This window comes from Nocardia flavorosea NBRC 108225, from assembly GCF_001613385.1.
Lineage (GTDB): Bacteria > Actinomycetota > Actinomycetes > Mycobacteriales > Mycobacteriaceae > Nocardia > Nocardia flavorosea.
In genome coordinates this window covers 1-57,671 of the sequence record NZ_BDCG01000011.1, presented here as the reverse complement: position 1 = coordinate 57,671, position 57,671 = coordinate 1, and the positions used below count along the sequence as shown (strand labels likewise).

Annotated in this window: 47 protein-coding genes, 2 pseudogenes and 1 riboswitch (1 of these 50 running past the window's edge); of the genes and pseudogenes, 43 read left to right on the top strand and 6 right to left on the bottom strand. The window is 68.0% G+C overall.

Going from position 1 to position 57,671, the window contains the following annotated elements; all coding sequences use genetic code 11:
* Both NFL01S_RS12700 and recG read left to right on the top strand, forming a co-directional pair.
* A protein-coding gene (locus tag NFL01S_RS12700) for a DAK2 domain-containing protein (RefSeq protein WP_084492633.1) crosses the window boundary here: on the top strand, positions 1 to 888 show its final stretch. Its footprint begins 987 nt before the window's first position; only the last 888 of its 1,875 coding nucleotides appear in the window; the start codon falls outside the window, past its left edge; it ends in the stop codon at positions 886 to 888.
* A gap of 157 nt (positions 889 to 1,045) precedes the next feature.
* Entirely contained in the window at positions 1,046 to 3,322 is a 2,277-nt protein-coding gene (gene recG / locus NFL01S_RS12695) for an ATP-dependent DNA helicase RecG (protein WP_062974741.1), read from the top strand.
* A gap of 812 nt (positions 3,323 to 4,134) precedes the next feature.
* Here recG and metE read toward each other — a convergent pair.
* Positions 4,135 to 6,393, bottom strand: a complete 2,259-nt coding sequence (metE, locus tag NFL01S_RS12690) for a 5-methyltetrahydropteroyltriglutamate--homocysteine S-methyltransferase (protein ID WP_371851821.1) — start codon at positions 6,391 to 6,393, stop codon at positions 4,135 to 4,137.
* A 159-nt stretch (positions 6,394 to 6,552) separates the two neighbouring features.
* A riboswitch (cobalamin riboswitch) is annotated at positions 6,553 to 6,759 on the bottom strand.
* A 781-nt stretch (positions 6,760 to 7,540) separates the two neighbouring features.
* Here metE and NFL01S_RS12685 point away from each other — a divergent pair.
* Genes NFL01S_RS12685 through coaD form a run of 3 tightly spaced genes read left to right on the top strand, consistent with a single transcriptional unit; the run spans position 7,541 to position 12,018 of the window.
* Positions 7,541 to 10,939 (top strand): pyruvate carboxylase, encoded by a 3,399-nt coding sequence (locus tag NFL01S_RS12685; protein WP_062974737.1) that lies wholly within the window; start codon positions 7,541 to 7,543, stop codon positions 10,937 to 10,939.
* Positions 10,936 to 11,529, top strand: a complete 594-nt coding sequence (gene rsmD, locus NFL01S_RS12680; protein WP_062974735.1) for a 16S rRNA (guanine(966)-N(2))-methyltransferase RsmD — start codon at positions 10,936 to 10,938, stop codon at positions 11,527 to 11,529. The genes NFL01S_RS12685 and rsmD overlap by 4 nt, the downstream gene beginning before the upstream one ends.
* Before the next feature lie 3 nt (positions 11,530 to 11,532).
* Positions 11,533 to 12,018: a pantetheine-phosphate adenylyltransferase gene (coaD, locus tag NFL01S_RS12675; RefSeq protein WP_062974734.1), complete on the top strand. Its 486-nt coding sequence runs from the start codon at positions 11,533 to 11,535 to the stop codon at positions 12,016 to 12,018.
* Here coaD and NFL01S_RS12670 read toward each other — a convergent pair.
* Positions 11,986 to 12,561, bottom strand: coding sequence for a GtrA family protein (locus tag NFL01S_RS12670; protein WP_084492632.1), 576 nt, complete (start codon positions 12,559 to 12,561; stop codon positions 11,986 to 11,988). The genes coaD and NFL01S_RS12670 overlap by 33 nt on opposite strands.
* Before the next feature lie 224 nt (positions 12,562 to 12,785).
* On the opposite strand from NFL01S_RS12670, the gene NFL01S_RS12665 reads away from it, so the two are divergent.
* The 7 genes and pseudogenes from NFL01S_RS12665 to NFL01S_RS12640 all read left to right on the top strand — a co-directional run bounded on the left by NFL01S_RS12665 (position 12,786) and on the right by NFL01S_RS12640 (position 18,561).
* Positions 12,786 to 13,532: a DivIVA domain-containing protein gene (locus tag NFL01S_RS12665; protein ID WP_062974732.1), complete on the top strand. Its 747-nt coding sequence runs from the start codon at positions 12,786 to 12,788 to the stop codon at positions 13,530 to 13,532.
* A 109-nt stretch (positions 13,533 to 13,641) separates the two neighbouring features.
* Positions 13,642 to 14,301 (top strand): YceD family protein, encoded by a 660-nt coding sequence (locus NFL01S_RS12660; protein WP_062974730.1) that lies wholly within the window; start codon positions 13,642 to 13,644, stop codon positions 14,299 to 14,301.
* A gap of 2 nt (positions 14,302 to 14,303) precedes the next feature.
* Positions 14,304 to 14,486: a 50S ribosomal protein L32 gene (gene rpmF, locus NFL01S_RS34375; protein ID WP_081595648.1), complete on the top strand. Its 183-nt coding sequence runs from the start codon at positions 14,304 to 14,306 to the stop codon at positions 14,484 to 14,486.
* A gap of 14 nt (positions 14,487 to 14,500) precedes the next feature.
* A complete protein-coding gene (gene rnc / locus NFL01S_RS12655) occupies positions 14,501 to 15,223 on the top strand; it encodes a ribonuclease III (protein WP_062974728.1) in 723 nt (240 codons plus the stop codon).
* 1 nt (position 15,224) lies between these two features.
* On the top strand, positions 15,225 to 16,091 hold the full coding sequence (gene mutM / locus NFL01S_RS12650; protein WP_062974726.1) for a bifunctional DNA-formamidopyrimidine glycosylase/DNA-(apurinic or apyrimidinic site) lyase: 867 nt from the start codon (positions 15,225 to 15,227) through the stop codon (positions 16,089 to 16,091).
* A 424-nt stretch (positions 16,092 to 16,515) separates the two neighbouring features.
* Positions 16,516 to 16,860, top strand: a pseudogene (locus tag NFL01S_RS36880) (MFS transporter); the annotation flags it as partial.
* A gap of 291 nt (positions 16,861 to 17,151) precedes the next feature.
* Positions 17,152 to 18,561: a flavin monoamine oxidase family protein gene (locus tag NFL01S_RS12640; RefSeq protein WP_062974722.1), complete on the top strand. Its 1,410-nt coding sequence runs from the start codon at positions 17,152 to 17,154 to the stop codon at positions 18,559 to 18,561.
* Between the two features lies 1 nt (position 18,562).
* On the opposite strand, the gene NFL01S_RS12635 is transcribed toward NFL01S_RS12640, so the two are convergent.
* Entirely contained in the window at positions 18,563 to 19,144 is a 582-nt protein-coding gene (locus NFL01S_RS12635) for a TetR/AcrR family transcriptional regulator (protein WP_062974720.1), read from the bottom strand.
* A gap of 493 nt (positions 19,145 to 19,637) precedes the next feature.
* On the opposite strand from NFL01S_RS12635, the pseudogene NFL01S_RS34370 reads away from it, so the two are divergent.
* The 10 genes and pseudogenes from NFL01S_RS34370 to smc form a co-directional block, all read left to right on the top strand.
* Positions 19,638 to 19,799: pseudogene (locus tag NFL01S_RS34370) on the top strand (zinc finger domain-containing protein); the annotation flags it as partial.
* 79 nt (positions 19,800 to 19,878) lie between these two features.
* A complete protein-coding gene (locus tag NFL01S_RS12630) occupies positions 19,879 to 20,460 on the top strand; it encodes a dihydrofolate reductase family protein (RefSeq protein ID WP_062974716.1) in 582 nt (193 codons plus the stop codon).
* A gap of 3 nt (positions 20,461 to 20,463) precedes the next feature.
* Positions 20,464 to 21,522, top strand: a complete 1,059-nt coding sequence (locus NFL01S_RS12625; protein WP_062974714.1) for a PHP domain-containing protein — start codon at positions 20,464 to 20,466, stop codon at positions 21,520 to 21,522.
* Positions 21,523 to 21,676: 154 nt separating this feature from the next.
* A complete protein-coding gene (locus tag NFL01S_RS12620; protein ID WP_062974864.1) occupies positions 21,677 to 22,762 on the top strand; it encodes a winged helix DNA-binding domain-containing protein in 1,086 nt (361 codons plus the stop codon).
* Positions 22,763 to 22,928: 166 nt separating this feature from the next.
* Positions 22,929 to 24,452, top strand: a complete 1,524-nt coding sequence (locus NFL01S_RS12615; protein ID WP_062974712.1) for a PstS family phosphate ABC transporter substrate-binding protein — start codon at positions 22,929 to 22,931, stop codon at positions 24,450 to 24,452.
* Between the two features lie 190 nt (positions 24,453 to 24,642).
* On the top strand, positions 24,643 to 24,777 hold the full coding sequence (locus NFL01S_RS37315) for a hypothetical protein (RefSeq protein ID WP_280507443.1): 135 nt from the start codon (positions 24,643 to 24,645) through the stop codon (positions 24,775 to 24,777).
* A gap of 59 nt (positions 24,778 to 24,836) precedes the next feature.
* Positions 24,837 to 25,313, top strand: a complete 477-nt coding sequence (locus tag NFL01S_RS12610) for an OsmC family protein (protein ID WP_062974710.1) — start codon at positions 24,837 to 24,839, stop codon at positions 25,311 to 25,313.
* 2 nt (positions 25,314 to 25,315) lie between these two features.
* Positions 25,316 to 25,624, top strand: coding sequence for an acylphosphatase (locus NFL01S_RS12605; RefSeq protein ID WP_062974708.1), 309 nt, complete (start codon positions 25,316 to 25,318; stop codon positions 25,622 to 25,624).
* A gap of 491 nt (positions 25,625 to 26,115) precedes the next feature.
* Complete coding sequence (locus NFL01S_RS12600; protein ID WP_062974707.1) at positions 26,116 to 26,550, top strand: DUF1707 SHOCT-like domain-containing protein; 435 nt, start codon at positions 26,116 to 26,118, stop codon at positions 26,548 to 26,550.
* Positions 26,551 to 26,752: 202 nt separating this feature from the next.
* Positions 26,753 to 30,376, top strand: a complete 3,624-nt coding sequence (smc, locus tag NFL01S_RS12595; protein ID WP_062974705.1) for a chromosome segregation protein SMC — start codon at positions 26,753 to 26,755, stop codon at positions 30,374 to 30,376.
* 34 nt (positions 30,377 to 30,410) lie between these two features.
* Here smc and NFL01S_RS12590 read toward each other — a convergent pair whose 3' ends face one another.
* Positions 30,411 to 30,800, bottom strand: coding sequence for a DUF2237 family protein (locus NFL01S_RS12590; RefSeq protein WP_033241367.1), 390 nt, complete (start codon positions 30,798 to 30,800; stop codon positions 30,411 to 30,413).
* A 178-nt stretch (positions 30,801 to 30,978) separates the two neighbouring features.
* On the opposite strand from NFL01S_RS12590, the gene ftsY reads away from it, so the two are divergent.
* From ftsY to ffh, 6 genes are all read left to right on the top strand, one after another.
* Positions 30,979 to 32,790, top strand: coding sequence for a signal recognition particle-docking protein FtsY (ftsY, locus tag NFL01S_RS12585; protein ID WP_062974862.1), 1,812 nt, complete (start codon positions 30,979 to 30,981; stop codon positions 32,788 to 32,790).
* A 255-nt stretch (positions 32,791 to 33,045) separates the two neighbouring features.
* The gene (locus tag NFL01S_RS12580) at positions 33,046 to 34,335 is read left to right on the top strand and encodes an ammonium transporter (RefSeq protein WP_084492643.1); all 1,290 of its coding nucleotides are present in this window, start codon (positions 33,046 to 33,048) and stop codon (positions 34,333 to 34,335) included.
* A gap of 5 nt (positions 34,336 to 34,340) precedes the next feature.
* On the top strand, positions 34,341 to 34,679 hold the full coding sequence (locus NFL01S_RS12575) for a P-II family nitrogen regulator (RefSeq protein ID WP_062974701.1): 339 nt from the start codon (positions 34,341 to 34,343) through the stop codon (positions 34,677 to 34,679).
* A 125-nt stretch (positions 34,680 to 34,804) separates the two neighbouring features.
* Positions 34,805 to 37,267 carry a [protein-PII] uridylyltransferase gene (locus tag NFL01S_RS12570; RefSeq protein ID WP_174555681.1) on the top strand — a complete coding sequence of 821 codons (2,463 nt, stop codon included), beginning with the start codon at positions 34,805 to 34,807 and terminating at the stop codon, positions 37,265 to 37,267.
* 155 nt (positions 37,268 to 37,422) lie between these two features.
* On the top strand, positions 37,423 to 37,728 hold the full coding sequence (locus tag NFL01S_RS12565; RefSeq protein ID WP_063915929.1) for a hypothetical protein: 306 nt from the start codon (positions 37,423 to 37,425) through the stop codon (positions 37,726 to 37,728).
* A 155-nt stretch (positions 37,729 to 37,883) separates the two neighbouring features.
* Positions 37,884 to 39,449: a signal recognition particle protein gene (gene ffh, locus NFL01S_RS12560; protein ID WP_062974698.1), complete on the top strand. Its 1,566-nt coding sequence runs from the start codon at positions 37,884 to 37,886 to the stop codon at positions 39,447 to 39,449.
* A 101-nt stretch (positions 39,450 to 39,550) separates the two neighbouring features.
* Here ffh and NFL01S_RS12555 read toward each other — a convergent pair whose 3' ends face one another.
* Positions 39,551 to 41,437, bottom strand: a complete 1,887-nt coding sequence (locus NFL01S_RS12555) for a vWA domain-containing protein (protein WP_245670653.1) — start codon at positions 41,435 to 41,437, stop codon at positions 39,551 to 39,553.
* Positions 41,438 to 41,779: 342 nt separating this feature from the next.
* Here NFL01S_RS12555 and rpsP point away from each other — a divergent pair, with 342 nt between their 5' ends.
* The 4 genes from rpsP to trmD are packed head-to-tail and all read left to right on the top strand — an operon-like array spanning position 41,780 to position 43,687.
* Positions 41,780 to 42,223 (top strand): 30S ribosomal protein S16, encoded by a 444-nt coding sequence (gene rpsP / locus NFL01S_RS12545; RefSeq protein ID WP_062974694.1) that lies wholly within the window; start codon positions 41,780 to 41,782, stop codon positions 42,221 to 42,223.
* The gene (locus NFL01S_RS12540; protein WP_033241373.1) at positions 42,223 to 42,465 is read left to right on the top strand and encodes an RNA-binding protein; all 243 of its coding nucleotides are present in this window, start codon (positions 42,223 to 42,225) and stop codon (positions 42,463 to 42,465) included. The genes rpsP and NFL01S_RS12540 overlap by 1 nt, the downstream gene beginning before the upstream one ends.
* Complete coding sequence (gene rimM / locus NFL01S_RS12535) at positions 42,466 to 42,990, top strand: ribosome maturation factor RimM (RefSeq protein ID WP_062974692.1); 525 nt, start codon at positions 42,466 to 42,468, stop codon at positions 42,988 to 42,990. It abuts the gene before it with no gap.
* 10 nt (positions 42,991 to 43,000) lie between these two features.
* Positions 43,001 to 43,687 carry a tRNA (guanosine(37)-N1)-methyltransferase TrmD gene (gene trmD, locus NFL01S_RS12530; protein ID WP_062974690.1) on the top strand — a complete coding sequence of 229 codons (687 nt, stop codon included), beginning with the start codon at positions 43,001 to 43,003 and terminating at the stop codon, positions 43,685 to 43,687.
* Positions 43,688 to 44,022: 335 nt separating this feature from the next.
* Here trmD and NFL01S_RS12525 read toward each other — a convergent pair whose 3' ends face one another.
* The gene (locus NFL01S_RS12525) at positions 44,023 to 44,877 is read right to left on the bottom strand and encodes a helix-turn-helix transcriptional regulator (protein WP_062974688.1); all 855 of its coding nucleotides are present in this window, start codon (positions 44,875 to 44,877) and stop codon (positions 44,023 to 44,025) included.
* Positions 44,878 to 44,966: 89 nt separating this feature from the next.
* Here NFL01S_RS12525 and NFL01S_RS12520 point away from each other — a divergent pair, with 89 nt between their 5' ends.
* The 11 genes from NFL01S_RS12520 (at position 44,967) to NFL01S_RS12470 (ending at position 57,574) form a co-directional block, all read left to right on the top strand.
* Positions 44,967 to 46,598: an AMP-binding protein gene (locus NFL01S_RS12520; RefSeq protein WP_062974686.1), complete on the top strand. Its 1,632-nt coding sequence runs from the start codon at positions 44,967 to 44,969 to the stop codon at positions 46,596 to 46,598.
* 105 nt (positions 46,599 to 46,703) lie between these two features.
* Complete coding sequence (locus tag NFL01S_RS12515; RefSeq protein WP_062974851.1) at positions 46,704 to 49,187, top strand: Tex family protein; 2,484 nt, start codon at positions 46,704 to 46,706, stop codon at positions 49,185 to 49,187.
* Between the two features lie 27 nt (positions 49,188 to 49,214).
* A complete protein-coding gene (locus NFL01S_RS12510) occupies positions 49,215 to 50,168 on the top strand; it encodes a hypothetical protein (protein ID WP_245670652.1) in 954 nt (317 codons plus the stop codon).
* 125 nt (positions 50,169 to 50,293) lie between these two features.
* Entirely contained in the window at positions 50,294 to 50,635 is a 342-nt protein-coding gene (rplS, locus tag NFL01S_RS12505; protein WP_030521783.1) for a 50S ribosomal protein L19, read from the top strand.
* Between the two features lie 113 nt (positions 50,636 to 50,748).
* Entirely contained in the window at positions 50,749 to 51,537 is a 789-nt protein-coding gene (gene lepB / locus NFL01S_RS12500) for a signal peptidase I (RefSeq protein WP_062974850.1), read from the top strand.
* A 34-nt stretch (positions 51,538 to 51,571) separates the two neighbouring features.
* Positions 51,572 to 52,297, top strand: a complete 726-nt coding sequence (locus NFL01S_RS12495; protein WP_062974684.1) for a ribonuclease HII — start codon at positions 51,572 to 51,574, stop codon at positions 52,295 to 52,297.
* Between the two features lie 151 nt (positions 52,298 to 52,448).
* Positions 52,449 to 52,754, top strand: coding sequence for a DUF2469 domain-containing protein (locus tag NFL01S_RS12490; protein WP_011210678.1), 306 nt, complete (start codon positions 52,449 to 52,451; stop codon positions 52,752 to 52,754).
* A 670-nt stretch (positions 52,755 to 53,424) separates the two neighbouring features.
* Positions 53,425 to 53,781 (top strand): YraN family protein, encoded by a 357-nt coding sequence (locus NFL01S_RS12485; RefSeq protein WP_062974682.1) that lies wholly within the window; start codon positions 53,425 to 53,427, stop codon positions 53,779 to 53,781.
* A complete protein-coding gene (locus tag NFL01S_RS12480; protein ID WP_062974680.1) occupies positions 53,781 to 55,289 on the top strand; it encodes a YifB family Mg chelatase-like AAA ATPase in 1,509 nt (502 codons plus the stop codon). The genes NFL01S_RS12485 and NFL01S_RS12480 overlap by 1 nt, the downstream gene beginning before the upstream one ends.
* Complete coding sequence (dprA, locus tag NFL01S_RS12475; RefSeq protein WP_084492629.1) at positions 55,286 to 56,476, top strand: DNA-processing protein DprA; 1,191 nt, start codon at positions 55,286 to 55,288, stop codon at positions 56,474 to 56,476. The genes NFL01S_RS12480 and dprA overlap by 4 nt, the downstream gene beginning before the upstream one ends.
* Positions 56,477 to 56,650: 174 nt before the next feature.
* Positions 56,651 to 57,574: a tyrosine recombinase XerC gene (locus NFL01S_RS12470; RefSeq protein ID WP_062974844.1), complete on the top strand. Its 924-nt coding sequence runs from the start codon at positions 56,651 to 56,653 to the stop codon at positions 57,572 to 57,574.
* The last annotated feature ends 97 nt before the right edge of the window (positions 57,575 to 57,671 follow it).

The following is a 57,671-nucleotide window of genomic DNA, read 5'->3' as shown; positions in this document are numbered from 1 at the left end:
CTGGCGCAACTGGGTGATTCCGTGGTCGTTGCGGCCGACGGTGCCGGGGGCTCGGCGATTCATGTCCACTGCGCGGAGGCCGGGGGCGCGGTCGAAGCCGGAATGGCTGCGGGGGCGGTCCGGAACATCCGGATCGAATACCTCGCCGACTCGGCAGGCTGCCGTACGTCCGATCCCGCAACGGTCCCGGACGATCGCGATGTGCCGACGAATACGGCCACATCGGGCGCGGTCGATCGCGGTGTCCTGGCGGTCGCGGCCGGGGCGGGAGCGACCTGCCTGTTCGAGGCGGCCGGTGCGGTGGTGCTCGATGCGGAGCCGGCGCTGGAGTCCGCGGCGCTGCTCGCGGCGATCCGGGATATGCCGCACAGGGAGGTACTGGTGTTGCCGAACGGTGCGCTACCGGCCCACGAACTGGTGGCAGTCGGCGTCGCGGCCCGCGACGCGCACCGCGATGTCCTGCTGCTGCCCAGCGCCAGCATGGTGCAGGGGCTGGCGGCGATGGCGGTGCACGATCGGGCCCGGATAGCGGTCGACGATGCCTTCGCCATGTCCGAAGCCGCCGCGGGTACCCGATGGGGTGCGCTGCGCCGGGCCGGGGAACGCGCGCTGACCATGGTCGGAACCTGCGCGCCCGGCGACGGGCTCGGTCTGGTCGGCCACGATGTGGTGGTGATCGACCGGGATACCCACGCCGCGGGGCAGACTCTGCTGGACCGGATGCTGGGACTGGGTGGCGAATTGGTGACCCTGCTGGTCGGCGCGGGGGCACCGGAGGGGCTGGCCGCGGATCTCGCGCGGCATATCGGCACCGAATTCCCCGGTGTGGAGGTCTCGGTGTATTCCGGGGGGCAGCGCGGGGATCTGATACAGATCGGTGTGGAATGAGTAGGCGTCCCACCACGGGCCGGTGGCAACCGGCCGACCACCACCGCGCCGTGCAGAGTGATGTGGCCGGATCCGTGCCGGAGCCCGACTGTGGGCTGCGAGCCGAGCGTGCGAACGAACTCGGGCGGAGGGAGAAGGCGGCAGTGAGCGGAGTGATATGGCTACCTTGAGCGATCGGCTCGATCACGTGCTGGGGGCGAAGGCCGCCGGGTCGCTGTCGGATGCGTTCGATATGCGCACCGTGGAGGATCTGCTTCGCCACTACCCGCTGCGGTATGCCACTCAGGGCCAGCCGCTCACCGAGGAAGCACCCGAGGACGGTGCGCACATCACGGTGATCGGGCGGATCACCAAGGCCGAACTGCGGCCGATGCGGCAGCGGCGCGGTTCGCTGCTCAAGGTGGTCCTCGATACCGGTTCCGGTCGCGGCGTGGACGTCACCTTCTTCAACGGTGACAAGGTGAAATACGCGGTGCGCGAGGGCGCCCGGGCGATGATGTCGGGGACCGTGAATTACTGGCGGCCCGGCCAATGGAATCTCAGCCACCCCGGGTATCTGATCCTGCCGGAAGCCGACGGTGACGAGCCGACGCTGACCACCGTGCGCGGCGGCGGGGATCTGCGCGGGATCGCGCAGAGCGCGAAAGGCGCGGGCGGGGTGGATATGTCGTTCTTCGAGCGCGAGTTCATCCCGGTGTACCCGGCCACCGCGAAGGTGCAGAGCTGGGAGATCCTGGCCTGTGTCCGGCAGGTGCTGGACCAGCTCGACCCGGTCGAGGATCCGCTACCGGCCGATGTGCGCGACGAGCGGGCGCTGATGCCGGTGAGCGATGCGTTGCGGCTGATCCATCTGCCGGAACATCAGGCCGATATCGAGCGGGCCCGGGAACGACTGCGATTCGACGAGGCGCTGGCATTGCAACTGGTACTCGCCGAACGCCGGCACGAGGTGTCCGGCCGGACGGCTCGCGCCTGTCCACCGCGGCCGGACGGTATCGCCGCCGCCTTCGACGAGCGGTTGCCGTTCGAACTGACCGAGGGACAGCGTCAGGTGATCACGGAAATCTCCGCCGACCTTTCCCGCGAGCAGCCGATGCACCGGCTGCTGCAGGGCGAGGTGGGGTCGGGTAAGACCATTGTCGCCCTGCACGCGATGCTGCAGGTCGTCGACGCAGGTCAGCAATGCGCCCTGCTCGCCCCCACCGAGGTTCTCGCCGCCCAGCACTATCGGTCGCTGTGCGCGATGCTGGGCGATCTCGGCCAGGCCGGTGAACTCGGTGCGGCCGAGACGGCGACCCGGGTCGCACTCGTCACCGGATCGATGTCGACCGCCACCAAGCGGGCGGCGTTGCTGGAAGCGGTGACCGGAGAGGCCGGGATCGTGATCGGTACCCATGCGCTGATCCAGGATTCGGTGGAGTTCTTCGACCTGGGCATGGTAGTGGTCGACGAGCAGCATCGTTTCGGAGTGGAACAACGGGACGCTTTGCGCGCCAAGGCGAAAGACGGGATATCCCCGCACCTGCTGGTGATGACCGCGACCCCGATTCCGCGCACCATCGCCATGACCACGCTCGGGGATCTGGAAACCTCCACCCTCACCCAGTTGCCGCGCGGCCGCTCCCCGATCGCTTCGAAAGTGGTGCCTCGCCGGGTCCACCCCAACTGGGTGGATCGGGCATGGGAGCGGATCACCGAGGAGGTGGCGGCCGGCCGGCAGGCGTATGTCGTGTGCTCACGCATCGGCGACGACGAAGACGGCGGCGGTACCCGCGGGAAGGGCGGGAAAAAGCGCGGTGCGGACTCCGGCCAGGAACCGCCCACCACCCAGTCCGTGCTGGACGTCTTCGATCGGCTGCGCACCGGGCCGCTGGCGCATCTGCGGATCGGATTGCTGCACGGGCGGTTGCCGGCCGATGAAAAAGATCAGGTGATGCGCGATTTCAATGCCGGCGATATCGATGTGCTGGTCTGTACGACCGTCGTCGAGGTCGGGGTGGACGTGCCGAACGCGACGGTGATGGTGATCGTGGACGCCGACCGGTTCGGGGTGAGCCAGCTGCACCAGTTGCGCGGCCGGATCGGCCGCGGCAAACACCCCGGCCTGTGCCTGTTGATCACCGATGCGGCGCCCGGTGGGCCCGCGATGACCCGGCTGGAAGCGGTGGCCGCGACCACCGATGGTTTCGAGTTGTCCGTGCTCGATCTGCGGCAGCGGCGCGAGGGCGATGTGCTGGGTTCCGCGCAGTCCGGAACGGCACGCTCGCTGCGGCTGCTGTCGCTGCTCGACGATCTGGAGGTCATCACCACCGCTCAGGAACTCGCGCGCACCCTGGTCGCCGACGATCCGGGTCTGACCGGGCACCCGGGTCTGGCGGCGATGATGCATGCCGCCGTCGATTCCGAACGGCTGGAATATCTGGCGAAATCCTGAGCCGCGCGGCTGCGCTCGTAGGCCACCACGTGACGGGCAGGTCGAATGGTTCCCGCCCGTGCCGCTCCCGACACATCAGCTCCGCACGAGCCCGGTCGACGACCACCCGGAGCTCGGCGAGTCCGGACCGCAGTTGCCTGAAGCCCCTGCGGTGCCGATCGGGACCGAAAGCCTTGATTTGCACCGGGTGCAGGGCGAAGCGGGCGCGATCGGGATGTTCCGGATGGTGTCCCGCCGAGGGCGGGGCCGAGCGTATGCGGTGCAGCCTCATTTCGCCGAATGCATCGACTTATGTGGTGTTCCGAAGCCCGTTGCTCCCGATCACGGACGTGCGAGTGCTGAGGCGTTGCTGAAATTTGTTGCGGCAAGAGGGAACCGGTACACACCCGGTCGCGTCAAATCTGGCACAGAGCAACGGCGAGGGAAAGGGTTGGGCGGTATGAGACCAGAGCAAGGGTGCCGTGCGGTCCGGCGGCGATCGCCGGTTCCGCAGCGCGGGGTTCGTCCGGTGTTGCGGATTACGCGGCACTGCCCGGAATGTGCTGCGACCGAACGGATGAAGCGTCGCGAGTCCGGGGCAGGAGAGCTGGAGGGCTGACCCGGCGGGGCCTTGCGCAGTGCGGCCGGCTCGGCGACCGTACTGTGCGGTGCCGCCCGCACCTGGACGGCGGCATTCTTGTGGGCGGCGGTTCATGCTGGAGGAGGTTCGGTTGTAATCAGCGCACGATGGGGCCGGCGACCGTACTGCGGCGTTACGCCTCCGCCTCAGCCGGGTCGGCACCATGGAGAGCGACCCGGCCGGGCGGTATCCGTCAGCGCACGCGCTGTGCGGCGGCGACCATATTGCGCAGTGATGCTTCGACCTCGGCGGTACCGCGGGTCTTGAGCCCGCAATCCGGATTCACCCAGAGGCGTTCGGCAGGAACGGATTTCAGAGCCGCTCGGAGGGCGGTGGTGATCTCCTCGGTGCTCGGCACGCGGGGCGAATGGATATCGTAGACACCGGGGCCGACGCCCGCAGCGAAGCCGGCTGCGTTCAGATCGTCGAGAACTTCCATATGCGACCGTGCTGCCTCGATCGAGGTCACATCCGCATTCAGGCCGGCGATCGCGTCGATCACCTCACCGAATTCCGAATAGCACAGATGGGTATGGATCTGCAGGGAATCGGCGACCCCGGAGGTCGCGAGCCGGAACGCGCCGACCGACCATTCGAGGTAGTCCGGTTGGTCGGCTGTGCGCAAGGGCAGCAGTTCGCGCAGTGCCGGTTCGTCCACCTGGATGATCCGGATGCCCGCGTTCTGCAGGTCGATGGTTTCGTCCCGGATGGCCAGCGCGACTTGGCGCGCCGATTCCGCGAGCGGCTGGTCGTCGCGGACGAACGACCAGGCCAGGATGGTGACCGGTCCGGTGAGCATGCCCTTCACCGGTTTGCCGGTGAGTGATTGGGCATAGCCGATCCAGTCGACGGTCATCGGTGCGGGCCGGGAGACGTCGCCGAACAAGATCGGCGGGCGTACACAGCGGGTGCCGTAGGACTGTACCCAGCCCAGTTCGGTGGCCGCGAAACCGTCGAGCTGTTCCGCGAAGTACTGCACCATATCGTTGCGTTCGGGTTCGCCGTGTACCAGCACGTCGAGGCCGAGCCGCTCCTGCAGGGCGATGACCTCGGCGATCTCCGCCCGCATCCGGCGCTCGTATTCGGGCCGGTCGATCTCGCCCTTGCGGAACTCGGCCCGGGTCAACCGGATCGTGGTGGTCTGTGGGTAGGAGCCGATCGTGGTGGTGGGCAAGGACGGTAACCGCAGCCGGTCCTGCTGCATTTGCCGGCGCTGTGCGGCAGGGCCACGTTCGGTGGCATCCGGACCCAGCGTGGCCAGGCGGGCCCGAACCCGGGAGTCGGCGATCCGCGGATCGGACCGCCGGCTCGCGATCGCGGCGCGGGCCTGCGCGAGTTCGGCCGCCACGGCCTCGGTTCCGGTATTCAGGCAGGCGGCCAGCACCCGGACCTCGGCGACTTTTTCGGCGCCGAAGGCAAGCCAGGAGGACAGCTTTTCCTCGAGGTGGGTTTCCGCGGCGAGGGTGTAGGGCACATGCAGCAGGGAGCACGAGGTCGAGACCGCCACCGTTTTCCCGCTGCCGAGCAGCGTGGCGAGGGTGGACAGGGCGCGGTCCAGATCGGTGCGCCAGACGTTACGGCCGTCGACGACACCGGCGACCAGCGTTTTACCCGCCAAGGCAGGAACCGCGGCCACATCGCCGACCGTACCGCCGGCGACGAGGTCGATCGCGAGTCCTTCCACATCGGTTCCGGCGAGGGCTCCCAGCGCAGGGCCCGGGCTGCCGAAGTACGTGGCGACGAGGACGGCCGGGCGGTCGGCCGGCTCCGTCAGCTCCGTGTAGACCTGCCGGACCATCGCGAGTTCCTCCGCGGTGAGGTCGGTGACCAGGGCGGGTTCGTCGAGCTGTACCCAGGTGGCGCCCGCCGTGGCGAGCAGTCCGAGCAGCTCCCGGTAGAGCGGGACCAGCTCGCCTACGCGTTCCAGCGCGGCGGTGCCTGCCGATTTCGCGAGTTTCAGGAAGGTGATCGGGCCGATGACGACCGGACGTGCCGGAACACCGAGTTCGAGCGCCTCGCGCAGTTGCGCCAGCAATTCGCCGGGATGCAGCGTGAAGGAGGTATGCGGACCGATCTCGGGGACCAGGTAGTGATAGTTGGTATCGAACCATTTGGTCATCTCGAGCGGCTCCACCGAATCCGTACCGCGGGCCGCCGCGAAATAGCGGTCCAGCGGGTCGGCGATATCGGCGACCCGCGGCGGCAGGGCGCCCAGCAGTACGGCCGTATCGAGCATCTGATCGTAGTAGGAGAAGGTGCCGACGGGGATCGAATCCAGGCCCGCGGCCTGGAGTTCGGCGTACTGATCGCGGCGCAGGGTCCGTCCGGTCTCGTGGAGACGGCCGGCGTCGATTCGGCCGGCCCAATAGGATTCGGTCGCGCGTTTGAGCTCCCGGCGGGGCCCTACCCGGGGCAGGCCGAGAACCGTTGCGGTGAACGGATTGTGCGAAATAGCAGTCACGGTGTTCTCCAGTGCTGACGTTCGACCGGCCATCGCCTTACGCGGGTGCACGGACACCACCGAAAACCCGGACCGTCTCGCGTGACGGGAGCGTTTTCAGCACTGGTGGACCGCGGCGCCCAATCCTCGAGGCGGTGGCCACCGGATACGGCGTACCCGGTACAACCGGCAGGTCTTCGGACTCGCGGGCTCCGGCCCATCGGCCGACCTACTGACCGTCGCTTCCCAGGCTGTGTGCGCCCAGTGCTGATGACGGCGTTCGTTCTCGCTCACCGCTGCGGGACAGTTCCGGATTTCCACCGGATTCCCTCTCACCCGCCCGTTGCGGGTTTCGACGCCGGGACGATCGCCCGGGGCCCCGGGTCGACCGGCCGGCGAACCAGCTGCGCCCTCCACCATAGCCCGCCCACCGTGCCGGGCCGGCGCCCGCCGATACGGCGCGCGGCTACCGGCCGGCCAACGCGTCGTGAACGCGCCGCCGAGCGCAGTGCCACCGCGTGATCGAGCGCAGTGCCACCGCGTGGCCGTTCGAGAACTATCGCCTCGCGCTGGACGAACACCGGCGTCGGTGAACAAGGGCGACTCGTCGGGCTCCCCGAATCGATCGAGACGATCCGAGACTGCTGTCACGCTGCCGGTCGGCCGTGGTCGTGGATGCCGATTCCGGGAATCCGGCTGTGAGGGCGGGCGGGTCATGTTCCCCCCTGTTCGCCGGCTCGGCTGACGACCCGCCGATCACGTCGTCGACCAGTGCGCCGGTGGCAGTACCTCGTCGAGCGCGATCGTCAGCACGCGGGGACGATTCTTTCCGCGGTGGCACTTTCCGCTACTGGACGTCCTGGCGGTATCGGCGATAGCGGAGGCGTCGGTGAGCTGGTTGAAGGAGCCGAGCGTGTGGCCGGGTGCGGCATGCGGCCGAGCCCGGGCCCCGACCGCGCGGCCGGGCGGGGAGTGGCCTCGCTGCGAAGATTGCCCGGAGTTGGCCCACTGCGGGTGACCGCACAATCACCCGTGGTCGCCGGTGAGATGTGACGGCAGGGTGACCGAGGTTTCGCAACCGTGCAATGCCCCGTTGTGAAGATTCTGCGAAGTGGACTTCGGTGTCGATCCTGGATGTGGCGCCGGGTACGTTGGGTCAATGTTCTCGAAAGTCTTGGTTGCCAACCGCGGCGAGATCGCCATCCGAGCCTTCCGCGCGGCGTACGAGCTCGGTATCGGAACGGTTGCCGTCTTCCCGCACGAGGACCGCAATTCGGTCCACCGCCTGAAGGCGGACGAGGCATACGAGATCGGCGAAGAAGGCCATCCCGTCCGGGCGTATCTCTCGGTCGAGGCGATCATCGAGGCGGCCAAGACCGCCGGTGCCGATGCGATCTATCCCGGATACGGGTTCCTCTCCGAGAATCCGGATCTGGCCGCCGCCTGTGCACGTGAGGGAATCACCTTCATCGGTCCGTCGTCCGAGGTCTTGGAACTCGCGGGTAACAAGGCGCGTGCGATTGCGGCGGCGAAGGCGGCCGGGTTGCCGGTACTGAATTCCAGTGCGCCTTCCGCCGATGTCGGCGAACTGCTCGCGGCGGCCGAGTCCATGGAGTTCCCGGTGTTCGTGAAGGCGGTCGCCGGTGGCGGTGGCCGCGGTATGCGGCGGGTGCAAGCGCGTGAGCAGTTGCGGGAGGCGATCGAGGCGGCCTCGCGGGAGGCCGAATCCGCGTTCGGCGATCCCACGGTGTTCCTGGAACAGGCGGTGGTCAATCCCCGCCATATCGAGGTGCAGATCCTGGCCGATACCCACGGCAATGTGATGCACCTGTTCGAGCGGGACTGTTCGCTGCAGCGGCGGCACCAGAAGGTGATCGAGCTGGCGCCCGCCCCGAATCTGGATCCCGAACTGCGGATGCGGATCTGCGCCGACGCGGTGGCGTTCGCGCGGCAGATCGGTTACAGCTGCGCGGGAACCGTCGAATTCCTGCTCGACGAGCGCGGGAACCATGTCTTCATCGAGATGAACCCCCGTATCCAGGTCGAACATACCGTGACCGAGGAGATCACCGATGTCGATCTGGTGCAGTCGCAGCTGCGGATCGCGGCGGGGGAGAGCCTGGACGATCTGGGCCTGAGCCAGGACAGGGTGACCATTCGCGGCGCGGCGCTGCAGTGCCGGATCACCACCGAGGACCCGGCGAACGGTTTCCGCCCGGATACCGGCCGGATCACCGCCTACCGTACGCCCGGCGGCGCCGGTATCCGGCTCGACGGCGGCGCGAATCTCGGCGCCGAGATCGGCGCCTATTTCGATTCGATGCTGGTGAAGCTGAGCTGCCGGGGCCGGGATTTCCCGGCGGCCGTGGCCCGGGCGCGCCGCGCGCTGATGGAGTTCCGGATCCGCGGTGTCACCACCAATATCCAGTTCCTGCTGGCCGTGCTCGACGACCCCGATTTCAAGGCCGGGCGGGTCACCACGTCGTTCATCGACGAACGTCCCCAGTTGCTGTCCTTGCGCGAACCCGCCGACCGCGGCACCAAGATCTTGAACTATCTGGCCGATGTGACCGTGAACAAACCGCACGGGGCGCGGCCGACAGCGGTGTATCCGCACGACAAGCTGCCGGCGATCGATCTGTCGGTACCACCGCCGGACGGTTCCCGGCAGAAGCTGCTGACCCTGGGCCCGGAAGGGTTCGCGCGGGCGCTGCGCGAGCAGAAGGCCGTGGGCGTCACCGACACCACGTTCCGGGACGCCCATCAGTCGCTGCTGGCGACCCGGGTGCGGACCAACGGCCTGCTCGATGTGGCGGGGCACGTTGCCCGGCTCACTCCCGAACTGCTCTCGGTCGAATGCTGGGGTGGCGCGACCTACGATGTGGCGCTGCGATTCCTGTACGAGGACCCGTGGGAGCGGCTGGCCGCCCTGCGAGAAGCGATGCCGAATATCTGCCTGCAGATGTTGCTGCGCGGCCGCAACACCGTCGGCTACACGCCGTATCCGGAGCGCGTGACCCGGGCGTTCGTCGCCGAGGCCACCGAGACCGGAATCGATATCTTCCGGATCTTCGACGCGCTCAACAATGTCGACCAGATGCGTCCGGCGATCGACGCGGTCCGGGAAACGGGTACCGCGGTGGCCGAGGTCGCGCTGAGCTACACCGGGGATCTCAGCGATCCCGACGAGAAGCTCTACACCTTGGACTACTACCTGAAGTTGGCCGAGCAGATCGTCGACGCGGGCGCGCATGTGCTCGCGATCAAGGATATGGCCGGCCTGCTGCGGGCCCCGGCGGCAGCGAAACTGGTGACGGCGCTGCGCAGCAACTTCGATCTGCCCGTCCATGTGCACACCCACGACACCCCGGGCGGTCAGCTCGCGACCTATCTGGCGGCGTGGCAGGCCGGCGCCGACGCGGTGGACGGTGCGTCCGCGGCGATGGCCGGTACCACCAGCCAGCCCGCGCTCTCCGCGATCGTCGCCGCCGCCGCGCACAGCGAGCACGACACGGGCCTGAACCTCGGCAATGTCTGCGATCTGGAGCCCTACTGGGAGGCGTTGCGCAAGGTGTACGCGCCGTTCGAGTCGGGGCTGCCCGCCCCGACCGGACGCGTCTACACCCATGAGATCCCCGGTGGCCAGCTGTCCAATCTGCGCCAGCAGGCCATCGCACTCGGCCTGGGTGACCGCTTCGAGGAAGTGGAGGCGAAATACGCCGCGGCCGACCGGTTGCTGGGCCGGTTGATCAAGGTGACCCCGTCGTCGAAGGTGGTCGGTGATCTCGCGCTGTCGCTGGTCGGTTCCGGTGTCGAGGTCGACGATTTCGCGGCCGATCCGGGACGCTACGACATCCCCGATTCGGTGATCGGTTTCCTGCGCGGCGAACTCGGCACGCCCGCCGGAGGCTGGCCCGAACCGTTCCGGGAGAAGGCCCTCGCGGGACGCAGCGCCGCCAAACCGGAGACCCCGCTGACGGCCGCGGACGAGGCCGGGCTGGCGGGCACCTCCCAGGAGCGTCGCGCGACTCTCAACCGGCTGCTGTTCCCCGGGCCCACCGCCGAATTCCTCGCCCACCGCGAGAAGTACGGCGATACCACCGGACTGTCGGCGAATCAGTTCTTCTACGGCCTGCGGCACGGCGAGGAACACCGGGTCCAGCTGGAGAAGGGCGTCATCCTGCTCATCGGGCTGGAGGCCATCGCCGAACCCGACGAACGCGGGATGCGCACGGTGATGTGCATCCTCAACGGGCAGCTGCGCCCGGTTTCGGTGCGGGATCGCTCCATCGCCAGTGAGATTCCGGCCGCGGAGAAGGCCGATAAGAACAACCCGCACCATATCGCCGCGCCCTTCGCCGGTGTTGTCACCCTGACCGTCGCCGAGGGCGATCGGGTCGGCGCCGGCGATACGATCGCGACCATCGAGGCCATGAAGATGGAGGCCGCCATCACCGCGCCGCGCGGGGGAGTGGTGGGCCGCGTGGCCATCACCCAGGTGCAGCAGGTCGAGGGCGGTGACCTGCTGATCGAACTGGGCGGACGCGAATCCGAATGACCCGGATCGTCGCCGGAACGGCCGGCGGGCGGCGCCTGCGGGTGCCGCCCGCCGGGACCCGGCCCACCTCGGACCGGGTACGCGAGGCGCTGTTCTCCTCGATCGAGGCCCGGATGGATCTGGACGGGGTCCGCGTACTCGATCTCTACGCGGGGTCGGGTGCGCTGGGGCTCGAGGCGTTGTCCCGTGGCGCGGAGGCCGCGTTGCTGGTCGAATCGGACCGGCGGGCGGCGGCGGTGCTGCGCGGCAATATCTCTGATCTCGGGTTGGCCGCGGCTCAGGTCCGGGTCGGTGCGGTAGCGCAGGTGCTGGCGCAGGCCGGCGCGGGCGTTTTCGATCTGGTTTTCGCCGATCCGCCCTACGATCTGCCCACCGCGGCCGTGGAGGCGGATATCGGTGCGCTGGCGGCCCACGGCTGGCTGGCCGGGGACGCCCTGCTGCTCGTCGAACGATCCATTCGTTCCGCGGAGATCGCGTGGCCCGCGGGTTTCGCCGGGCGCGCGCCGAAACGGTACGGGGAAACCCGGATCGAGTCCGCCGTGTACCTCGGCACCGGCGCGGTGGATTCCGCCGTACCTGCTAGCGTTTGAGCCATGGCAGGAGCATTGTGCCCGGGCTCGTTCGATCCGGTGACCAACGGCCACCTCGATGTGTTCCGCCGGGCGGCGGCCCAGTTCGACGAGGTCGTCATCACGGTCAATGTGAACAAGAAGAAGCAAGGCATGTTCAGTGTCTCCGAGCGCATCGAAATGTTGCGCGACGCCACCGCCGACCTGCCGAATATCAGGGTCGCGTCCTGGGCCGGGCTGACCGTCGATTTCGCCCGGGAGCAGGGCATCACCGCGATCGTCAAGGGTCTGCGCGATGCCGGGGATTTCGGGTACGAACTGCAGATGGCGCAGATGAACAAGAAGCTCGCCGGCGTGGACACCTTCTTCATCGCGACCAACCCGGCGTTCAGCTATCTGTCCAGTTCATTGGTCAAGGAAGTGGCGGCCTTCGGCGGCGATGTCAGCGATATGCTGCCGCCGCTGGTGCACAAGCGCCTACTGGACCGGCTCGCCGAGCGCGCCGGCTGATCCCGCACGGGCGGCACTCACTTCCCTTGCCCGCCGCAGCGGCCCGAACACCAGGCCGCGCAGGGCCAGGAAACGCAGCCCGCCCACGGCGGCGCTGATCGCCAGCACGGCCGCGGCCTGCGCCGGTTCGGGCAATGTGGGAGCGGAGAATTCCAGCGCGGCGAGGGCCGCGGTGCTGATTCCCAGACCCAGCAGCGCCAGGCCGCCACCCTCCCATTGGGCGGTGAACCAGCCGACACGCTCGGCCGCGTGGAAGGTGAAGCGGCGGTGCAGTTCATTGGCCAGGATCGTGCTCACCACCGAACCGGCGACATTGGCCAACAGCGGGCCGGCGCCGGTCAGGCTGAGGAAGAGTAGTACATACGAGATGTTGCTCAGACCGCCGACCAGGGCGAACCGGATCAGCTGCGGAAATGCCCGGTCGCCGCGCAGATACCGGAGCAGACGCCGCTGCCAGGCCACCGGGTCGATCTGCTCCGGCCACTCGATATCCAGGTCCCCGGCGGACAGTGCCCCGGGCGAGGGCAGCTGCAGGATGGTCATGGGCGGTTCCGATCGGGCAAGGGTCTGGCGGTCCATCGCGGCGCGATTCGACTCCTACGAATCTAACATCAAGCGGAGAACCCGTCTCCAGTTGAGGCTCGGAAGTGTGTGGATATGCCCCGGAAGTAGCGACACACCGAAAGTTGGCTCGGCTCAGCCGACGGGCCGGGGCACACTGGGAACGGCGTGATATTTCGCCGATCGTCAGCAGGAGGGCACTGAGCATGTACCGGGTATTCGAGGCGCTCGACGAACTGGTCGCCATAGTCGAGGAGGCACGCGGGATACCCGCGACGCGCAACTGCATCGTCCCGCGTCCGGAAACGCTCGATCTGCTCGACGATGTACGTGATGCGCTGCCGGCCGAGATCGACGATGCCCAGGATGTACTCGACCACCGCGACAAGATCGTCGACGACGCCCGCGGTCTGGCCGAGGAAACCGTCCGTAGCGCCGACGAACAGGCCACCACCACCGTGGCCGACGCCCGCGCCGAAGCCGACCGGATCCTCGCCGAGGCGAAGGCGCATGCCGACCGCATGGTCGCCGAGGCCACCGCGCATGCCGACCGGATGGTGGATACCGCTACGAACGAAGCTCAGCGCCTGGTTGCCGATGCGAAGGCCGAATACGAATCGGTCACCGGCCGGGCTCGTGCCGAAGCCGACAGGATGACCGAGGCCGGCCGGGCCTCCTACGACCGGGCGGTGGCCGATGGCCAGGCCGAACAGCGGCGCCTGGTGGAGGAGACCGAGGTCGTGCGGGCTGCGCACGCGGAATCGGCCCGGCTGATCGATACCGCGCAGGCCGACTCCGACCGTATGCGGGCTGATTGCGACCATTACGTCGACAGCAAACTCGCCGAATTCGAAGAAACTCTCGGCGGTGCCCTGCGTACTGTGGGCCGCGGCCGCCAGCAGTTGCGCAACGGTTCGGGGGTACCGGACTACGCGGCGGAATTCCGCCGCTAGCCACCGGACGATTTTGCAGGTAACCACCCGTTTCGCGTACTGTGGTGTGGTTGCCCGCCGAATCCGGCCTGTACCCGATACCCCGAACGACCCAGTGGAGTGTTCTTCGATGCCTGCCGATACAACCGCGCGCTCGCGTTCCGGTGCACACCGTGCACACGACGCGGGTTTCGTGCTGGATGTCCGCAGCCTCGGTCGCGCCCCGGGTTCCCTGCGCGAACTGCGGCGAACCGTCACCACCCCCGAACGGCTCGGCCTGGACCTGATCGCCGTACCGGCCGGTTCCGAGGTCGAGCTGGATCTGCGTTTGCAGTCGGTCTCGGAGGGAGTGCTCGTCACCGGAACCGTCACCGCGCCGGTGACCGGTGAATGCTCGCGCTGCCTGGAACAGTTCACCGATTCGGTCGAGGTCGCGCTGACCGAACTGTTCGCCTACCCGGACAGCACCACGGATCAGACCGCGTCCGACGACGAGGTCTACCGGATGGTCGACGACCTCATCGACCTCGAACCCCTGATCGTCGACCAACTCGGCCTCGAATTGCCGCTGCAGCCGCTGTGCACTCCCGACTGCGCGGGACTGTGCCCGGAATGCGGGGTTCGGATGGCGATTGCAGGATCCGATCACGGGCATGAGATACTGGATCCCCGCTGGGCCGGGCTGGCGAAATTCGCCTCCGGATCGCCCGGCAGCGGCAGCCCCGACAAGGGTGCGGCCACCGGAGACCATTCCGCAGACATTGCACGTAACAGCACAGAGGAGAAGTAGTCGTGGCCGTTCCCAAGCGCCGGATGTCCCGTTCCAATACCCGGTCTCGGCGCAGCCAGTGGAAGGCCGTTGCGCCTACGCTGATCACCTGCCCGAACCGGGCCTGCGGTCAGAAGACCCCGCCGCATATCGCGTGCCCCTCCTGCGGTACCTACAAGGGCCGCCAGGTCGCCCCGGCCGTCTGATCCGCGGTCGACCATTGACCGCGGGCAAGGACGAACCCGGCGAGCGGCCGGATCAAGCGAGTTTGCTCGCCGCCCTGGGTGTCGAGATACAGCCCGAGCTGCTCCGTCTCGCCTTGACCCATCGCTCGTACGCGTACGAAAACGGTGGGCTGCCGACCAATGAGCGGCTCGAATTCCTCGGTGACTCGGTCCTCGGACTGAGTATCACCGAACGGCTCTATCACGAGCACCCGGAGAAATCCGAGGGCGAACTGGCAAAGCTGCGCGCGAGTGTAGTGAATATGCACGCACTCGCCGAAGTGGCGCGAAAGCTGGGCGAAGGCGGTCTGGGCGCGCATCTGCTGCTCGGCAAAGGTGAGGAACTCACCGGCGGCCGGGACAAACCCAGCATCCTGGCCGACGGGATGGAGTCGCTGCTCGGTGCCGTGCACCTCGAGCACGGTATCGATGTGGCACGTGAGGTCGTGTTGCGGCTGTTCGCCGAACTGCTCGAACGCGGTCCACGGATGGGTGCCGGACTGGACTTCAAGACCAGCCTGCAGGAACTGACCGCCGAACGCGGTCTGGGCGTGCCCAGCTACGAGATCACCTCCACCGGGCCCGACCACGACAAAGAGTTCACCGCGACCACCGTGATCGCCGGCGATGCCTACGGGCAGGGAATCGGACGGTCGAAGAAGGAAGCGGAGCAGAAGGCGGCGGGCGCCGCCTACCGCGCATTGACCGGCGAATCCTGAGGTGCCCGAGCTTCCCGAGGTCGAGGTCGTTCGCCGCGGTCTGGCCGAACATCTGTGCGGCCGGACCGTGGAATCGGTCACCGTCACGCATCCGCGTTCGGTGCGGCGGCATGCGGCAGGTGCCGCCGATATGGCGGCTCAGCTGACCGGCCTGACGGTAGCCGCGGCCCGGCGCCGCGGTAAATACCTGTGGCTGACCTTCGACGAACCCGCGGGCGATCCCGCCGATACCGCGCTCGTCGTCCACCTGGGGATGAGCGGGCAGATGCTGGTGCAGCCGACCGGCACGCCGGTCGAGAAGCACGCGCATATCCGGGCGACCCTCGACGACGGCCGGGAGTTGCGGTTCGTCGATCAGCGCACGTTCGGCGGCTGGGTGCTGGCACCGCTGGTGGACGTGGACGGTGATCTGCTGCCCGATCTGCTGGCCCATATCGCCCGCGATCCGCTCGATCCGCGTTTCGATGCCGAGCGGGTGGTCGCGGTGTTGCGGACCAAGCAGACCGAGATCAAACGGGTACTCCTGGACCAGACCGTTGTTTCCGGTATCGGCAATATCTACGCCGACGAGGCCCTGTGGCGGGCGCAGGTCCACGGTGGCCGGACAGCAGCCGGACTCACCAGGCCGGTGTTACGGCGGCTACTGACCGAGGCCGCGGCGGTGATGAACGATGCGCTGGCCGCGGGCGGCACCTCGTTCGACGCGTTGTATGTGAATGTCAACGGCGAATCCGGCTACTTCGAACGCGCTTTGGCAAGCTATGGCCGCGAAGGGCAGCCGTGCCACCGTTGCGGCACCCTGATTGCGCGGGAGCGTTTCATGAATCGCTCGAGCTACTTCTGCCCATCCTGCCAGCGAAAACGTTAGTTTGCTGCTCGGCCCGTCCACGCACCTGATCGCAGCATAGTGCTGCCGGGCAGGCCCAGCTTCGACACGCTGTACGTGAAGTCCAGATGGACCGGGCGTGTGCAAGGACGGTGACCTGTGCGGAGCCGAGACGTCCGGGGCATCCATCCGCAGGACGCGGGCATTGCCTCGATCTTAATAGCTGACCGTGCGCTGGACACCTTTACAGGACATGGCCGGCACCCACTGCAGACTCGGGACATCGACGATGGAGGACGCACCGGCAATCGAGCGGACCAGAACCAGCCTCGTTCGACGACCATGTTCGAGGGCAAGCACGGAAGTGCCCTTCAATGGCCGGACGGACGGTCTCTACGGCGACCTCGGGCCCCACGCCCATCCATAAGGTTTGCTGAGCCGACCATTTGGTCCGTAGAGTGGCGGTATGGTCACCGCGTACACCACTCGAGCCAGTCCGGCCCGTACCTGGGCGGGGCTCGGGATCCTCACGCCGGCGGTGCTGCTGCTCGCGATCGACGGCACGGTGCTCGCTCTGGCGATTCCCGCGCTGACCGCTGACCTCGACCCGTCGTCGACGCAGGTCCTGTGGATCGGCGACATCTATTCCTTCGCTCTGGCCGGGTTGCTGGTGGTGACGGGGAACCTGGCCGATCGAATCGGCCGCAAGCGGTTGCTGATGATCGGTTCGGTCGGCTTCGGCCTGTCCTCCCTTGCTGCGGCGTTCGTACCGACGCCGGAGCTGCTCATCGCGGCACGTGCGGTGCTGGGGTACCCCCGACAGCGTTGCGATTGCCGCCACGCGCTACGCGCGACGGGTGCGACCGTTTGCGCGATCGGCGCAGCTGCTCACCGCAGGACTGGTCGAACGCGCGACCTCTCACAGCGTCGCCCAACGCGTCACCGCGGACCTGTCCTTGGCGGCAGCGGCTCTCGTCGTCAGGCGGAGGGACGTCCCTGAGCGCGTCTACACCGACACACGGATCACTGCACCACCCGCACCTGAGCGCGCCGCTCGGGCACCCAGACGGCACGCGAACGGCAGAAGACGAACGGAGAACTCATGAACACCGCCACCGATCGCACGGCTGACGTCGTCATCGTGGGGGCCGGCCTGTCCGGTCTGACCTCTGCCGACCAGCTCATCCGGGCTGGCTACGAGGTCGTCGTCCTAGAAGGACGTGACCGTGTCGGCGGTCGTATCCGCACGACCGAGATTGCAGATGTGCCCGTCGATGCCGGAGCCACCTGGGTCGCTCCCGACCACGATGAAGTGCACGCGCTGGCCGCTCGCCTCGGCATTGAGCTCGTTCCCCAGTTCCACCAGGGCAAAGGCGTGATCTCGCTCGGCGGGAAGCGCCGGGTCGAGAGCCTCATCGCCCTCGCCCCATGGGTCATGGCCGATATCGCCCGCGTCATGAGCGTCCTGCAGAAGTGCGTCGACGAGATGCCGGTCGAACGCTCCTGGGAGCACGTGAGGGCGGAACGGTGGGATGCGATGTCGTTCGGAGAATGGCTGCGACGGCAGCGGGCCCTGAAACAGACCCGTTCGTTCATGCGCATGGTCTGCCTAGTGCATTGGGGAGCACCCCCATCCGACGTATCGCTGTTCAACGTGATGCGCTACATCAAGACGCTCGGCGGGCTCGCGCATATGCTCGCCGTCGAGGGCGGTGACCAGCAGGACCGCTTCCTCGGCACCGCGCACCGCCTCGCGAGGGGGCTGGCCGATGCCGTGGACTCGTACACACATCCCGATGCCTCCGTCGAGAAGGCGGCCGCCGGTATCGACGTCCCTCGTGTGCTGGTCGACTCCGCCGTTGAACACATCACCACCGACGACGATCGCGTCGTCGTCGAGTCCAGGACGCATCGCATCTGTGCCCGCTACGTCATCGTCACGGCCTCCCCGATGCACCGTGCCGCCATCGAATTTTCACCGACCCTGCCGGATCACCACTACGGGCTCGCCCGCAGCTGGCGACTGGGCGCGCTCAGCAAGGCATTCGTCGCCTACGACCACCCGTTCTGGCGCGACCACGGACTGTCCGGCGAAGGCATGTCCGACGACGACACCGTCTTCCTCACCTTCGACGTCAGCCCCGACCCAGCCGGCCCCGGCATCCTCATGGCCTTCTGTGACGGCCGCGGATTCGATGCACACCCTCCGTTCGAGCGCAGGCGACGCGTCATCGACCACCTCGCCCATCTCTACGGAGACCGGGCGCGAAACATCATCGACTACACCGACTTCTCCTGGGGCAACGACAGCTTCGCCCCCGGTGGGCCGAACCCCGCCGTCGGGCCGAAAGCGTGGACCGGCTTCGGCCCCTACCTGCATGAACCGGTCGGACGCATCCACTGGGCAGGATCCGAGACAGCAGACCAGTTCTCCGGCACCATGAACGGCGCGATCCTGTCCGGGCAACGCGCCGCCACCGAGGTGGTCACCCGCCTCGAGGGCCGCCTCTGAATCAGGCCGACAGGTGGCCGCCCAGCGTGAGCGACAGCAGGAGCTCACGCTGGGCGGCCACCTCGTCCGCGGGCCGGCCGCCGTATGCCATCGCTGCTGCGAGCCCTTCCGCCGCCCGTCGCACCAGGAAGATGCGATCTTGCGCCAAGCCGTCGATCGCGAACTGCTCGGTCCACCACAGTTCGTCGGCCCGGGAGAGCTCCGCGACCTCGGGAATGTCGTACACACCCACCCAGGACGGGGCCGACGTGAAGTACTCCACCGTCTCCTCTGCCCCCGAACACAGAGCACGGACGTAGGCGCGCAGCATCTTTCCCGGCTGATTCTCCGACAGGTCCAGATGCGACTGGACCGTGGCACGGAACCGACGATTCGCATCATCGACCAGCGCCACGATGAGCGCCTCACGAGTCGGGAAGTGATGTAGCAGCCCGCCCTTGGAGACCCCGGCATCCTTCGCGATTGACGCAAGGGACACCCCCGTCCCCTTCTCCGTGAACGCATGCGCCGCAGCAGACAGCACAGCGGCTCGAGTGCGCTCGGCATTGCGCGTCTGACGCTCGGGATCTGAGACTGCGTCCATATGCACAGGCTACCGTAACAAGCCGTCCAGCTGGTTGTGCCGACCAATCGGTATGCGATTGTTCGCCCTCGGCGCGAACGTAGTCTTCAGCGACTTCGGCGAGCTACGGTCCACGGCACGCCTGGGTGACGTAGCGCTCGACGGACGCGCGGTGAGGCGGATCCGTCACTGTGTCCTCCGCCTGCCTGTCGCCGATGGCGATGCTGCGCCGTTTTTTTCTCGTCTGGCATTGTTGTTTACGAACACCCCGGATGGCCCCTCGCTCCTCGCAGCGATGTCTCCAGGGTTTACTTTGCCCCGACCACGATGTCGAGCGTTGCCAGGGCGCATCGGGGTCGGCGAGCGTCTCGAGCATGAGCTGGCACCAGACCTGGGCAGCGCCGACGACCGGGCGGGCGTGCCGGGGTCGCACCCATAGAGGGAGTCGAATCGCGATCGAATGGCGAGTTGAGTGCTCATTCGACTGGCCATTCATGAGCGTCACAAACGTGTCGAGTCCGGCTATTTCGAGCGGGTCCTGGCGGTGTACGGGCGCGGTGACCGGCCCTGCCCGCGCTGCGGTGCGGCGATCGTCCGGGAGAAGTTCATGAATCGCTCCTCCTTTTCGTGTCCTCGGTGTCAACCTCCGGCGCGACGCCGCAAAACCACGGTGTAGATCTCTCGCGGCGGCGCCCGGCGACGGGTTACGGTTTTCCGGGCAAGATCGGTCGACCGGTCGGCCCGGGAAGGATGCCATGCGCAAGCTCACCTACTTCGTCGCCGCTACGATCGACGGGTTCATCGCCACCGAAGACGGTGCTGTCGATTTCTTCCCGGTCGGCGGCGACCACAGCCGCACGATCACCGCGCAGTATCCGGAGACCGTGCCGTCCGAAGTACGCCGGACCCTCGGCATCGGTGCGCGCAATGCCAACTTCGATACCGTGATCATGGGCCGCAAAACCTACGATTTCGGGGTGCGTACCGGGACAACCAACCCGTACGCGCATCTGCGCCAGTTCGTGGTGTCCACCACGCTCACCGCACGCCCGGATCCGGCCGTGGAACTCATCGGCGCCGATCCGCTGGCCCGAGTGCGTGCACTCAAACGCGAGCAAGGGCCCGGGATCTGGTTGTGCGGCGGCGGTCGGCTGGCCCAGGAGCTGCTGCCCGAGATCGATCAGGTCTTCCTCAAACTGCATCCGATCGTGCTGGGGCGAGGACGGCCGCTGTTCGGTAGTGGTCCGCGACTGCCCGAGCCTTTGGAATTCCGTGTCATCACCAGCCAGGTCTTCGACGACGGGGTTGCCTTCGTCAAGTACGGCAAGGCGCGCTGACCGGTGTCCGGCGACGCGCCCGAATCCAGCGGACGGCCCGCGCCGGGGCCGGTGGCGGCGCTACGCGAGATCGGGTTCTGGCTCGAACGAGGGCGCGAGAAAACGCACCGCGTCAAGGCGTACCGGCGGGCCGCCGATATCGTCGCCGGTCTCGGCGACGAGGAGGTGCGGCGGCGCCGGTCTGCCCGGAATTGGCAGGAGCTCGCCGGGATCGGCCCGAAAACCGCGGCCGTGATCGAGGAGGCCTGCGAAGGAATCGTCCCGCGTTACCTCGCCGAGTTGCGGGCCGCGGCGCGGCCGATCGGGGCCGCGGGCGCCGAGCTGCGCACGCGATTGCGCGGTGACCTGCACACCCATTCGGACTGGTCCGACGGGGGTAGCCCGATCGCCGAAATGATGGGTTGCGCGGCCGCTCTCGGGCACGAGTATTGTGCGCTGACCGATCATTCGCCGCGACTCACCGTCGCGAACGGCCTTTCCGCGCAACGGTTGCGCCGCCAGCTCGACGTGGTCGCCGAAGTGAATGCCGAACTGGCCCCGTTCCGGATACTCACCGGAATCGAGGTCGATATCCTCGACGACGGCAGCCTGGACCAGGACGCCGATCTGCTCGCCGAACTCGATATCGTCGTCGCCAGCGTGCATTCCCGGCTGCGCGACGACCGGGACACGATGACGCGGCGCATGGTGTACGCGGTGGCGAACCCGCATGTGGATGTCCTCGGGCACTGCACGGGACGGCTGGTCGAGGGCGGCCGGGGGACGCGGCCGGAATCGGATTTCGACGCCGAGATCGTCTTCGAGGCCTGCCGTCGCTACGGTACGGCGGTCGAGATCAACAGCCGGCCGGAGCGTCAGGATCCGCCGGAGCGGTTGATCAGGCTCGCGCTCGAGATGGGGTGCGAATTCGCGGTCGATACCGATGCCCACGCGCCGGGACAGCTGGACTGGCAGGGGTACGGGTGTGCTCGCGCGGTGGCCTGCGAGGTTGCTCCCGGCCGGATCATCAATACCCGGTCGGTGGATGAGCTTCTGGAATGGACGCGGTCGGGTGGTGCCTGAGCCGCTGGTGATACGTGCGCCCCCTGTCGCCGGCCAGTCGCTGCGGTGTCTTGGTGACCTTGTGGCCGAGTCGCCAAGGGGATCGCGGCCGAGCCGGTAACGTGCGCGTCCCGGCCGGCGGTGCCTGTCGGTGCCGACCGCGATAATGCCCGGTATGCGGGAACTGTCACTGCGCACCTTGAACCGGACCCTGCTGGTACGCCAGCATCTGGCGGCCCGGACGGACCTCACGCCCTACGAGCTGATCCGGCACCTGGTAGCAGTGCAGGGACAAGAGCCGAATTGGCCTTATATCGGAGCGTGGTCCCGGTTGGAGCGGTTCGATCATAAGGAACTCGCCACGCTGATGCACGACCGGAAACTCGTCCGGTCCACCACGATCCGGCGCACCGTACATCTCAGTACTGCCGAGGATTTCCGCTGGTTGCGCCCTACGGTCCAGGCGTATATCGCGGGGGCGCTCAACACCGCCTACTACCGCGACGAGATCGACGGTATCGAGTTGCCCGAATTGGCCGCGTCCGGCCGGGAAGTGCTGGCGGGCCGGCGGATGTCGCGCGGCGACCTCGGAAGGCTGCTGGCCGAGCATTTTCCGCAGCGCCATACACGCAGGCTGGCGGAGGCGGTCGAGGTGCTGGTCCCGATGGCACACGGGGCCGAAACGGGGGAGTGGGGGCGTTGGCGAAACCGCTATGTCACGGTCGGTCCCGCCGAGGAGTGGATCGGCGCACCGCTCGGTCCGGCCGATCCGCCGACGATGATCCTGCGTTATCTCGCGGCATTCGGCCCGGCGAGCGTTGCCGATATCCAGGCCTGGTCGGGTCTCACCCGGCTCGGTGAGGTCGTCGACCCGCTGCGTCCACGGCTGCGGGTGCTGCGCCGTGCTGAGGGAGCGGAACTGCTCGATCTGCCCGACGCGCCGCTCGCCGATCCGGAACTTCCTGTACCGGTGCGTTTCCTGCCCGCATTCGACAACGCGCTGCTCGGTTACCGGGACCGGCGGCGGATCATCGCCGACGAAGACCGGCGGCGGACCTCCCGCGAGGCCTCGGCCGGGGTCCCGGTGTATCTGGTGGACGGTTTCGTGCACGGCAGGTGGTCGTTGCGGGACTCGGCATTGCACATCGAGCCCTGGTACGGGTTTGCCGCAGACCAGCGCGCTCTCGTAGAGGAAGAGGCCCGGCGGCTGCTGGCCTTCATGACCGGCCACGGTGCCGGTGACATCGTCGTCACCGGCTGAACGAGGTCATGGGCGTCGGGTATTCGGGGGGATTCCGCGGTTGCCCCGGCGGAGGTCGATGACGCCGGGGTGAATGGTGTGCGAACACCCCTCGGGCCGAGGGGGTTCGGCCGTTCGGTTGGCCGAAGATGGTGACCGATGGAGGAATCAGGGGTGGTATCGGCCGGTGGGTGAACTTCTGTTCGGTTTCGTACTTCCGCTCGCCGGTATCGCGATCCCGGTGGGCGCCTTCGTCTGGGAGTTCGTTTTCGTCGGCCGTAAACGGCTCGGCTGGCGGGTGCAGATGGATACGCCGGTCACCGGTGAAGCGGAATCCGGGCACGCCGGGGCTTTGCGGCAGTTACGGCAAACCGCCGAGGGGGCCGAACGTAACCTGCAAGATCTGTCGGTCGTGCTGGTGCGGATCGAAAACCACGGCGCCACCACCATCGATGCCACCGACTACGTGACCGGGCAGAATGGTCAGGCCGGATTACATCTGCACTTTCCGCAGCGGCGGGTGATCGGAATGGCGGTCACCGAGCTGAGCAATCCGGGGCTGGCAGTCTGTTTCGAACCGGATTCGGGGTTCGGTCACCGTGAACTGGCGGGCCAGGATATCGGTGTCATCGATCTGCCGAAGGTTCCGTTGAACCGGTCGGATCACTACAAGATTCTGGCGACCCTGGAACGGACTGCCGGTGCCGGCGACTATCCCGAGCCCACGATGCAGGGCGTGGTCACCGGCGGCGGGATCACCAAAACCCAGGGCCGTTCCGGGGCGTCACTGCTCATGCTCGTGCTGATCGGGTTCCTCGTCACCGTGATCGCGGCGATGGCGGTGCTCGATATCGTCGAATCCGAGGCCGCGCCGAGCGGTTGCGCCACGGGGCGGCTCACAGTGGTGGGGTCGACCGCCTTCGCGCGGGTGGTCGAGGAAGCGGGCGAGCTCTACGAACGTACGTGCCCGGGTTCGGCTATCGGTTACGAGTTCGAGGGCAGTGAACGCGGGATGACGCGGGTCGACGACGCGCGCGGTGCCGACGGCGCACTGCTGGCGATCGGTGACGGTCCCAAGGGCGCCGACTTCCCTGCGCTGGTGCAGCGGCCGCTGGCGCTCTCGCTGTTCACCGTGGTTGTCCACCCGAAAACGGGGGTCAGCGACCTCACGGTCGAGCAGATCCGGGATCTGTTCCTCGGCAGGGTCACCAACTGGCGGGCAGTCGGCGGCGCCGATCTGCCGGTGCGGGTCGTCAATCGCTACGCCGGATCCGGGACCCGCTGGAATTTCGAGACCCGGTTGCTGGACACCGGGCAGCCACCCGAACCCGGTATCACCTGCAACGAGCTCGCGCGCGGCGGCGAACCCGGACGCTGCCAGACCTTGACCACCGGAGATGTCCTCGACGAGGTCGCCGGGATACCGGGTGCCGTCGGATACAGCGAAGCCGCGGACGCGGCGGATGCCGCGGGCGTGGTGCGCGTGACGATCGGCGGCCGGCCTGCGACGCGAGAGGCGGCCGCGGAACGGACCTACCCGTTCTGGGGCGTGGAGTACGCGTACTCGTACGGCGATTTCGCGCCCGGATCGATCGGCGCGAGCTTCGTGCGATTCCTGATGCGAGAGGGCGGTCAGGACGTGATCCGCCGGTACGGGAATCTTCCATGTGCGGAGCTTGCCGACGCCTCGGGATGTCACCCGTATCGGTGAACAGGAGCGCGGTCCACGTGTGATCAGGGGGCTGGAATACCGGCGTAAAGATCGCGCAAGCAACGGGTTTCCGGGCTGTCCGGAGGGGTAGTTTTTCCAGCGCACCGCCCGTGCGTACGGCCGGAGATACCGGCCGTACCGGCCGGTACGCGGCCGGTACGGCCGCGTGATGCGGAACGGAAGGACTGCCATGTCCCTGGTGACACCGACGTTGATCGCCGGATTCCTCGTCGGCCTGCTGTTGCTGCGGCTTCTCGCCCTGATACTGGAGGACCGGCCGAAGCGGCCGGTCCGGGTGACCGCGCGGCGGTCGCGCCGCGGCTGATCCCCGCCGGTCGCGGACGGGTGCACGCGGCCCGGACGGTGGGTGGCAGGATCGCAACCATGGCTGATGACACCACCACTGCGGCCGCCGCCGCGGCGCCGGCCGGCGCACCCTCGGGCCCGACCACACTGTGGGTCGAGCGTACGGGGACCAGGCGCTATACCGGGCGCAGTTCACGCGGCGCGGAGGTTCTGATCGGGTCCGAAAGCGTTCCCGGCGTGTTCACACCCGGTGAACTCCTGAAGATCGCGCTGGCCGCCTGCTCGGGGATGAGCTCGGATTTCCCGCTGTCGCGCCGGCTCGGCGACGACTACGACGCCACCATCCGGGTGTCCGGTGCCGCGGATCGCGAGAACGAGGTGTACCCGCAGCTGGACGAGGTATTCGAACTCGATCTCAGCGAACTCGACGAGGCCGCCCGCGAGCGGCTGCTGGTGACGGTGCAGCGAGCGATCGACAAGGTGTGCACCGTGGGCCGGACATTGAAGGCGGGTAGCAAGGTGACGCTGTCCTTCGAGATCGATACGGTCGACTGATCATGGCGGCGGACGATGCGGCGGCGCAGTCGGCGAACGATCCGGTGCGGCTGAGCGCCTGGGTGCACGGATACGTGCAGGGCGTGGGTTTCCGCTGGTGGACCCGGTCGCGGGCATTGCAACTCGGGCTCACCGGGCATGCCACCAATGCGCCCGACGGCAGGGTGCATGTGGTGGCCGAAGGGCCGCGCCGCGCGGTGGCCGAGCTGTTGGCGCTGCTGCGTTCGCCGGCGGCACCCGGCCGGGTGGATCTGGTGGTGGAGAACTGGGAGTCGATCCGGGGCGGGTTGCAGGGTTTCGTGGAGAGATAGGGCCGGCCGGCTGCGCGGCGAGGGTGCTTTCCGGGCCGGCGCTGCTGCCACATGGGTGAGCGACCGATGGCTGGGTGCGTGTGGTGGCCCTGCGCACGGTGGCCGGACTGCCGGCTGCGTTCTCGGGCGACGTCCGGCCGGGTGGATCTGGTGGCGGAGGACCGGGAGCCGGCTCGGGGCGGGCTACCGGGTTTGCTGGAGCGATAAGGGGCGGCCGGCTGTTCCGCGAGGCGGTGCTTTCCGCGCCGACCCTACCGCCACATCTGTGAGCGGCCGGCGCCTCCGTCGGAGACAGAGTCGACCCCGTACGTCGATCGCGGTGCCGGGTATCGCTTGCCGCTGCTCCTGCTGTCCATGGCCGGGCCTGTTCGGGTCCTTCCGGGTAGCGGGGTGCGTCGGGCATGAGCCCAGACGGCCTTGACATTCCACAGTGGGAGTAGCACTATCGGTTTATTCCACAGTGGAGTGTGGTTCGACGTAAGGGGAGCGCTATGGAGATCTCGGCGGGCATCCGCGCCTCGGATGCCGAACGCGATCGATTCGTGCGGGAGCTGGGCCGGCATCTGGGCGACGGCAGGATCGACCTCGCCGAATACGACGAGCGGGTAGCGCAGGTGTACCGGAGCGCCACGCGCGAGGACCTTCAAGGTGTGCTGGCGGACCTGCCCGAGCTGAAGCCGGCTCCCGGCCCCGCCTCGTCCGCGCAGGGATCGCGGTCGCGGTTCCCGATCTGGCAGCGGATCGAGGGCGGCGCGTGGCTGGGTGTCAGTGTGCTGGTACTGGTGATCTGGGCGGCGATCTCACTGGGTGCCGGAGTGTTCACCTATTTCTGGCCCATATGGGTCATCGGCCCCTGGGGTGCCGTGCTGGCAGTGCGTGCGGCAACCGGAATCGAGGCCGGCCGCTGCCATCGTCGAAAGGTATAACGCCCGGTAGCCTCGGTGGTATCCGGTCGGCGGAACCACCGGGCTACGGTGCGGGCCGCCCTCGGCAACCGTGCCGCCATCACCCGCTGCCGATCGGTCACCTCCGGTGCGCCGGATGGGGTTATCTCGCTGCGGCCCTATAGCATGGCTGATCGGCCTGAGCGAGGCGGACAGTACGTGGAGGCGGAAAGGGTCGTCGGCGTTGCATCTGAAGAGCTTGACGTTGAAGGGGTTCAAATCCTTCGCGTCCGCGACGACACTGCGGTTCGAACCCGGCATCACCTGCGTCGTGGGGCCGAACGGTTCGGGTAAATCCAACGTCGTCGACGCGCTCACCTGGGTCATGGGCGAACAGGGCGCCAAAGCACTACGCGGCGGCAAGATGCAGGATGTCATCTTCGCCGGTACCTCCGGCCGCGCCGCGCTCGGGCGGGCCGAGGTCACGCTCACCATCGACAACTCCGACGGTGCCCTGCCCATCGATTACGCCGAAGTCTCCCTCACCCGCCGGATGTTCCGCGACGGCGCGGGCGAATACGAGATCAACGGCAATTCGTGCCGGTTGATGGATGTCCAGGAACTGCTCAGCGATTCCGGCATCGGCCGCGAAATGCATGTGATCGTCGGTCAGGGACAGCTCTCGGCGATCCTGGAATCGCGACCGGAAGACCGGCGCGCCTTCATCGAAGAAGCAGCGGGCGTCCTCAAACACCGCAAACGGAAAGAAAAAGCCGTCCGGAAACTGGACGCCATGCAGGCTAATCTGGCTCGCCTCACTGATCTCACCACCGAACTGCGCCGCCAGCTCAAACCGCTCGGCCGCCAGGCGGAGGTGGCGCGCCGCGCGCAGACCGTCCAGGCCGATCTGCGCGATGCCCGGCTGCGATTGGCGGCCGACGATCTGGTCACCCGGCGGGCCGAGCTGCAGAGCCAGGAAAGCAAAGAAGCCTACGCGCGGGAACAGCAGATCACCGTGCAGAGCGAACTCGACGCGGCCAATGCGGCCCTCGCCCAGCAGGAGTTCGAACTCTCCCGGCTCACTCCCGGCGCCGACGCGGCAGGCCAGTTGTGGTTCCAGCTGTCCGCCCTGGCCGAACGTGTCAACGCCACCACCCGGATCGCGAACGATCGCGCCCGCCATCTGGATACCGCCCCCGCGGCGAATACCGGTCGCGACCCCGACCAGCTCGAAGCCGAAGCGGACCGGGTGGAAGCCGAAGAGGCCGAACTCCGCGAAGCGGTCGAAATGGCCACGGAGACCCTCGAAGCCGCCCGCGACGGGCTCGCCGAACGGGAACACGAAGCCAAGGCGGCCGAACAGGCGCATCTGGCCGCTGTGCGGGCCATCGCCGACCGCCGCGAGGGACTGGTCCGGTTATCGGGACAGGTCGAGAACCTGCGCACCAAAGCACAATCCATCGACACCGAGATCGTCCGCTTGACCACCGCCCTCACCCAGGCGCGGACCCGGGGCGAGGAAGCTCAGCGTGAATACGACGCCGTGCAGGACGAACTGGCCGAACTCGATGCCGGGGAAGCCGGGCTCGACGCCCAGCACGAACATGCCGTAGAGGCCCTCGACCTCGCCGATCACCGGGTCACCGAACTGCGTGCCGAGGACCGCGACGCGGGGCGGCGGGTCGCCTCGCTGACGGCGCGGATCGAAGCGCTCGGCATGAACCTCGCCAGCCGCGACGGCGCGGCCTGGCTGACCGAGCACCAGCCGGCCGGTCTGCTGGGCCCGCTGTCCGAACTGCTCGGCGTGCACGCCGGGTACGAGGCCGCGGTCGCGGCGGTGCTGGGGCCGGTCGCGGAGGCGGTGGTCGCCGATACCGCTGATACCGCGGTCGGTGCCGTGCGGGCGCTCGGGAAGGCCGATGCGGGCCGGGCCGCACTGGTCTACGAGGGTGTCGCCGCGGATACCGGGATCGACGCGGACGAACTGCCCGCGGGGGCGCGCCGCCTGGTCGACGTCGTGAATTACCCCGATTCGCTACGTGCGGCGGTACTCGCGTTGACGAGCCGGGTCGTGGTCGTCGACGATCTGGACCGCGCCGCGGAAGTACTGGCCGCACGTCCGGAGCTACGGGTGGTGACCCGGGAAGGCGATCTGGCCGGAACCGGCTGGCTGGTCGGTGGATCCGACCGCGCGCCCAGCCGCCTCGAGGTCCAGGCCGAAATCGACACCGCCGAAGCGGAACTGCGGGCCGCGCAGCGGCATGCCGAAGAACTCGAAGCGAGCCTGTCCGGGGCACTGGAGGAACAGGCCGACCGCAAGGACGCGGTGGACCAGGCGCTGCTGGCGCTGCACGAATCGGACCAGGCGCTCAACAGCATCTACGAACGGCTCGGCCGGCTCGGCGCGGCCGCGCGAACCGCGACTACCGAATCCGAACGCCTCATCGAACAGCGGGCCGCCGCCGAGACCTCACGGGAAGAGGCCGTCACCGCGCTCGCCGACCTGGAGGACCGGCTCCACCGCGCCGAGCTGGAGCAGGCCGATACCGACGGCGATGCGGTCGGCACCGCCGGTACCGAGGCCGCCGCGCTGGCCCGGGAAGAAGCCGCCGCGGCGCTGGCCGAGGCCCGAGCCATGGAGGTGGAGGCACGGCTGGCGGTGCGGACCGCCGAGGAACGTGCCGAATCGGTGCGCGGTAAAGCAGAAACGCTGCGCCGTTCCGCCCGTACCGAACGCGAGGCCCGGGCCCGCGCCGAACGTGCTCAGGCCGCCCGCCGCCGCGCGGCCCACGTGGCTGCTGCGGTCGGCGAATCCGGAACGGAATTGTCCGCCGAATTGGAGCAGGTGGTGGCCGCTGCCGCTACCCGGCGGGACGACCTGGTGCGCCGGCGCACCGAATGCGCGACCACGGTAGACCAGATCAAGGAGCGGGTACGGGCGTTGAGTACCCAGCTCGGGCAGCTCACCGATGCGGTGCACCGCGACGAGGTCGCCAAAGCGCAGGCCGCACTGCGGATCGAACAGCTCGAGGCGAATATCGGGGAGCAGTTCGGTATCGCGCTCGACGATCTGATCGCCGAATACGGACCCGATATCGCGCTCCCGCCCAGCGAGCTGGAGCTACGCGAATACGAGCAGGCCAAGGAGCGCGGTGAACAGGTCACCGCACCGGCGCCGATGCCGTTCGATCGGGCTTCGCAGGAGCGTCGCGCGAAACGGGCCGAGAAGGATCTGGCCACCCTCGGCAAGGTGAACCCGCTGGCGCTGGAGGAGTTCGCGGCACTGGAGGAACGCTACAACTTCCTGGCGACGCAGCTCGAGGACGTCAAGAAAGCCCGCCAGGACCTGCTGGACGTGGTGGCCGAGGTGGACGATCGCATCCTGCAGGTCTTCACCGACGCCTACGCCGATGTGGAACGGGAGTTCGTCCAGGTCTTCTCGGCGCTCTTCCCGGGCGGCGAAGGCCGGCTGCTGCTCACCGACCCCGGCGATATGCTCACGACCGGTATCGAGGTGGAGGCGCGGCCGCCCGGAAAGAAGGTCAAGCGGTTGTCGTTGCTGTCCGGTGGCGAGAAATCGCTGACCGCGGTGGCGCTGCTGGTCGCCATCTTCCGCGCGCGGCCTTCACCGTTCTATGTCATGGACGAGGTGGAGGCCGCGCTCGACGACACCAACCTGCGCCGCCTCATCGGGCTGTTCGAACAGCTGCGCGAGAAGAGTCAGCTGATCGTCATCACCCACCAGAAGCCGACCATGGAGATCGCCGACGCCCTCTACGGTGTCAGCATGCGCGGCGACGGCATCACCCAGGTGATCTCGCAACGCCTGCGCGGGCAGAATGTGGCCTCCGCGGGCGCCCCGGCGTGATTTCGCTGGGGCACGGTTGCGGCGGTCCGTTGTCTCACAGCAGGTCGCTGACGTCGTCGGGTACGTCTACCGCGTATTTTCGCAGGATTTCCATCGATATCACTTCCAGGGCATTCTCATGGGTCGCCGCCAGAATCACCGGCGCGGCGACACCGTCCTCGTGCGCGTGCAACCAGCGCACCGCCACCACACACCATCGGTCGCCCGGCTGCAGGCCGGGAAAATTGTTCTCCGGACGCGGTGTGCTCAGATCGTTGCCGATGGATGCCTGGTGCTCCAGGAACTCGGCTGTGACGACCGTGCACACGGTGTGGCTGCCCAGATCCTCCGGGCCGGTGCTGCAGCAGCCGTCCCGGTAGAACCCGGTCAGAGGATCGGTGCCGCACTCTTGTAGCGGACCCCCAAGCACGTTTCGATCGGTCACATCGCCGATCCTATTGGCCTGTAGCGAGAACTTCCGCAGGACAAGAAATCTCACCCGTCGTGTTCGCTGGGCTGAGCAGGGAATGTGCAGGGTATGGACGGGCGGGCCCGCCTCCGGCCGCCGCGCGGGCCGGGCGGGGTCGGTGGGAGCCCGGACCGGCTCTGCAAGGATGGGCGGTGTGAGTGCGCAAGCCTGGATTCTGATCGCAGCGATCGCCGCCGTACTGCTGGTCGCGCTCGTGGCCGGCTTCGTCCGGTACAAACGCGGCCGGGTCTCGCTGACCCCGCCGGCGGAGAAAGGGGAACTGGCCGACCGGTCCGGTGGGTACCAGGCGGCCGGCGGTTTCAGTTTCAGTCAGGGCGGGCAGGGAGCCACCGCGGCTCCCGCGCGCCCGAGTCCCGCTGAGCGGACGGATACCGAGGGACAGCCACATATCGGTGACGACGCGGCGATCCCGCGGGACGCCCCCCGCCGCGGTATCACCGATGTACCGCTGCCGGATGCCGTCGACACCGCGACCACCACCGCGCCGGAAGCGCCGGGCGGCGGGGCTCCCGCGGCCTCCGCTCCCACTGCACCGCCGGAGCCCGAGACGGCCCCGCCGCCGGAAACCGGAACGACCGCGGCACCCGAGACCGGAAAGCCTGCGGCACCCGCGACCACCGCGCCCGGCGAAACCGGAACCCCCGCGCCCGCGGAGTCGGCGACCGCCACCCCGCCGGTGGCCGGCACGCCCGCACCGGCGACGGACGAGACGACGTCCACGCCCCCCGCCGCAGACACGTCCCTCTCGTCTGCGGCAGGGACATCGGTGCCGCCCGCGGCAGGGATATCGGTGCCGCCCGCGGCAGACGCAACTGCGCCCCCCGCGGCAGAGGCACCGGCCTCCGCCGAACCCGGGACAACCGCGCCGGAGGCCGGTGGTGCGGCTGCCGCAGCGCACGCCGCCGTACCGGATACCGAGACCGCGCCGCCCGCACCTCCGGCGGAACCCGCCACCGGTGAAGCTCCGGTGGCGGCGCCCGATACCGCGGCCGGCGCCCATCTCGTCCCCGAAGTCGAGGAGATCGCCCCCACCTCCGGCCGGTTGACCCGGCTGCGCGGCCGGCTGTCGCGGTCGCAGAACGCGGTCGGCAAAAGCCTGCTGGGCCTGCTCGGTGGGGGCGACCTCGACGAGGAATCGTGGGAAGAGGTCGAGGACACGCTCGTCCTGGCCGATATCGGCACGGCCGTCACTACCGTCATCGTGGAGCGGCTGCGGGAAGAAATGGCCGCACGTAGCGTGCGCACCGCCGATGAGGCGCGGGCTGTCCTGCGCGATGTGCTGATCGAATCGCTGCGGCCCGAACTCGACCGTTCGGTACGTGCCCTGCCGCACCCCGATCACCCGTCGATCCTGCTCGTCGTCGGAGTCAACGGCACGGGGAAGACCACGACTACCGGCAAACTCGCCCGCGTGCTGGTCGCCGACGGCCGCCGGGTGCTGCTGGGTGCGGCCGACACCTTCCGGGCCGCCGCGGCCGACCAGTTGCAGACCTGGGGTGAGCGGGTCGGCGCGGATACGGTCCGCGGCAAGGAGGGCGCCGATCCTGCCGCGGTGGCCTTCGACGCGGTGGCCTCCGGTATCGACTCCGGCGTGGACGCGGTGCTCATCGATACCGCCGGCCGCCTGCACACCAAGACCGGGCTGATGGACGAGCTCGGCAAGGTGAAACGGGTGGTGGAGAAGAAGGCCTCGGTGGACGAGGTCCTGCTGGTGCTGGATGCGACCGTCGGCCAGAACGGGCTCATGCAGGCCCGGATCTTCGCCGAGGTGGTCGATATCAGCGGTGTGGTGCTGACGAAGCTGGACGGTACCGCGAAGGGCGGAATCGTCTTCCAGATCCAGCACGAACTCGGGGTACCGGTCAAACTCGTCGGTCTCGGCGAGGGCGCCGACGATCTGGCTCCGTTCGAACCGGCGGCTTTCGTGGACGCGCTGCTCGGTTGATCGTGCTCGCCCGGCGGCGTCCAGCAGTCCTGACGAACGGTCGGGTCGCTGCCGGGTGGAGCAGCCTCACAGACTGGAGTGAGCAGCAGGTACGGCGGCGGCAACACATTCGAAACATGCCGGTGTGATCCATTCACGTAGGTGAAACACCGGAGCGTCACGGAGGAAACACCGAATGAGCACCCTTCATTAGCGGGCCCGAAGTCGCGCAGGCGGCGGGCCGGAAGATGAGGGAGGTAACTGGTGGAAACCGTGATCGGGGCACCCAATGCCGGCGATACCGCATGGATATTGACGAGCGCCGCGCTCGTCCTGCTGATGACACCCGGCCTGGCGTTCTTCTACGGCGGTATGGTCCGGGGCAAGAACGTGCTCAACATGATCATGATGAGCGTCAGCGCGATGGCTGTCGTCACCGTGCTCTGGGTACTGTTCGGCTTCTCGGTCGCGTTCGGGACCGACAAGGGTGGGTTGATCGGTGACCCCGGTCAGTTCTTCGGCCTGAAAACGCTGATCGCCGGATTCGGCGACGAATCGGCGGGTGTCCCGCTGTTCGGGACCATCCCGGCGACCGTTTTCGTCGCCTTCCAGGCGATGTTCGCGATCATCACCGTGGCACTGATCTCCGGGGCGGTCGCCGACCGGCTGAAGTTCGGCGCGTGGCTGGCGTTCAGCGCCATCTGGGTCACCCTGGTGTACTTCCCGGTCGCGCACTGGGTCTGGGGTGGCGGCTGGATCATGGAGAAGGTCGAGGCCATCGACTTCGCCGGTGGTACCGCCGTGCATATCAACTCCGGTGCCGCCGCGCTCGCCTTGGCGATCGTGGTCGGTAAACGCGCCGGCTGGCCCAGGACGCCCTTCCGGCCGCACAACCTGCCGTTCGTCATGCTGGGTGCCGCGCTGCTGTGGTTCGGCTGGTTCGGTTTCAACGCCGGTTCCGCGGTGGCTGCCGACGGTGTCGCGGGTGCCGCGTTCGTCACCACGCTGGTCGCCACTGCCGCCGCGATGATCGGCTGGCTCGTGGTCGAGAAGATCCGCGACGGCAAGCCCACCTCGCTCGGTGCCGCCTCCGGCATCGTCGCCGGTCTGGTCGCCATCACTCCGTCCTGTACATCGGTCAACGTGCTGGGCGCGCTGGCCATCGGCGTGATCGCCGGCGCGGTCTGCGCGCTGGCGGTGAGCCTGAAGTTCAAATTCGGTTACGACGATTCGCTCGATGTCGTAGGTATCCACATGGTCGGCGGTATTCTCGGCACGGTGCTGATCGGCTTGTTCGCCGCTCCCGAAGCGCCCGCGGGTGCCGCGGGTCTGTTCTACGGCGGTGATCTCGAGCTGCTGGGCCGGCAGACGCTCGGTGCGGTTGCCGTGCTCGCGTATTCCTTCGTGATTGCCTTGGCGATCGCCTACGCGATCAAGTTCACGATCGGTCTGCGTGCCGACGCCGAAGCGGAGTCCACTGGTATGGACGACTCCGAACACGCGGAGACCGCATACGATTTCGCTGCACTGGGTGGAACCGCTCGTTCGGCCGGCAAGGAGGCATGAACCCCATGAAACTGATCACCGCAATCGTCAAACCGTTCACGCTCGAAGACGTCAAAACCGGCCTGGAACAGGCGGGCGTATTCGGTATGACCGTGAGCGAGGTCCAGGGCTACGGCCGGCAGAAGGGCCATACCGAGGTCTACCGCGGCGCCGAGTACTCGGTGGATTTCGTCCCGAAGGTCCGGGTCGAGGTCGTGGTGGACGATGCCTCGGTGGACCGGGTCGTCGATCTCATCGTCGATGCCGCGCGTACCGGCAAGATCGGCGACGGCAAGGTCTGGGTCAGTCCGGTCGAGACGATCGTCCGGGTGCGTACCGGCGAACGCGGCACCGACGCTCTATAGGACCTGCCGCGTCCGCAGCGCGCGAGAACGCAACGCGCGTGGAGTGTATGTAAACAACGACAGCGGCCCCGCTCCCACCGTTTCCGGTCGGGGCGGGGCCGCCTGTGTGACGGGTGGTGGTTCGGTTGGATGAAGACCGGCAGAAAAGGGAGCAGGGGCGGGCCGGCGCCGGACCGGCGGGTAAAGCTGTGGAGCTGTCGAACGGCGCCGCCGATCTGGTCCGTGCCCGCGATCAGCTGCTCGGCGGCGGACACCCCCGGCATCCGCGCCTGGATGCCGAATCACTGCGGTCGGCACTGGTCGACCTGTACGAGTTGTGGCTGACCAGCAAGAGCACCGAGGTCGGGATAACCCCGGACAGCGGCCTGGCGATCATGGCCGTGGGCGGGCTCGGCCGGCGCGAGATGCTGCCCTACTCCGATCTGGATCTGGTGCTGCTGCACGAGGATATGGATCCGAAGCGGGTCGCCGAAATTGCCGACCGGCTGTGGTATCCGCTGTGGGACGCCCACATCAAACTCGACCACAGTGTGCGCACGGTGCCGCAGGCGTTGAAAGTCGCCGCCGATGACCTGGTCGCCGCGCTCGGGATGCTCGATGCCCGCCATATCGCAGGCAATCCCGAACTGAGCGACCGGATCATCGCCGGTATCCGCAGGGATTGGCGTCGCGGTATCCGCGGTCGCTACGACGAACTGCTCACCGGGGTCCGCGCCCGCTGGGACCGCAGCGGGCAGATCGCCCACCGCACCGAACCGGATCTGAAGAGCGGCCGCGGCGGGTTGCGCGATATCCAGCTCTTGGACGCGCTGGCCATCGCACAGCTCACCGATGCCATGCCGGGCCTCGGACCGGAGACGCCGGGTGGTGGCCTGGCCCAGGCACACCGTCGGCTCCTGGACGTTCGCACCGAACTGCACCGGGTCGCGGGCCGGGCCCGGGACCAGCTCCGCGCCCAGGACGCCGACGAGATCGGTGCGGCATTGCGTATCGGTGACCGGTTCGATCTCGCCCGTACCCTCAGCGACGCGGCCCGCACCGTCGGCTATTCGGTGGACGTCGGGTTGCGTACCGCGGGCAATGCATTACCGCGGCGTGGGCTGGCGCGGCTGCGGCGAATGCCGGTGCGGCGGCCCCTGGACGAGGGTGTCGTCGAACATGCCGGTGAGGTGGTGCTCGCCCGGGATGCCCGGCCGCAACGCGATCCCGGCCTGATCCTGCGGGTGGCGGCGGCGTCCGCACAATCCGGCCTGCCGATGTCGGCGACCACCCTCAACCGGCTGGCCGAGGACGCCCCGGAGCTGCGCGAGCCGTGGCCGAAAGACGCTCTCAACGATCTGCTGGTGCTGCTCGGTTCCGGCCGGGGGGTGATCGACGCGGTGGAGGCGCTGGACCGTACCGGCTTGTGGGGCAGGTTGCTTCCGGAATGGGGCGCGGTGCGTGACCTGCCGCCGCGCGACGCCCTGCACGTGTGGACCGTGGACCGCCATTCGGTGGAGACCGTCGCCTACTCGAGCGCGTCGAGCACCCGCGTCGCCCGGCCCGATCTGCTGGCGCTCGGTGCGCTGCTGCACGATATCGGCAAGGGCCGCGCCGAGGACCACTGTGTGGTCGGCGCCGAACTCGCCACCCAGATCGGCCGCCGGATGGGGTTGTGGCCCTCGGATGTGGAAATTCTCAGCTCCCTGGTGCGCCACCATCTGCTACTGCCCGATGTGGCCACCCATCGTGATATCGACGATCCGGCCACCGTGCAGTACGTGGCGGATGCGCTGGACCACGATCCGCGGCGGCTGGAACTGTTGCATGCGCTGGCGGAAGCGGATTCGCTGGCCACCGGACCAGGTGTCTGGGGGGATTGGAAAGCGACGCTGATCGGCGAACTGGTCCGGCGCTGCCGCACCGTGATGGCGGGTGAGGAACTGCCCGAGCCCGAACCCGTACCGCAGGAGCTGCTCGCCCGCGCCGCTGCTGGTGGAGTGGACGTCGAATTATCCCAGGGCGACGATAAATACACCTACGTCGCCACCGTGATCGCCCCGGACACCCCCGGTTTGCTGGCCGATACCGCCGGTGTGCTCGCACTGCATTCGCTGCGGGTGCTGTCGGCGTCGATCGGCGCGGCAGGGGAGTCGGCGATCAACACCTTCGTCGTGACACCGGCCTTCGGGTCACCACCGGATGCCGGGCTGCTACGCCAGGAACTCAAACGCGCCATCGCCGGTGACCTCGATGTGCGTGCCGTTCTCACCGCACGGGAACGCGATACGGCCGCCGCGGCCCGCTACGCCCGGGCCGAACCGTGGTTGTTGTGGACACCGACCCAGGGCGTGGGCCGGTTCATCCTGCAGTTACGGGCGGAGGATCGTATCGGCCTGCTGTGCCGGTTGTCCGCCGTACTGTCGGGTGCGGGCGCCGATGTGCGCTGGGCCAAGGTGGTGACCATGGGATCGTTCGTGGTCGATGTCTTCTGCGTGGAATTGGGCGACGATTCCGGTCCGCAGCGGCGGTTGGCGATCGAAACCGCGATCCTGGCGGAGGTTCCGCAGCCGGCGCCGCGCAAAACCCCGGAGCAGGAACGGCCCTGAGGCGCCCGCCCGAGCGGGGACGCCTCAGGGTGTGTGTGTCCAAGGTCACCGTTGAGCGTCGATTGCCCTCCAGTTGCTGACGGGTCCTGAGTCGCGGGAGATCCGGCCCCTACGATTCGGGAGTCAGCTGTCGCGCTCATGAGGGGAGCAGGTCGGTGGCAATCCAAGTGGTGACCTCGTCGATCATGACCAGCGATATGACCCCTCATATCGCCCGATGTGTGGGCGACGCCTACTGGGTGGTGACCTGGCTACCCGGGCGGACGCTCACCGAACCCCAGGCGATGGCCGCCATGACCGTGGCCGCCGCCGTCGCGACCACCGGCGTCCCGCCGGACGACGACTGGTCGCAACTGGACTCCCTGGCCCGCGGACTCGGCCTCACCGGCCGGGAAGCGGCCTACCTGGTCGCCGTGGAACAGCACGACTACCAGCGCGGTTTCTCCACCCCCGCGAGCTGAACCCGGCAGCCTCGTATTCTCGAGTGTGGCGCCGGTTTCTCGAGTACAGTGCGGGCACCGACGGTGCGAGCGGAGTCACGCCGCGACGCCCGCTAGTCTGGGACGCCCATTACCCTGGGACTCAGTGACGTCACTCGAGATCAGGAGCGCGCCAGGTGTTCGAATCTTTATCCGACCGGTTGACCGGTGCCCTGAAGGACCTTCGCGGTAAGGGACGCCTGTCGCCGGCCGATATCGACGCCACCTGCCGGGAGATCCGGCTGGCTCTGCTGGAGGCCGATGTCGCGCTGCCGGTGGTCCGCGGGTTCATCTCCCGGATCAAGGAACGCGCGAAGGGTGCCGAGGTTTCCGCGGCGCTGAATCCGGCCCAGCAGGTCGTCAAGATCGTCAACGAGGAACTCGTCGCCATCCTCGGCGGTGAGACCCGGCGCCTGACGCTGGCCAAGACGCCGCCGACGGTGATAATGCTCGCCGGCCTGCAGGGCGCCGGTAAGACCACTCTCGCCGGCAAGCTCGCCAAATGGCTGCGCGATCAGGGCCACCAGCCGCTGCTGGTGGCCTGCGATCTGCAGCGTCCCGGTGCGGTTACGCAGTTGCAGGTGGTGGGCGAACGGGCCGGTGTCCCGGTATTCGCGCCTCACCCCGGCACCTCCATCGGCGGCGGTGAGAACGCGCTCGGGGTCACCGCGGCCGATCCGATCGCGGTCGCCGAATCCGGCGTCGCCGAGGCGCGTGCCAGGCAGTACGACGTGGTGATCGTCGACACCGCAGGCCGGCTCGGTATCGACTCCGAACTGATGGCGCAGGCTGCCGGCATCCGCGACGCGGTGAAACCCGACGAAACCTTGTTCGTTCTCGACGCCATGATCGGTCAGGACGCCGTCTCGACCGCCGAGGCATTCCGCGACGGCGTCGGCTTCACCGGCGTGGTGCTCACCAAACTCGACGGTGACGCCCGCGGTGGTGCGGCGCTGAGCGTGCGCAACGTCACCGGCGAGCCGATCATGTTCGCCTCGACCGGTGAGAAGCTCGAAGATTTCGATGTCTTCCACCCCGACCGCATGGCCGGCCGCATCCTCGGGATGGGCGATGTGCTCACCCTTATCGAGCAGGCCGAGCAGGTCTACGATGCGCAGCAGGCCGAGGATGCCGCGCGCAAGATCGGCAGCGGTGAACTCACCCTCGAGGATTTCCTCGATCAGATGCTGGCGATCCGGAAGCTCGGTCCCATCGGCAACCTGCTCGGAATGTTGCCGGGCGCCGGGCAGATGAAGGATGCCCTTGCACAGGTCGACGACAAACAGCTCGACCGCGTCCAGGCCATCATCCGCGGTATGACTCCTGCGGAGCGGGACAACCCGAAGATCATCAACGCATCCCGGCGGTTGCGGATCGCCAACGGGTCCGGGGTGCAGGTCTCCGATGTCAACCAGCTGGTCGACCGGTTCTTCGAGGCCCGCAAGATGATGACCGCGATGGGCCGGCAGATGGGGATGCCGGGCGGTAATCGGCGCACCAAGAACAAGAAGGGGAAGAAGGGCAAGAAGGGCGGTCGCGGGCCCACTCAGCCGAAGATGCGCGGCGGCTTCCCGGGGATGCCCGGTATGCCCGCGGGCGGCGCCGGTATGCCGGACCTGTCGAATATGCCGCCCGGCCTCGACCAACTGCCGCCCGGTCTGGAGAACTTCGATCTCTCCAAGTTCAAGTTCCCGGACAAATAGCGCGGCGGTAAACCATCGACGCGGCGCCGCCCCCTTCGCGAAGGGGGCGGCGCCGGCGTATTCGGGAGCGTGGTCGCCATGCAGCCATCGGCCGGACGCTGCTAGTGGTTGCGCCGGCGGGCCAGTAGCAGCGCACCGGTGGAAGCGGCGACCGCGACCACCGCGGCGGCTGCAATGACAGCCCACACCAGCGGCGATATCCCGCTGTCCCCGGCTTCCCGGGCCGAATCGCCGGCCGCCACCTGCTTCGATTTCTCGCCGAATGTTCCCTCGCCCACGGTATCGCCGTCCGCGTACTTCGGTCCGGGTTCCGGCTCACCGGTGACAGCGACCTCCAGCTCGACCGGTACGGGCGCGACCGCGCGGGTGCTGTGGATCGTCGGGCTCAGTTTCACCGCGATGTAGTGCCAGCCCGCCACCGCCTGATCGGCGACCTCGCCGCGTTCATCTCGATTGAGGTAGCGGATCGGGGCGGTGGCCAGCGCCGGATCGTTGACCGGCAGGGTTTTCTCGGTGCCGGCGTAGGAGGTGGTGTCGGAGTCGAGTTCGGCACGGTAAGGGTTGTAGAGCGCGGTCGCGATATTCGAGGTGTACTCGCTGCCCTCCTCGGCGCTGTTACCGAACCGCACCCGGTAGGCCAGCCCCTGGCCCCAGTCCACCTTCACCCGGTAGAAGACGAACTCGCCCCGCTGCACGGTATCGGTATAGCGGCCCGGGCCCGGGAGATCTGCTGCGACATTGAACGAACCGCCGCCGGCAACCGGGACGACAGGTGTCGTGGGTGCGCTGAACTCCACCGGCTGCGGATCGGCCGCGGGACCGGGATCGGTGACGGCCGGCTCCACACCGATATTCAGTTCGATCGGCAGCTGTCCCGGCGCACCGTCCGCTATAAGTGCCCATTCGAGCGCGAAATAGTAGCGGCCGCCGCCCCGGCAATTGCCCGTTCCCGCGCTACCGGAATCGGCTTCGACGGCCCCCTGCCAGGCACTGCTCACCGTCAGCGCCACCCCGTCGATGGAACGGGTTGCCAACTCGCTGTCGAGGCTGTTGCAATCCTGGCCCTCGGCGCCGTAGACCCGCAGATCGAGCCGGTTGTTGGACGTGGACGCGTCGCCACGGCCGCGGGGGAACGACACCGTACCGCTGAAGTACGCGGTCGCACCGTCGGGCACATCCACGGCGTAGTACTGCGGTTTCTTCTGCCGGACCACGTCGAGATATTGTCCGGGCTCGGCCACCGGCGCCGCGCGGTAGTCCGGTGCCCCGGTGAGGGGCAGCCCGGCCGGAGCGTAGCTGCGCAGGGCGACGGCACTGACCCGGGGCAGCACCTGTTCGAGCGCCGCGCCGTCGGCGGCATCGGTGTAGGTACCGCCGGTGGTCTGGGCGATACAGGTCAACTGTGCGCGCGAGGCATCGTCGACGCCGAAACCGATGGCGTGCATCACGATCTCGTTGCCCTGGGCGCTGAGTTCACGGGCGACATCGCAGGGATCCGGTGGTGCGCAGGTGTCGAGGCCGTCGGAGACCAGTACGATCGAGCGCGGCCCCTCCTGCGGCAATGCGGCGGCCGCCGCCCGTAGCGATGCACCGATCGGGGTGTACCCGCGAGGCACGATCCCATCCGTGGCCGCGATCAATGCCGGTTTGTCGACGATTTCGGGCGGCTGCAGGATCTGCACGTCCTGGCAGCCCGCGGTCTTCTCCGCGTCCGAGTTACCGGTTCCGGTGCCGTAGGCGGAAAGCCCGACCCTCGCGTTGTCCGGCGTCGCGGTGACGAAACTGCGGACAGCGTTCTCGGCCGCGTCCATCTTGGTGCCGCCGCTGGGATCGGCCGCCAGCATCGAACCCGACGCGTCCAGTACCAGCATCGTCGGGGCGTATTCGGTCCCGGTCTGCGGCGACTGCTGCGCGAGGGCGGGCATGGCGACCGGCACCGATGCGATCACCGCCGCGGCCGCCGCGGCGAGGATTCTGTTCAGAAACAACACGCTGTCCGTACTCTCGTTCGTTGCCGCCGCGCGGACCGCGCGACCCCGCGGACACTACGCACGCGTTCCACGGCCCGCCACCGGGTGGCACGATTGTCGAGCGGTCCGATGGCGCCGATCGGCGGCGCCGGGCCGACGGCCGCAGCCACGACGGAACGGGGCGTGATTTCGAGCTCGGACCTGCGTCTGGCAGAATGGTCGATCGTCCTTCCGGACAGTGTCAGCCCGTCTCCGGTTCCGTACCGCGCGGCGGTCACACACTCCATTCGCAAAACCGGGCTCGCGAACCGCGTGAGTCGCTGAATTGCGCCGTGACCACAATGAAAGGCAGATCAGCAGATGGCTGTTCGCATCAAGCTCACCCGTATGGGCAAGATCCGCAACCCGCAGTACCGCGTCGTCGTCGCGGACGCCCGGACCCGCCGTGACGGCCGGGCCATCGAGTCCATCGGCAAGTACCACCCCAAGGAAGAGCCCTCGCTGATCGAGATCAATTCCGAGCGCGCCCAGTATTGGCTGGGTGTCGGCGCGCAGCCGACCGAGCCCGTGCAGCGGCTGCTGGAGATCACCGGCGACTGGCAGAAGTTCAAGGGCCTGCCGGGCACCGAGGGCACCCTCAAGGTCGCCGAGCCCAAGCCGTCCAAGCTGGACCTGTTCAACGCCGCGCTGGCCGCCGCCGACAACGAGCCGGTCACCGAGGCCGTGACCCCGAAGAAGAAGGCCAAGAAGGACAAGGAAGAGGGCGCCGCCGAGGCGACCGAATCCGCCGAGGCTGCCGAGTAATGAGCGTCGTCGTCGCCGATGCCGTGGAACACCTGGTCCGCGGTATCGTCGCCAATCCCGATGACGTGCGCGTCGAGCTGATCACCGGCCGTCGCGGGCGCACGGTGGAGGTGCACGTCCACCCCGAAGATCTGGGCAAGGTCATCGGCCGGGGCGGCCGCACCGCGACCGCGTTGCGCACGCTCGTCGCCGGTATCGGTGGCCGCGGTATCCGGGTCGACGTGGTCGACACCGATCAATAGATGGAACTCGTAGTCGGCCGGGTCGCCAAATCGCACGGCGTGCGCGGCGAACTGGTCGTCGAGGTACGCACCGATGAACCGGAGGCGCGTTTCGCGCCCGGCTCGACCCTGCGGGGCCGGGCGGCACGGTCGAAAGATATGCGGAATTTCACCGTGGAGTCGGCCCGGGAACATTCGGGCCGGCTTCTCGTGCAACTTGCCGGTGTCACCGATCGCGGTGCCGCGGATGCCCTGCGCGGCACTTTGTTCCTGGTGGACAGTGAGGATCTGGGGTCGGCGGCGGATCCCGACGAGTTCTACGATCACGAACTCGAAGGTCTGCGCGTCGAACTCACCGACGGCTCCGCTGTCGGCACCGTGACCGATGTGCTGCATTCCGCGGCAGGCGAACTGCTGTCGGTCCGCGCCGCCGACGACGGCCGCGAAATTCTGATTCCGTTCGTCACCGCCATCGTGCCTACGGTCTCGATCGCCGACGGGCTGATCGTTGTCGACCCGCCCGAGGGCCTGCTGGATCCGGAATGAGGCGGTCGTCGTGAAGCTCGACGTGATCACCATCTTCCCCGAATACCTGGAGCCGCTGCGCACCGCGCTGCTGGGCAAGGCCATCGAAAAGGGCCTGCTCGCTGTCGACGTCCACGATCTGCGCCGGTGGACCCATGATGTGCACAAATCGGTCGACGATGCGCCGTACGGCGGCGGCCCCGGCATGGTGATGAAACCCACCGTCTGGGGCGCCGCGCTCGACGAGGTGTGCCCGGACGACGCCCTGCTCGTCGTCCCGACACCGGCCGGGGTGCCCTTCACGCAGGACACGGCCGCCCGCTGGTCCGGTGAGCGGCACCTGGTTTTCGCCTGCGGCCGGTACGAGGGGATCGACCAGCGAGTATTCGACGATGCAGCCCGGCGGGTGCGCGTCGAAGAGGTCAGTATCGGCGACTACGTACTGATCGGTGGCGAGGCCGCGGTCCTCGTGATGACCGAGGCGGTGGTGCGTTTGATTCCCGGAGTGCTCGGCAATCAGCAGTCCCACGAACAGGATTCGTTTTCCGACGGGCTACTGGAGGGCCCCAGCTATACCCGCCCGGTGAGCTGGCGGGGACTGGAAGTGCCGCCGGTCCTGCTGTCCGGTGATCACGCGAAGGTCGCGGCGTGGCGCCGGGAACAAGCGCTGATCCGTACGCGTGAACGTCGCCCGGACCTCCTGCCCGGAGACGACTGACCGGATATCGGGTCGATTGCGACGTCAGGGTGCTGACGGTAAGGCGCCGCAACGGTCGAGCGAGCTTGCCGGCGGCCGCTTCGACACGGCGGCGAGCAGTTCTGCCGGTAGCCAGACCTTCGCCGCTCGCGCGGATCGACTCCAACGGTCCGGGCCCGCAGCAGCTCCGGTCCAGCCCTTCGGGCTACAGCACCTGCAAGAGCGGTATCGGAACTACGACGGGTAGACCGAGCGGATCGGTCCGAGTCGCCACGATCGGTGGCGAGACCATCTACAGGAGCTTGTAGTACTCCGCGCCCGAGATGCGGTCGAGGGAGCGACGACAGCGTCCGGTATCAAGGTATGAGGCCGAAGCGGCGGGCAGCGACCACGGCTTCGTGCCGGGATCGGGCGTCGAGTTTGTGCATGGCGCTGCGGAGATAGCTTTTGACTGTTTCGGGGCCCAGTGAAAGACGTTGTGCGGCCTCCTGATTGGAACATCCCAGCGCGATCTGCACCAGTACATCGATTTCCCGGCGGGAGAGCCGGGGCGCCTCGGGATCGGAGGGACCCGACAACGCCCTGGCCAGTTTGTCGCCGAGCGCTCGCAGCGCCACACCCAGCTGCGTATCGGCGGAGCCGTCCGCGAGGGTGTGGAGTTCCGCCTGGGCGGCGCGGATCTCCTCGGCGAGCGCCCCGCCGGTAGCGGGTGCCGGTGCCGCCGCGTCCAGCAACCGCAGCCGCCGGTCGACCTCGTCCCGGATCATGATCTCCGACGCCAGCCGGTGACCGGCCTGGCGCAGTGCCTCCGCGGTACGGCCGCCGATCGGGCCGGGACCGCGTAGTGCCGCGTACAGCACGGCGCGCGACCGGTCACCCACGACCACGGGCACCGCCAGCACCGAACGGATCCCCTCGCCGAGCACCGGGCCGTCGTAGTGGTGGGTGATCGACAGCGCCCGGCGATAGTCGTTCACCGCCGCGGGCCGTCCCGAATCGAGCACCCGACCACCCAGACCGGATGCGCGCCGGACCGACAACCCGCGCAGGCCATTGGTGCGGACCCCGCAGAATTCGGTGAGCAGCAGCGTATCGGCCTGCACTTCGCCACCGAAGAGCACCGGAACGCCGGTGGCCGCCGCCAGCCGGCGGATTTCGGCGCGCAGCGCGTCACCGTCCCGGGGGCGTAGCAGCGCGGGATCCGCGGTCATGGAGGTTCACCCCTTTTCGGGGGTAGTGCCGACAAACTGTGACCTACATCCTATTGCAACACCGGATCGATAGACCGAGGAGATGCGAGATGGGTGCCGACCCGAATACGCGGGTGCGTGAACTGCTGGACACCTACGACCGCGGCGATGCGTGCGCAGCCGAGTTGCTCTGCGACCGGCACCCGGCCGACGCCGTCGCGTTCACGGGTGTCGAGAGCGACCTCTCGTCGGTCGATCTGACCTACGGCGAGCTACGTGAACGCTCCGAACGGTATGCGGCCGCGCTGGCCGGTCTCGGGGTCGGGCGGGGCGATCGGGTCGCGACACTGATGGCGAAATCCGCGGATCTGGTGGCCGTGCTGCTGGCTGTCTGGCGTCGCGGGGCGGTTCATGTTCCGTTGTTCACCGCTTTCGCCCCGCCGGCGATCGCCTTCCGGTTGCGCGCGGCCGAAGCCGTCGTCGTCGTCACCGACCCGGATCAGGCCGGCAAGCTGGCACCGGGCGGGGATATGCCCGCGGATCCGACGTGGCGCACCGTCGTCACCGGCCCTGCCGATATCGCGGGCGCCGTGCGGCTGGACGCTCTCCCGATCTCGGACACCGGCGCACCCGCGGCGACGGTGGGCGGGGACGGTCTGCTGGTTCAGTTGTTCACCAGCGGTACCACCGGCACACCGAAGGGCGTGCCGATCCCGGTGCGTGCGCTGGCCTCCTTCCACGCCTATCAGGAATTCGCACTCGACGTGCGTCCCGACGACGTCTTCTGGAACGCCGCGGACCCGGGCTGGGCCTACGGTCTCTACTACGCCATTCTCGGACCGCTGGCGTCGGGCACCCGGAGTCTGTTGCTGCACGCCGGTTTCTCCCCGGAGCTGACCTGGCAGGTGCTGGACCGGTTCGGGGTCACCAACTTCGCCGCCGCGCCGACGGTATACCGGGCGCTGCGGGCCGGATCCGAGGGGCAGTCGGCCCGTTTGCGCCGTGCCTCGTCGGCGGGGGAGCCGTTGACGCCGGAGGTGGTCGCCTGGTCGGCCGAGTCGCTCGGTGTCGCAGTCCGCGATCACTACGGTCAAACCGAACACGGCATGGTCATCTGCAACGCCTGGCACGATGAGCTGAACGCGAGCGCGCCCGCAGGGTCGATGGGCCGCTCGCTGCCGGGCTGGTCGTGCGCCGTGCTCGCCGACGAGGCCGATATCGAGGCCCCGCCCGGACAACTCGGCCGGATCGCCATCGATACCCAGCACAGCGCCCTGCTGTGGTTCGTCGGCTACCTGGGCGATCCCGAACGCTCCGCGCAGCGATATACGCCCGACGGCCGCTGGTATCTCACCGGCGACGCCGGCTCCCGTGACAGCGAGGGTTTCTTCCACTTCTCTGCCCGCGACGACGACGTGATCATCATGGCCGGCTACCGGATCGGCCCGTTCGAAGTGGAAAGTGTGCTGGTCCTGCACTCCGATGTCGCCGAGGCCGCGGTCGTCGGCCTCCCGGACGAGCTGCGCGGCGAGGTACTGGAAGCGTTCGTGGTGCTGCGCGAAGGAGTTACGGGCACCGACGAACTGGCCGCGGAGCTACAAACCCTGGTCAAGAAGCAGTTCGCCGCGCACGCCTATCCGCGGCGCGTGCATTTCGTCGCGGATCTGCCCAAGACCCCCAGCGGTAAGGTCCAGCGTTTCCTGCTCCGGGATCAGGAACGTACCGCGGCCGGTCAGCGGTAGTGGTGCCGGGCCGGTGATGCCGGACCGGGCCGGGTTCGCCTGTCACCAGGCGCAGGTAGTGTGCGGGTCGTGACGACAGCGCCAGAGACCTCGGGTCCCGACACGATCCAGACAGACTCGACCGCCACCACCGGTACCGGCCCGGCCGTTTCCGGCACCGTGACCCGGCGCATCGCCGACGAGCTGGCGGTGCGCGAGAATCAGGTCGCGGCCGCCGTCGAACTACTCGACGGCGGATCCACGGTGCCGTTCATCGCGCGCTATCGCAAAGAGGTCACCGGCGGCCTGGACGACGCCCAGCTACGAACCCTCGAAGAACGCCTGCACTATCTGCGTGAACTCGACGAACGCCGTGCCACCGTTATCGAATCCATTCGCAGCCAGGGCAAACTCGACGAAGACCTGCACCGGCAGCTGCTGCTGGCCGAGACCAAGGCGCGCCTCGAAGATATCTATCTTCCCTATAAACCCAAGCGTCGCACCAAGGCTCAGATCGCTCGCGAGGCCGGCCACGAACCCGTCGCGGATGCACTGCTCGGCGATCCGAACACCGATCCGGCCGGTTACACCGCCGAACAGCTCGAGGGTGCGCGGGCCATCCTGGTCGAACGGTTCGCCGAGGACGCCGATCTCGTCGGTGAACTCCGGGAACTGATGTGGACCCGGGGGCGGGTCACCGCGACGGTGCGCGCCGGGAAGGAAGACGACGGCGCGAAATTCGCCGACTACTTCGACTTCGCCGAGGAATTCACCGCCCTGCCCTCGCACCGGATCCTGGCGTTGTTGCGTGGTGAGAAGGAAGAGGTGCTCTCCGTGCACCTCGACCCCGAGCCCGCGGATTCCGAACTCGAAACCGGTGAACGCAGCGTATACGAGGCCCGAATCGCGCAGCGGTTCTCCATCGCCGCGCAGGGTCGCCCCGCGGATTCCTGGCTACTGGATACCGTGCGCTGGGCTTGGCGGACCAAACTGCAGATCAGTCTCGGTATCGATACCCGAATGCGGTTACGGCAGGCTGCCGAACGTGATGCGGTCGAGGTATTCGCCGCCAATCTGCGGGATCTGCTGCTGGCCGCGCCGGCCGGTACCCGCGCCACCATGGGCCTGGATCCGGGCTACCGCACCGGCGTGAAGGTCGCCGTGGTCGACGGTACCGGCAAGGCCGTGGCGACCGAGGTCATCTATCCGCACAAGCCGCAGAACCAGACCGAGAAATCGCTGGCGGTCCTCGCCGCCCTGGTGGAGCGGTTCGGGGTCGAGCTGATCGCAATCGGCAACGGCACCGCCTCCCGGGAAACCGATGCGCTGGCCGCGCAGCTGATCGAACGGATTCCGGAGAACAAGCCGACCAAGATCGTGGTGTCGGAGGCCGGTGCCTCGGTGTATTCGGCCTCCGCCTATGCCTCGCAAGAGCTTCCCGATATGGATGTTTCGTTGCGCGGCGCGGTATCCATCGCCCGTCGATTGCAGGATCCGCTCGCCGAACTCGTCAAGATCGAACCGAAGTCCATCGGGGTGGGGCAGTACCAGCACGATATCTCCGAGACACTGCTGGCCCGCTCGCTCGGCGCGGTGGTCGAGGACGCCGTGAACGCGGTCGGTGTCGATGTGAACACCGCCTCTGTGCCGCTGCTGTCCCGAGTTTCCGGTATCACCGGGTCGGTCGCGGAAAGTATTGTCGCCCACCGCGACCGCAACGGCCCCTTCCCGAGCCGCACCGCGCTGCTCGACGTTCCGCGACTGGGCCCCAAGGCGTTCGAACAGTGCGCCGGCTTCCTGCGGATCCGGGGCGGCGTCAACCCGCTCGATACCTCGGCCGTACATCCGGAGGCCTATCCGGTGGTGCACCGGATCCTCGAATCGACCGGCAGCGACATCGCCGAGATCATCGGTAACGAATCCGTGCTGCGCGGCCTGCGTCCCGCCGAATTCACCGACGAGACCTTCGGCGTACCGACCGTCACCGATATCATCGGCGAACTGGAGAAACCCGGCCGCGATCCGCGGCCGGAATTCAAAACCGCCGAATTCGCCGCCGGGATCGAGAAGGTCGCCGATCTGCAACCCGGGATGGTGCTCGAGGGCGTGGTCACCAATGTCGCCGCATTCGGTGCCTTCGTCGATGTGGGCGTGCACCAGGACGGACTCGTCCACGTCTCGGCGATGTCGAAGAATTTCGTTCGCGATCCGCGCGAGGTCGTCAAATCCGGTGACGTGGTCAAGGTGAAGGTGCTCGAGGTCGATACCGCGCGCCAGCGGATCGGGCTGTCGTTGCGGCTCGACGACGAACCCGGCGCCGGTAAACCGGAACGTGGCCAGGGGCCCGGTGGTGACCGCGGCCGCGGATCCGGCGGTCGCGACGATGGAGGCCGCAACGGCGGAGGAGATCGTGGTGGACAGGGCCGGGGCGGGAAGAACCGTGCGGGCCAGGGTAATACGGGCGGACGCACCGGTGGTCAGGGCGGCGGTCAGGGACGCGGGGGCGATCCGGTTCGCAATCGAGGTCAGGGCCGCGGCAATCGGCGGGATAATGCACCTGTGAACGGTGCCATGGCCGACGCGTTGCGGCGGGCGGGTTTCGGAAAGTAACGCCTTTCGCCAGTGAAGGGGGCCGGTATGCGGCAGTGGTGGTCCGAGGACGTCATTGCCGCGGGCCGGCTCCCCCTCCTGTGCTTCCTGTTCGGTTTCATCATCGGATTCCTGGTGATCCGGGTCAGCGTCCGGCTGATCCGAGCGCAGGTGCGCTGGTGGCCCGGCAATCTGAAACCCGGCGGTGTGCACATCCACCACATGGTGTTCGGGGTGGTGCTGGTCCTGATCTCGGGGATCGGGATGATCGCCACCGCCGATACAGGTGCGGGCCCGGCGGTCGCGGCCGGACTGGCGGCATCGTTCGGGGTCGGTGCGGCATTGGTCCTCGACGAGTTCGCGCTGCTCTACTACCTGCGCGATGTCTACTGGGAGAAACAAGGCCGTACCTCGGTGGACGCGGTGTTCGTCGCGCTGGCCGTGACCGGCCTGCTGCTGCTCGGTTTCCACCCGCTGTGGCTGCTCGAGATCAACGGCCTGCGCGATCATCCGGGTGCATGGGTGCGGGTGCTGGTCATCGTGTTCGCGCTGGGAAATCTGGCATTGGCCGCCGTGGTGATCGCCAAGGGCAAGATCTGGACCGGACTGTTCGGCATGTTCTTCCTGCCGTTGCTGGTGGTGGGGGCGTTGCGGCTGAGCCGGCCCGGGGCCCCGTGGGCGCGCTGGCGCTACGGTAACAACCGGCGGCGGCTGATGTACCGGGCGATCGTGCGCGAACGGCGGTACCGGCGCCCGGTGATCCGGGCAAAGATCTTCGTCCAGGATCTGATTGCCGGAAAACCGGATGTCGAGCACGTCCGGTCGGCGGCGGAGGAAGAACTGACCCGCCGGGTGGTTCCCGCGCCCCCCGCACCGCACCGGCACCATCCGCTGCTGCACGACCTGAACCGCTGGGCGCACGGCGGCGGTGAGACGGAAACCACGGAGGGCCCCCGCGACCCACAGGCCGCACCGGGGCCCGTTTCCGGAAGTGATCCCTGATCTGGCACAATGCACGGGTTGCCCTGGTCGCATTCGGCCCGGCGCATCCCATATTCGGAGCACGAACCGGTCGAGCGCTCGCGCCGCCAGGTTCCTCTGTTCGCGCGACCATCAGAAGGATGATCATGAACACCCTTGATTTCGTCGACGAGAGCTCGCTGCGCAGCGATGTCCCCGACTTCCGTCCGGGCGACACCCTCAATGTGCACGTGAAGGTCATCGAGGGCTCCAAGGAACGTATCCAGGTCTTCAAGGGCGTCGTCATCCGGCGCCAGGGCGGCGGTATCCGCGAGACCTTCACCGTGCGCAAAGTGTCGTTCGGTGTCGGTGTGGAGCGCACCTTCCCCGTGCACAGCCCCACCATCGATCACATCGATGTGGTGACCCGCGGCGATGTCCGCCGGGCCAAGCTGTACTACCTGCGGGAGCTGCGCGGTAAGGCCGCCAAGATCAAAGAGAAGCGCTGACCTGCCCTTGATCGCCGACACCCGCGCGCCGCGATGTGCGCCGGTGACCTCGGCGAACGGCATAAGTAGCCCGGTACCGCGTAACCACTGCGGTGCCGGGCTACGCTGTTCGCGTGACAGACGAGAGTTGGTCGAGATCGGGGTCGGATCCCGCGGACGGGCAGCCCCGCAGGCGCCGGGCGCGGCGGGCCGTCAAAGCGAAGAAGCAGCGGCCGTTCTGGCAGGAACTTCCCATCCTGCTCGTGATCGCGGCGGTTATCGCCGCGCTGATGGTGACTTTCGTCGGCCGTCCCTATGTGATCCCTTCCCAATCCATGGAGCCGACCCTGCACGGTTGCGCCGGTTGCACCGGCGACCGGATCTATGTGCAGAAGCTGAGCTACTACTGGAGCGATCCGGAGCCCGGTGACGTTGTGGTCTTCGTCGGGCCGCCCTCCTGGAACGGGCACTACCGTTCCATCCGCTCGGACAATACGGTCATCCGTGGCGTACAGAACTTCTTCTCGTTCTTCGGCCTGGTACCGCCGGACGAGAACGATCTCGTCAAACGCGTTGTCGCGGTCGGCGGGCAGACGGTGGAATGCTGTGACGACCAAGGCCGTGTCATGGTCGACGGGCAACCTCTCGAGGAGCCCTACGTCGAGGACGACTACCCGTGGATGCCCGGTCAGGCGAACGCCTCCTACCCGGTGGGCCGCGTTTTCGGGCCGGTGACCGTGCCCGAGGGCAATCTGTGGGTGATGGGCGACAACCGCAACGAGTCCGCGGATTCCCGGGCGCATATCGGCGACGAATTCCAGGGCACCGTGCCCATCGACAATGTTCGCGGTAAGGCCGTGTTCAAGATCTGGCCGCCGGGCCGGATCGGCCCCATCGATGGAACGAACCCGCAGGAGAATTGAGTCGGGGCGGATCGAGTTGGCTGCGAGTACGCGTATGAAACCCGTACGAGAACAGAGTTGGCCACCACGGGTGGTGATGCGCCGGGCCGGTGGGCTGCGAACGCTGGAGTCGGCGCTGCACCGCTGTGGGCTGGGACCGGTCGCCGGAGTCGACGAAGCCGGTCGCGGGCCCAGCGCGGGCCCCCTCGTAGTGGCTGCCTGCGTCCTAGGGCCCCGTGCACACGATGCGCTGGCCGGGCTCGACGATTCGAAAAAGCTCAGCGAGGCGACCCGTGAGGCCCTCTATCCGGTCATCACCCGGCTCGCGGTGGCGTGGTCCGTCGTGGTGATACCGGCGGCCGAAATCGACGCCATCGGTATCCACGTGGCGAATATCCAGGGGATGCGCCGGGCCGTCGCCGGCCTCGGGCGAAGCCCCGGCTACGTGCTCACCGATGGGTTCCGGGTGCCGGGACTACCGGTGCCGTCACTACCGGTCATCGGCGGGGACGGCACCGCGGCGTGTATCGCCGCGGCCAGTGTGCTGGCGAAGGTCACCCGCGACCGGATGATGGTCGAACTCGATCAGCGCGTTCCCGGATACGGGTTCGCCGAACACAAGGGTTACAACACCACCCGGCATATCGAAGCGCTGCGACGGCTCGGGCCGTGCCCGGAACATCGCAGATCATGGCGCAATGTACGGGACAGTGAGGTCGCGCTGACACCGGCCGGCGAAATACTGGCGGAGGTCACCGCCGGGGCCGGTGGAGCCGCCTGACCGAGCTGGACGACGGGCCGCGCCACCTGTACTCGCGGCGGGTTACGCCCGGCGCCGAGGGGCGGCCGACCGGCCCACGGTGACATGCGCAGGCGGCATGAGCGATGATGACAACACACGCATGGCGGCGAGAAGGAGGACGTTCCACCCGATGAGTGCCGAGGACCTCGAGAAATACGAAACCGAGATGGAGCTCTCGCTGTACCGGGAGTACAAGGACATCGTCGGTCAGTTCTCGTACGTGGTGGAAACCGAGCGCCGTTTCTATCTGGCCAACTCCGTGGAACTGCGCCCGCAGAACGCCGACGGCGAGGTGTACTTCGAAGTCCGGATGAGCGATGCCTGGGTCTGGGATATGTACCGGCCGGCGCGGTTCGTCAAACACGTCCGGGTGATCACCTTCAAGGACGTCAACATCGAGGAGCTGGAGAAACCGGACCTGCGGCTTCCGGAGTGATCGGTCTCCCGCCCTGTCCCGTGCCGGGCCGGATGTTTCACTCTCCGGCGACCGGAGCCATCCGACCGGGTCGTGCGATCAGGCTCCGGCGCGTATCAGGTCCGGGCTGATCCGAACAGCGCAGTGTTGTCCCATGCTGACCACCGGGTGACGCTCTCCCCTCGCTGACTACGCATGTCCGTGCGAGTCGTGACGACTGCGCTGACGATATCCCGCGATCCTGCGGAAATCCGGATGCCGAACTCGGCGGAAACTATGGCTGTGGGGCCGGCCCCGATCGCGGCCCAGCCCCGCGGCCAGGTGCCGCGCCAGATGTTTCACCTCGGCGGTCGCCGTCGAAGATCCAGACCCTCCCGGAGGACCCCACCGGCGGTATTGACCGCGGGTCTCGAGTCCCGTTTTCCTGGGCAGAGCCGGATCGGCACAGCTGCGGATTCCGTGACGGCAGGCCGGGTCGTGGGGTACGCGGCGTGGCCGATCGGACTGTGGTGCCCGGCCCACCGAGTACTTGCCGGGCCCGCCCGGCACCGGGGACACCGGCCGGATGCGCAGCCGCGAATTCCAGCTTGCATTTGCCGATACTTGTCCACAGGATCCCGTTGTCCACAGGTTCGCTGTTTTCCCAGGTCGCTGATCCGCACCGCGGCGGACACCCGCCGATGCTCAGCGGGTGGCACACAACACGGCGCTCGGCGCACAAGGGGAGGAACTGGCGGCGCAGTATCTGCAGGCCGCCGGCATGGAGATCGTCTGCCGCAACTGGCGATGCCGGTACGGCGAACTGGATCTGATCGTCCGCGACGCGGACATCACCGCATTCGTCGAGGTGAAGACGAGGTCGGGACTCGGGTACGGGATACCGGCCGAAGCCGTCACCTACGAGAAACAGCGACGGATCCGCAGGCTGGCGCTGCTCTGGCTCACCGAACAGGACGGGCCGTGGCAGCGCATCCGGTTCGATGTGGTCTCGGTGCTGGTGTCGCGGACGGCGGAACCCGTGATCGAGCACCTCGAGGCGGTGTTCTGATGCCGCTCGGCCGGGCCTGCTCGATCGCCGTCCGCGGGATCGATGGACAGGTCGTGGAGATCGAGGCCGATATCGGACAGGGGCTGCCGTCGGTGCACCTTGTCGGCCTGCCGGATACCTCGCTACAGGAATCCCGAGACCGGGTACGGGCAGCCGTGGCCAATACCGGCGAGAAATGGCCCGACGGTCGCGTGATCCTGGCGCTCTCTCCTGCGACACTTCCGAAGGCCGGCTCGACGTACGATCTGGCGCTGGCCGTCGCCGTGCTGGACGCGGCCGATATCGTACCCTCCGCCAAACTCGCAGGTACGGTGCTGCTCGGTGAACTCGCGCTCGACGGCCGGCTGCGGCGGGTCCGTGGAGTGCTGCCCGCTGTCCTCGCGGCGCGGCGAGCAGGCCGGAAAACCGTGATCGTCCCCGAGGAAGCGTTGTGCGAGGCGGGCCTGGTCGCGGGGATCCGGGTCCTGGGTGCGCCGACATTGCGTGCGACCCTCGACTGGCTACGCGGGGAGCGGGAGCTTGCGGAATCACCTGCCCCGCCGCCGCATCAGGTAGCGCCGGTGGGCGATCTGCGCGATGTCGCGGGGCAGCACGAGGCGCGGTGGGCGCTGGAAGTCGCCGCGGCGGGTGGGCATCACCTGCTGCTGACCGGTTCGCCCGGTATCGGCAAGACGATGCTCGCACAGCGGTTGCCGGGCGTGCTGCCGCCGCTGTCGGAGAACGAGGCGCTGGAGGTCACCGCCATCCATTCGGTGGCAGGCACCCTCTCCGAGGAACACCCACTGATCACCACACCGCCGTTCGTCGCACCCCATCATTCGACTTCGGTGAGTGCCATGGTCGGCGGCGGGTCGGGTTCGGCGCGGCCCGGTGCGGTCAGCCGCGCCCACCGGGGCGTGCTGTTCCTGGACGAATGCGCCGAGATCGGTGCCAAGGTACTGGAGGCGATGCGCACCCCGCTGGAGGAGGGGGAGGTTCGGATCGCCCGCCGCGACGGGGTGGCGCGTTTTCCGGCCCGGTTCCAGCTCATCCTGGCTGCCAACCCCTGTCCCTGCGCCCCCGCCCGCGATGTGGACTGCATCTGCGCGCCGCTGGCCCGGCGCCGGTACCTGGGAAAACTGTCCGGTCCGCTGATGGATCGGATCGATATCTGGATGCAGATGCATCCCATGTCGGCCCCCGGGCTGGCGGCCGCAGAATCCGAGGACAGCGCGACGGTCCGCACACGAGTCACGGCCGCCCGCTCCGCCGCGGCGGCTCGCTGGCGGGAGTTCGGCTGGCGGACCAACGCCGAAGTGCCGGGGCACGTCCTGCGGCGGCAATTTCCGCTACCCGCCGAGTCCACGGCACCGGTGGAAGCGGCGCTGCGACTTGGGCGTATCTCGGCACGGGGCGCCGACCGCGCGCTCCGGGTCGCCTGGACGATGTGTGATCTGCGCGGCGGTGATATGCCCACGGCACACGACGTCATGCAGGCGCTCAACTTCCGGCAGCGGGGAACACAGTGACGGCCGGGCAGTCCGTCTCGCCGGCGCAGGGGGCCGCCGGCGATCGCAGCAACAGACAACTCGCGTGGGCCTATCTGTCCCGGGTGGTCCTGGGCCCGTGCCCGGCGCTCACCGCGTTGATCGAATCCGTCGGCGTGGTGGAAGCGGCACGAGCAGTTCGTGAACGAGAACTGCCGCAGGTTCTGCAGGCGCCGACAGCGGCACGCCGAGCGGAAGACCGGGCGGCCCGGGATATGGAGATCATCGGCGGACTGGGTGGCCGGCTGGTGACGCCGGACGATCCGGAATGGCCGGCCTGGCGCATGCTGGGCCTATCGCAGCTACCGCCGGGACGCGATCCCGATGGCGCGGTGCCGCTGGTGTTCTGGGTGCGCGGAACCCGCGATCTGACCGAACTGACCGAACGGGCGCTGGCGGTGGTCGGCGCCCGCTGCAGTACCGGATACGGTGATCGGGCCGCCGGCACGCTGGCCGGGGACCTCGCGGCCCGCGGCTGGACGATTGTCTCCGGTGCGGCCTTCGGGATCGACGGTATGGCCCACCGTGCGGCACTCGCTGTCGGCGGCGCCACCATCGCCGTCCTGGCCTGCGGTGTGGACCGGCCCTATCCCGCTCAGCATGACCGCCTGCTCGACAGGATCGCCGAAACAGGTCTCGTGGTCAGCGAATATCCGCCGGGTACCACTGCCCGAAAACATCATTTCCTGGCCCGGAACCGGCTTATCGCGGCTCTGTCGGACGGTGTGCTCGTGGTCGAAGCGGGGATGCGCAGCGGTGCACGCAATACGGTGAAATGGGCTCGCCGTATCGGCCGTCCCGCGATGGCGGTTCCAGGGTCGGTGGAATCCGCGGCGTCCGCCGGCTGCCACCGGATGGTCCGAGATGGGGAAGCGGTGCTGGTCAGCAGTGTAGAAGAGGTACTCGCCGACGCCGCACCGCTACACCTACCGTCGGCCGGCGCCGCGGAACCACCGGCCGTGCACCAGCTCACCGCAGCACAGTCGTCGCTGTACGCGGCTCTGCCGGCCACCGGTGGACGCTGGCCACACGAACTATGCGCCCCCACCGGGCTGGCCATCGCCGAGGTCCGGGCCGGCCTGGCTGCCCTCGATATGGTCGGGTTGGCCGGCAGCGCTGGGTCCGGCTGGTTCCGGTTACGCAGTGGACCGCGCACTCCGGGTGTCTGAGGACCACATGGTCCGGCCACGAGACCGTACATCCGCGATCTCCCACGCGAACAGGATGTGCGGACTCGATGTGGCCTAGGACGCCCACTTGCTCCGGTCACAGCGAGGGGGCCACCGTTGCCGGTCCCGGCGCGTGGGGTTGCGGAGCGGCGGGTCGCGGGTAACGGTGTGGTGGTGGCGGAATTACCCGAGGACCTCGAAGCTCTGCTGATCGAATACGGGAGATACCTGGAACTCGGCCGCAATCGGTCGGCGCATACGGTGCGCGCTTACCTCGGCGACATTCGGTCACTGCTGCACCATCTGCTCGGCCGGTCCGCCGATTCTTCACTGCGCGAACTCGACCTGACCACGCTGCGGTCGTGGCTGGCGGTGCACGCAGAACATGGCGCCGCGCGCACAAGCATGGCGCGGCGTGCCTCCTCGGCCCGGGCCTTCACTGCGTGGCTCACCCATACCGGCCGGCTCGACCGCGATCCGGGACTGCGACTGGCCGCGCCCAAAGCGCATCGCAGCCTGCCCGCGGTGCTGGGTCAGGAACAGGCAGCCCGGATCATGTCCGCGGTGGAATCGGGTGCGGCCCAGCATGATCCGATGGCTTTACGAGACAGGCTGATCATCGAACTGCTTTATGCCACCGGTATCCGGGTCAGCGAGCTGTGCGGTCTCGATATCGACGATGTGGACCGGGAACGCCGCGTGGTGCGCGTACTCGGCAAAGGGCGTAAGGAACGGTCCGCGCCCTTCGGGCTGCCGGCCGATCAGGCGGTACACAATTGGCTGAATCACGGCCGGCCGATGCTCGCCACCTCGGATTCCGGCCGTGCCCTCTTGCTGGGCCGGCGCGGCCGGCGCCTCGACCAGCGCCAGGCCCGGACTGTCGTGCACGCGGCCATATCCGCAGTGCCCGGCGCCGCGGATATGGGTCCGCACGGGCTCCGGCATACGGCGGCCACGCATTTGCTCGAGGGCGGTGCCGATCTGCGAGTGGTGCAGGAACTTCTGGGCCACGCCAGCCTGGCTACCACCCAGCTCTACACCCATGTATCCATCGAACGGCTCCGTACAGCACACGACCAGGCGCACCCCCGGGCGTAAGCGGCGGTTGATCCTTCGACCACTGAGTAGGGTGCCGATCGGCTGGACCGGCCGATTTGGCTGGGCTGGTCCGAACCGGTGCACCGGCCGAACCGGC

What these genes read in the sequence shown, in the direction of transcription:
- recG (WP_062974741.1), top strand. Translation starts at nt 1,046, where the DNA reads ATGGCTACCTTGAGCGATCGGCTCGATCACGTGCTGGGGGCGAAGGCC.
- NFL01S_RS12685 (WP_062974737.1), top strand. Translation starts at nt 7,541, where the DNA reads ATGTTCTCGAAAGTCTTGGTTGCCAACCGCGGCGAGATCGCCATCCGA.
- rsmD (WP_062974735.1), top strand. Translation starts at nt 10,936, where the DNA reads ATGACCCGGATCGTCGCCGGAACGGCCGGCGGGCGGCGCCTGCGGGTG.
- coaD (WP_062974734.1), top strand. Translation starts at nt 11,533, where the DNA reads ATGGCAGGAGCATTGTGCCCGGGCTCGTTCGATCCGGTGACCAACGGC.
- NFL01S_RS12670 (WP_084492632.1), bottom strand. Translation starts at nt 12,561, where the DNA reads ATGACCATCCTGCAGCTGCCCTCGCCCGGGGCACTGTCCGCCGGGGAC.
- NFL01S_RS12665 (WP_062974732.1), top strand. Translation starts at nt 12,786, where the DNA reads ATGTACCGGGTATTCGAGGCGCTCGACGAACTGGTCGCCATAGTCGAG.
- NFL01S_RS12660 (WP_062974730.1), top strand. Translation starts at nt 13,642, where the DNA reads ATGCCTGCCGATACAACCGCGCGCTCGCGTTCCGGTGCACACCGTGCA.
- NFL01S_RS12640 (WP_062974722.1), top strand. Translation starts at nt 17,152, where the DNA reads ATGAACACCGCCACCGATCGCACGGCTGACGTCGTCATCGTGGGGGCC.
- NFL01S_RS12635 (WP_062974720.1), bottom strand. Translation starts at nt 19,144, where the DNA reads ATGGACGCAGTCTCAGATCCCGAGCGTCAGACGCGCAATGCCGAGCGC.
- NFL01S_RS12630 (WP_062974716.1), top strand. Translation starts at nt 19,879, where the DNA reads ATGCGCAAGCTCACCTACTTCGTCGCCGCTACGATCGACGGGTTCATC.
- NFL01S_RS12620 (WP_062974864.1), top strand. Translation starts at nt 21,677, where the DNA reads ATGCGGGAACTGTCACTGCGCACCTTGAACCGGACCCTGCTGGTACGC.
- NFL01S_RS37315 (WP_280507443.1), top strand. Translation starts at nt 24,643, where the DNA reads ATGTCCCTGGTGACACCGACGTTGATCGCCGGATTCCTCGTCGGCCTG.
- NFL01S_RS12610 (WP_062974710.1), top strand. Translation starts at nt 24,837, where the DNA reads ATGGCTGATGACACCACCACTGCGGCCGCCGCCGCGGCGCCGGCCGGC.
- NFL01S_RS12605 (WP_062974708.1), top strand. Translation starts at nt 25,316, where the DNA reads ATGGCGGCGGACGATGCGGCGGCGCAGTCGGCGAACGATCCGGTGCGG.
- NFL01S_RS12600 (WP_062974707.1), top strand. Translation starts at nt 26,116, where the DNA reads ATGGAGATCTCGGCGGGCATCCGCGCCTCGGATGCCGAACGCGATCGA.
- NFL01S_RS12575 (WP_062974701.1), top strand. Translation starts at nt 34,341, where the DNA reads ATGAAACTGATCACCGCAATCGTCAAACCGTTCACGCTCGAAGACGTC.
- rpsP (WP_062974694.1), top strand. Translation starts at nt 41,780, where the DNA reads ATGGCTGTTCGCATCAAGCTCACCCGTATGGGCAAGATCCGCAACCCG.
- NFL01S_RS12540 (WP_033241373.1), top strand. Translation starts at nt 42,223, where the DNA reads ATGAGCGTCGTCGTCGCCGATGCCGTGGAACACCTGGTCCGCGGTATC.
- rimM (WP_062974692.1), top strand. Translation starts at nt 42,466, where the DNA reads ATGGAACTCGTAGTCGGCCGGGTCGCCAAATCGCACGGCGTGCGCGGC.
- NFL01S_RS12525 (WP_062974688.1), bottom strand. Translation starts at nt 44,877, where the DNA reads ATGACCGCGGATCCCGCGCTGCTACGCCCCCGGGACGGTGACGCGCTG.
- NFL01S_RS12520 (WP_062974686.1), top strand. Translation starts at nt 44,967, where the DNA reads ATGGGTGCCGACCCGAATACGCGGGTGCGTGAACTGCTGGACACCTAC.
- NFL01S_RS12510 (WP_245670652.1), top strand. Translation starts at nt 49,215, where the DNA reads ATGCGGCAGTGGTGGTCCGAGGACGTCATTGCCGCGGGCCGGCTCCCC.
- rplS (WP_030521783.1), top strand. Translation starts at nt 50,294, where the DNA reads ATGAACACCCTTGATTTCGTCGACGAGAGCTCGCTGCGCAGCGATGTC.
- NFL01S_RS12495 (WP_062974684.1), top strand. Translation starts at nt 51,572, where the DNA reads ATGAAACCCGTACGAGAACAGAGTTGGCCACCACGGGTGGTGATGCGC.
- NFL01S_RS12490 (WP_011210678.1), top strand. Translation starts at nt 52,449, where the DNA reads ATGAGTGCCGAGGACCTCGAGAAATACGAAACCGAGATGGAGCTCTCG.
- NFL01S_RS12480 (WP_062974680.1), top strand. Translation starts at nt 53,781, where the DNA reads ATGCCGCTCGGCCGGGCCTGCTCGATCGCCGTCCGCGGGATCGATGGA.